47 protein-coding genes, 2 tRNA genes and 2 pseudogenes (1 of these 51 running past the window's edge) are annotated in these 57149 nt (G+C 71.0%); 15 read left to right on the top strand and 36 right to left on the bottom strand.

Annotation, left to right across the window (positions count from 1 at the left end; genetic code table 11):
* From ACGFS9_RS16080 to ACGFS9_RS15985, 20 genes and pseudogenes are all read right to left on the bottom strand, one after another.
* A protein-coding gene (locus tag ACGFS9_RS16080; protein ID WP_393253692.1) for a F0F1 ATP synthase subunit B crosses the window boundary here: on the bottom strand, window positions 1-97 show its 5' end (the start). The gene continues 449 nt to the left of window position 1, outside the view; 97 of the gene's 546 nt are visible here — the first part of the coding sequence; the start codon lies at window positions 95-97; its stop codon lies off the left edge, out of view.
* Between the two features lie 42 nt (window positions 98-139).
* Complete coding sequence (gene atpE, locus ACGFS9_RS16075; RefSeq protein WP_028804225.1) at window positions 140-370, bottom strand: ATP synthase F0 subunit C; 231 nt, start codon at window positions 368-370, stop codon at window positions 140-142.
* Window positions 371-444: 74 nt separating this feature from the next.
* Entirely contained in the window at window positions 445-1266 is an 822-nt protein-coding gene (gene atpB, locus ACGFS9_RS16070) for a F0F1 ATP synthase subunit A (RefSeq protein ID WP_393253691.1), read from the bottom strand.
* Between the two features lie 225 nt (window positions 1267-1491).
* A complete protein-coding gene (locus tag ACGFS9_RS16065) occupies window positions 1492-1929 on the bottom strand; it encodes a hypothetical protein (protein WP_393253689.1) in 438 nt (145 codons plus the stop codon).
* A gap of 298 nt (window positions 1930-2227) precedes the next feature.
* A complete protein-coding gene (locus tag ACGFS9_RS16060) occupies window positions 2228-3583 on the bottom strand; it encodes an MraY family glycosyltransferase (RefSeq protein WP_393253688.1) in 1356 nt (451 codons plus the stop codon).
* 129 nt (window positions 3584-3712) lie between these two features.
* A pseudogene (glyA, locus tag ACGFS9_RS16055) lies at window positions 3713-4951 on the bottom strand (serine hydroxymethyltransferase).
* Window positions 4952-5064: 113 nt separating this feature from the next.
* Complete coding sequence (locus ACGFS9_RS16050) at window positions 5065-5712, bottom strand: protein-tyrosine-phosphatase (RefSeq protein ID WP_393253687.1); 648 nt, start codon at window positions 5710-5712, stop codon at window positions 5065-5067.
* Between the two features lie 52 nt (window positions 5713-5764).
* Window positions 5765-6412, bottom strand: a complete 648-nt coding sequence (locus tag ACGFS9_RS16045; protein WP_393253686.1) for an L-threonylcarbamoyladenylate synthase — start codon at window positions 6410-6412, stop codon at window positions 5765-5767.
* Window positions 6413-6535 (bottom strand): hypothetical protein, encoded by a 123-nt coding sequence (locus ACGFS9_RS16040; protein WP_393253684.1) that lies wholly within the window; start codon window positions 6533-6535, stop codon window positions 6413-6415.
* Window positions 6532-7371 carry a peptide chain release factor N(5)-glutamine methyltransferase gene (gene prmC / locus ACGFS9_RS16035; RefSeq protein WP_393253682.1) on the bottom strand — a complete coding sequence of 280 codons (840 nt, stop codon included), beginning with the start codon at window positions 7369-7371 and terminating at the stop codon, window positions 6532-6534. The genes ACGFS9_RS16040 and prmC overlap by 4 nt, the downstream gene beginning before the upstream one ends.
* A 78-nt stretch (window positions 7372-7449) precedes the next feature.
* Complete coding sequence (gene prfA / locus ACGFS9_RS16030) at window positions 7450-8526, bottom strand: peptide chain release factor 1 (protein ID WP_393253680.1); 1077 nt, start codon at window positions 8524-8526, stop codon at window positions 7450-7452.
* Window positions 8527-8691: 165 nt separating this feature from the next.
* Window positions 8692-8913 (bottom strand): 50S ribosomal protein L31, encoded by a 222-nt coding sequence (gene rpmE / locus ACGFS9_RS16025; protein ID WP_081219441.1) that lies wholly within the window; start codon window positions 8911-8913, stop codon window positions 8692-8694.
* A gap of 206 nt (window positions 8914-9119) precedes the next feature.
* Entirely contained in the window at window positions 9120-10265 is a 1146-nt protein-coding gene (locus ACGFS9_RS16020) for an LCP family protein (protein WP_393253678.1), read from the bottom strand.
* Window positions 10266-10953: 688 nt separating this feature from the next.
* On the bottom strand, window positions 10954-13014 hold the full coding sequence (rho, locus tag ACGFS9_RS16015) for a transcription termination factor Rho (RefSeq protein WP_393253676.1): 2061 nt from the start codon (window positions 13012-13014) through the stop codon (window positions 10954-10956).
* Between the two features lie 391 nt (window positions 13015-13405).
* Window positions 13406-14335 carry a homoserine kinase gene (gene thrB, locus ACGFS9_RS16010; protein ID WP_393253675.1) on the bottom strand — a complete coding sequence of 310 codons (930 nt, stop codon included), beginning with the start codon at window positions 14333-14335 and terminating at the stop codon, window positions 13406-13408.
* Between the two features lie 419 nt (window positions 14336-14754).
* Entirely contained in the window at window positions 14755-15813 is a 1059-nt protein-coding gene (thrC, locus tag ACGFS9_RS16005) for a threonine synthase (RefSeq protein ID WP_393253673.1), read from the bottom strand.
* 6 nt (window positions 15814-15819) lie between these two features.
* Window positions 15820-17112, bottom strand: coding sequence for a homoserine dehydrogenase (locus ACGFS9_RS16000; RefSeq protein ID WP_393253671.1), 1293 nt, complete (start codon window positions 17110-17112; stop codon window positions 15820-15822).
* Window positions 17113-17257: 145 nt separating this feature from the next.
* Window positions 17258-18649 carry a diaminopimelate decarboxylase gene (gene lysA / locus ACGFS9_RS15995; RefSeq protein WP_393253669.1) on the bottom strand — a complete coding sequence of 464 codons (1392 nt, stop codon included), beginning with the start codon at window positions 18647-18649 and terminating at the stop codon, window positions 17258-17260.
* 19 nt (window positions 18650-18668) lie between these two features.
* Window positions 18669-20105 (bottom strand): ArgS-related anticodon-binding protein NrtL, encoded by a 1437-nt coding sequence (nrtL, locus tag ACGFS9_RS15990; RefSeq protein ID WP_393253667.1) that lies wholly within the window; start codon window positions 20103-20105, stop codon window positions 18669-18671.
* Window positions 20106-20468: 363 nt separating this feature from the next.
* Window positions 20469-21071, bottom strand: a complete 603-nt coding sequence (locus ACGFS9_RS15985) for a response regulator (RefSeq protein WP_393253666.1) — start codon at window positions 21069-21071, stop codon at window positions 20469-20471.
* 197 nt (window positions 21072-21268) lie between these two features.
* Between ACGFS9_RS15985 and ACGFS9_RS15980 the strand changes: the two genes are divergently transcribed.
* Window positions 21269-21340 (top strand) — tRNA-Arg (locus ACGFS9_RS15980).
* Between the two features lie 271 nt (window positions 21341-21611).
* Here ACGFS9_RS15980 and ACGFS9_RS15975 read toward each other — a convergent pair.
* The 6 genes and pseudogenes from ACGFS9_RS15975 to ACGFS9_RS15950 all read right to left on the bottom strand — a co-directional run bounded on the left by ACGFS9_RS15975 (window position 21612) and on the right by ACGFS9_RS15950 (window position 26820).
* Window positions 21612-23000 (bottom strand): tyrosine-type recombinase/integrase, encoded by a 1389-nt coding sequence (locus ACGFS9_RS15975; protein ID WP_393253664.1) that lies wholly within the window; start codon window positions 22998-23000, stop codon window positions 21612-21614.
* On the bottom strand, window positions 22997-23209 hold the full coding sequence (locus ACGFS9_RS15970; protein WP_393253662.1) for a helix-turn-helix transcriptional regulator: 213 nt from the start codon (window positions 23207-23209) through the stop codon (window positions 22997-22999). Before ACGFS9_RS15970 ends, ACGFS9_RS15975 begins: the two co-directional genes overlap by 4 nt.
* A pseudogene (locus ACGFS9_RS15965) lies at window positions 23199-24570 on the bottom strand (replication initiator). The gene ACGFS9_RS15970 and the pseudogene ACGFS9_RS15965 overlap by 11 nt, the downstream one beginning before the upstream one ends.
* A gap of 379 nt (window positions 24571-24949) precedes the next feature.
* Window positions 24950-25144, bottom strand: a complete 195-nt coding sequence (locus tag ACGFS9_RS15960; protein WP_150216197.1) for a hypothetical protein — start codon at window positions 25142-25144, stop codon at window positions 24950-24952.
* A gap of 12 nt (window positions 25145-25156) precedes the next feature.
* Entirely contained in the window at window positions 25157-26473 is a 1317-nt protein-coding gene (locus ACGFS9_RS15955) for an FtsK/SpoIIIE domain-containing protein (protein ID WP_393253661.1), read from the bottom strand.
* On the bottom strand, window positions 26473-26820 hold the full coding sequence (locus ACGFS9_RS15950) for a hypothetical protein (protein ID WP_393253660.1): 348 nt from the start codon (window positions 26818-26820) through the stop codon (window positions 26473-26475). Before ACGFS9_RS15950 ends, ACGFS9_RS15955 begins: the two co-directional genes overlap by 1 nt.
* Before the next feature lie 203 nt (window positions 26821-27023).
* On the opposite strand from ACGFS9_RS15950, the gene ACGFS9_RS15945 reads away from it, so the two are divergent.
* Window positions 27024-27764, top strand: a complete 741-nt coding sequence (locus ACGFS9_RS15945) for a GntR family transcriptional regulator (protein WP_393253659.1) — start codon at window positions 27024-27026, stop codon at window positions 27762-27764.
* A 1349-nt stretch (window positions 27765-29113) separates the two neighbouring features.
* Here ACGFS9_RS15945 and ACGFS9_RS15940 read toward each other — a convergent pair.
* The 6 genes from ACGFS9_RS15940 to ACGFS9_RS15915 all read right to left on the bottom strand — a co-directional run bounded on the left by ACGFS9_RS15940 (window position 29114) and on the right by ACGFS9_RS15915 (window position 35107).
* Window positions 29114-29183, bottom strand: a tRNA-Ser gene (locus tag ACGFS9_RS15940).
* 467 nt (window positions 29184-29650) lie between these two features.
* On the bottom strand, window positions 29651-30085 hold the full coding sequence (locus tag ACGFS9_RS15935) for a hypothetical protein (protein WP_393253657.1): 435 nt from the start codon (window positions 30083-30085) through the stop codon (window positions 29651-29653).
* Window positions 30082-32565 carry a DNRLRE domain-containing protein gene (locus ACGFS9_RS15930; RefSeq protein ID WP_393253656.1) on the bottom strand — a complete coding sequence of 828 codons (2484 nt, stop codon included), beginning with the start codon at window positions 32563-32565 and terminating at the stop codon, window positions 30082-30084. The genes ACGFS9_RS15935 and ACGFS9_RS15930 overlap by 4 nt, the downstream gene beginning before the upstream one ends.
* A 1355-nt stretch (window positions 32566-33920) precedes the next feature.
* Window positions 33921-34250, bottom strand: coding sequence for a hypothetical protein (locus tag ACGFS9_RS15925; RefSeq protein ID WP_393253793.1), 330 nt, complete (start codon window positions 34248-34250; stop codon window positions 33921-33923).
* Window positions 34251-34254: 4 nt separating this feature from the next.
* The gene (locus ACGFS9_RS15920; protein WP_393253654.1) at window positions 34255-34566 is read right to left on the bottom strand and encodes a hypothetical protein; all 312 of its coding nucleotides are present in this window, start codon (window positions 34564-34566) and stop codon (window positions 34255-34257) included.
* Window positions 34556-35107, bottom strand: a complete 552-nt coding sequence (locus tag ACGFS9_RS15915) for a bifunctional DNA primase/polymerase (RefSeq protein WP_393253791.1) — start codon at window positions 35105-35107, stop codon at window positions 34556-34558. The genes ACGFS9_RS15920 and ACGFS9_RS15915 overlap by 11 nt, the downstream gene beginning before the upstream one ends.
* 287 nt (window positions 35108-35394) lie before the next feature.
* On the opposite strand from ACGFS9_RS15915, the gene ACGFS9_RS15910 reads away from it, so the two are divergent.
* Window positions 35395-36768 carry a hypothetical protein gene (locus tag ACGFS9_RS15910; protein ID WP_393253652.1) on the top strand — a complete coding sequence of 458 codons (1374 nt, stop codon included), beginning with the start codon at window positions 35395-35397 and terminating at the stop codon, window positions 36766-36768.
* A 15-nt stretch (window positions 36769-36783) separates the two neighbouring features.
* Here the strand turns inward: ACGFS9_RS15910 and ACGFS9_RS15905 are convergent, their stop codons facing one another.
* Window positions 36784-37713 (bottom strand): phosphotransferase family protein, encoded by a 930-nt coding sequence (locus ACGFS9_RS15905; protein ID WP_393253651.1) that lies wholly within the window; start codon window positions 37711-37713, stop codon window positions 36784-36786.
* Between the two features lie 538 nt (window positions 37714-38251).
* Between ACGFS9_RS15905 and ACGFS9_RS15900 the strand changes: the two genes are divergently transcribed.
* From ACGFS9_RS15900 to ACGFS9_RS15885, 4 genes are all read left to right on the top strand, one after another.
* Window positions 38252-39289, top strand: a complete 1038-nt coding sequence (locus ACGFS9_RS15900; protein WP_393253649.1) for a DUF6215 domain-containing protein — start codon at window positions 38252-38254, stop codon at window positions 39287-39289.
* A 530-nt stretch (window positions 39290-39819) separates the two neighbouring features.
* A complete protein-coding gene (locus tag ACGFS9_RS15895) occupies window positions 39820-41121 on the top strand; it encodes a glycosyltransferase family 4 protein (RefSeq protein WP_393253648.1) in 1302 nt (433 codons plus the stop codon).
* A gap of 2 nt (window positions 41122-41123) precedes the next feature.
* Entirely contained in the window at window positions 41124-41957 is an 834-nt protein-coding gene (locus tag ACGFS9_RS15890; RefSeq protein WP_393253647.1) for a transferase, read from the top strand.
* A 743-nt stretch (window positions 41958-42700) separates the two neighbouring features.
* Window positions 42701-44464, top strand: a complete 1764-nt coding sequence (locus ACGFS9_RS15885) for a beta-ketoacyl-[acyl-carrier-protein] synthase family protein (RefSeq protein WP_393253645.1) — start codon at window positions 42701-42703, stop codon at window positions 44462-44464.
* A gap of 395 nt (window positions 44465-44859) precedes the next feature.
* Here the strand turns inward: ACGFS9_RS15885 and ACGFS9_RS15880 are convergent, their stop codons facing one another.
* Entirely contained in the window at window positions 44860-46278 is a 1419-nt protein-coding gene (locus ACGFS9_RS15880) for a Ku protein (RefSeq protein ID WP_393253643.1), read from the bottom strand.
* 62 nt (window positions 46279-46340) lie between these two features.
* On the opposite strand from ACGFS9_RS15880, the gene ligD reads away from it, so the two are divergent.
* Complete coding sequence (gene ligD, locus ACGFS9_RS15875; RefSeq protein WP_393253641.1) at window positions 46341-47222, top strand: non-homologous end-joining DNA ligase; 882 nt, start codon at window positions 46341-46343, stop codon at window positions 47220-47222.
* A 42-nt stretch (window positions 47223-47264) separates the two neighbouring features.
* Here the strand turns inward: ligD and ACGFS9_RS15870 are convergent, their stop codons facing one another.
* On the bottom strand, window positions 47265-48068 hold the full coding sequence (locus ACGFS9_RS15870; RefSeq protein ID WP_393253639.1) for a nuclease-related domain-containing protein: 804 nt from the start codon (window positions 48066-48068) through the stop codon (window positions 47265-47267).
* 98 nt (window positions 48069-48166) lie between these two features.
* Between ACGFS9_RS15870 and ACGFS9_RS15865 the strand changes: the two genes are divergently transcribed.
* The 6 genes from ACGFS9_RS15865 to ACGFS9_RS15840 all read left to right on the top strand — a co-directional run bounded on the left by ACGFS9_RS15865 (window position 48167) and on the right by ACGFS9_RS15840 (window position 54603).
* On the top strand, window positions 48167-48673 hold the full coding sequence (locus tag ACGFS9_RS15865; RefSeq protein ID WP_393253637.1) for a dual specificity protein phosphatase family protein: 507 nt from the start codon (window positions 48167-48169) through the stop codon (window positions 48671-48673).
* Window positions 48674-48960: 287 nt separating this feature from the next.
* Entirely contained in the window at window positions 48961-49797 is an 837-nt protein-coding gene (locus tag ACGFS9_RS15860) for a hypothetical protein (protein ID WP_393253635.1), read from the top strand.
* Entirely contained in the window at window positions 49710-51089 is a 1380-nt protein-coding gene (locus ACGFS9_RS15855) for an ATP-binding protein (protein ID WP_393253633.1), read from the top strand. The genes ACGFS9_RS15860 and ACGFS9_RS15855 overlap by 88 nt, the downstream gene beginning before the upstream one ends.
* A gap of 70 nt (window positions 51090-51159) precedes the next feature.
* Window positions 51160-51618, top strand: coding sequence for an SH3 domain-containing protein (locus tag ACGFS9_RS15850; RefSeq protein ID WP_393253632.1), 459 nt, complete (start codon window positions 51160-51162; stop codon window positions 51616-51618).
* 136 nt (window positions 51619-51754) lie between these two features.
* Window positions 51755-53131, top strand: a complete 1377-nt coding sequence (locus ACGFS9_RS15845) for an FtsW/RodA/SpoVE family cell cycle protein (RefSeq protein WP_393253630.1) — start codon at window positions 51755-51757, stop codon at window positions 53129-53131.
* Window positions 53128-54603: a penicillin-binding transpeptidase domain-containing protein gene (locus ACGFS9_RS15840; protein ID WP_393253629.1), complete on the top strand. Its 1476-nt coding sequence runs from the start codon at window positions 53128-53130 to the stop codon at window positions 54601-54603. The genes ACGFS9_RS15845 and ACGFS9_RS15840 overlap by 4 nt, the downstream gene beginning before the upstream one ends.
* A gap of 412 nt (window positions 54604-55015) precedes the next feature.
* Here ACGFS9_RS15840 and ACGFS9_RS15835 read toward each other — a convergent pair whose 3' ends face one another.
* Window positions 55016-55915, bottom strand: a complete 900-nt coding sequence (locus ACGFS9_RS15835; protein WP_393253627.1) for an ADP-ribosylglycohydrolase family protein — start codon at window positions 55913-55915, stop codon at window positions 55016-55018.
* Between the two features lie 194 nt (window positions 55916-56109).
* Here ACGFS9_RS15835 and ACGFS9_RS15830 point away from each other — a divergent pair, with 194 nt between their 5' ends.
* Window positions 56110-57039 (top strand): diiron oxygenase, encoded by a 930-nt coding sequence (locus tag ACGFS9_RS15830; RefSeq protein WP_393253790.1) that lies wholly within the window; start codon window positions 56110-56112, stop codon window positions 57037-57039.
* Window positions 57040-57149: the final 110 nt, after the last annotated feature.

The raw sequence follows: 57149 nt of genomic DNA, 5'->3' as shown, positions 1-57149 counted from the left end.
CGATGACGAAGGCGAGCAGGCCGATGACAAGCTCGGGAATCGGCGGGACGAGGGGGTTTTCCTTCTCCTCGGCCGCCAGAATGAGCAGCTGGCTCATGTCAGTGCCTTTCGTCTAGTGGGCTGTCGCTGATCTGGTGGATCAGGTGCCGTAGACGAACGGCATGACCAGACCGATGAGGGCGAGCGCCTCACAGAAGGCGAAGCCGAGGATCTGGTTGGCGCGGATCAGACCGGCGGCCTCGGGCTGACGGGCGAGGGCCTGGGTGCCGTTACCGAAGATGATGCCGACGCCGACGCCGGGGCCGATGGCCGCGAGGCCGTAACCGATCGAGCCGAGCGAGCCGGAGACAGCGGCAAGGGTCTGGGACATGCCAGTTCTTCCTTTTCTTTACGGACCGGTGGGGGTTGGCCACCGGACGACTGCGGGGTCGAGTGGACGGGCGCTCAGTGGTGCTCGGCCAGTGCGCCCTGGATGTAGGTGCAGGTCAGGAGCACGAAGACGTAGGCCTGAAGGGCCTGGATGAACAGCTCGAAGGCCGTCATCACGAGCGTCATCAAGAACGAGACACCCGCGTACGCGATGCCGATGCCGTTCAGCAGGTACCAGCTCGCGATCGTGAACAGCAGCAGCAGCGTGTGGCCCGCGAACATGTTCGCGAACAGTCGCACCGCGTGCGTGAACGGGCGGACCACCAGGTTCGAGAAGAACTCGATGACCATGGCGAGCGGCAGCACCGGGCCGAGCGACTTGTCGTACCCGGTGACGTTCTTGAAGAAGCCCACGAAGCCGTGCCGCTTGAAGGTCAGCGAGACCCACAGGACGTAGACGATCAGGGCCAGCACCAGCGGGTACGAGATGATCGCGGTGACCGGGAACTGGGCGACCGGGATGATCGACCAGAGGTTCATCATCCAGACGAAGAAGAACAGCGAGACGATGAGCGGTACGTACTTCTCGCCCTCCTTCTTGCCGATCGTCTCGTAGACGACGCCGCGGCGGACGAAGTCGTAGCCGGCCTCGGCGACCATCTGGAGCTTGCCCGGGACGACCTTCGGCTTGCGGAAGGCGGCCCAGAAGAAGCCGATGATGACGATCGAGCCGATCAGCGCCAGGAGCATCGTCTTGTTGAAGTAGACGTTGCTGTCACCGTCGCCCCAGAGGGGCTCGAACATGAACGAGTGCAGGCCGGGAGCCGGGAAGCCACAGCCGTCGAAGATGTGGCAGTCGGTCTCGAAGGCGAGCACCTGCGTCGGGTCAGCACTCACCGCGGGCTCCTTCAGCGTGGCGCATAGGTACGGCAACCTCGTTGTGTCGGCGCGGCACACGGCCGCGGTTCGGCACTGGACTGGTGTTACGGATGTGGGGGCGGCTGGGGGGCATCAAGCCTCGCGATTGAGCAGGCGTCAGCTCAGATGCCCGCGCCCGCGATGCCGCAGTTGGCACCGGACGATAGCAGGATCTCCCCCGCGCACTTATCCCGGCCCTACCCCTCACGACGAGGGCCCTGTCTTTTCGGGCTCTTCGGCCTTCGAAGACTCGGGTTCGACGTAGAGGATCCTGGCCTTCATCTGCGCACGCGCCTGTGCGCCGATCCACACGAGCGTGGTGGCGACCAGGGCGAGCGCGAAGGACTTGGGGTTGAACAGCGACGTGTCCTTGAACACGGCGACGAAGATGAAGAGCAGCAGAATCTGAGCCGTGTAGAGCAAGAGCCCCATCGCCTGGAACAGGTGCGGAAGCGATGCGGCGACGCGCTGCAGAACGTAGAGCCCGAGCCCCATGAAGAGGATCACGACCAGCGTCGCGACGACGGCTCCGATCGCTCCCTTGCCGCCGGCGACCACACCGGCGACGACGGCGGCAATCGCGCCGACGGCGGCTGTGGGTACAGCGGCTTGAAGGAGGATCCGGGCGTCATTGGACGGCATGGCGGCAACTCCGCTTGCTCAGGGGGGCAGGGTGTCGTCATGGACGAGCGTAGACCCGGGTGGAGAGAGAACCTCACGCCAAGAGACCGTCGCACTAAGGTCCTTCGGCTCTGTTCCCGGGTTCTCGTGAACGGTATCACAAACTATTTGATGAGGTCTTTACCTGGTTGGTGTGCTCGCTGTCACACATGAGAGTGAAGGTGCCCGTCTGTGCAGAACGAGGGGCAACTTGTCTGGTATTGGAACCTTTTGCTACCCCACGACTTGGTCACGCGTTAGTCAGATTCTTACCTTCACGTCAGCGCGACGACTCGGCCCGGCCCCGGTCCAGCGGTCGCGAACGGGTACCAATTGCGGTCGCCCCGTTGACTCCTGAGACCCCGGCGACCGCCGGGGCGCGGTGTTCGCGCGCCTCGTCCGGGCCGTCCGTGACGGCCGTCTCATGGGTGACGGGCGCACCGTCGGCGGTGGCCGCGGCGGCGGCCCTGCGGCGGCGGTAGCGCGGCGGGACGAGGTGCTCGGCCCAGCGCGGGGCACGCGGCGTGAAGCGCGGCAGCAGGAGCAGCACCAGTCCGACTGCGCTGAGTGCCGCGAGGGCCAGCACGCTCCACATGGCGCCGGAGTTGACCGAGTAGGCGAGAGCGCCGAACGCGATCAGCGCCGACCAGAAGTACATGATGAGGACGGCCCGGCTGTGCGAGTGCCCCACCTCCAGCAGCCGGTGGTGCAGGTGGCCGCGGTCCGCCGCGAACGGCGACTGTCCGCGCCAGGTGCGCCGCACGATGGCGAGCACCAGGTCGGCGGCCGGGATCGCGATGATCGTCAACGGCAGCAGCAGCGGGATGAACACCGGCACCGTCTGGTGCACGGTGTTGCGCTGGGACCCGGTGAAGAGGTTCATCACGTCGGGGTCGATCTGCCCCGTGATGGAGATCGCGCCGGCGGCCAGCACCAGGCCGATGAGCATCGAGCCGGAGTCGCCCATGAAGATGCGCGCGGGGTGCATGTTGTGCGGCAGGAATCCCAGGCACATGCCCATCAGGATCGCCGCGAACAGCGTCGCCGGGGCCGCGGCCTCGATGCCGTACGAGTACCAGATCCGGTAGGCGTACAGGAAGAACGCGGCGGAGGCGATGCACACCATGCCGGCGGCCAGTCCGTCGAGGCCGTCCACGAAGTTGACGGCGTTGATCGTGATGACGACGAGCGCCACCGTCAGCAGCGTTCCCTGCCACTGGGTCAGCGCGACCAGTCCGACGCCCGGGATCGGCAGCCACAGGATCGTCAGGCCCTGGACGACCATCACGCCCGCGGCGATCATCTGGCCGCCCAGCTTGATCAGGGCGTCGATCTCGAACTTGTCGTCCAGCACGCCGATCAGCCAGATCAGCGCGGCTCCGGAGAGCAGGGCGCGGGGTTCGTTCGAGTTGGCGAAGACCTCGTTGAGGTTCGTCAGGTGGTCCGCCACCAGCAGTCCGGCGCACAGTCCGAAGAACATCGCGATGCCGCCGAGCCGCGGGGTGGGTTCGCGGTGCACGTCGCGCGCACGGATCTCCGGCATGGCTCCGGCCACGATCGCGAACTTCCGTACCGGCCCTGTCAGCAGGTACGTCACCGCGGCCGTGATGCAGAGCGTCAGCAGGTATTCACGCACAGGCTTCCCCACAGGTCTCGCTGGCCATCACAGCCCCACACCCTAGCGATGCACGCATATGGTTGAGGACTTCCGGGTAGCGACGATGGTTGCACGAGTGGCTGTGCACCTGTGCACAGGTACCCGCGGTCAGTCCGGGTATGGGGGAAATCCACCCGTGAGTTCCCGCACCTCGCCGCGTGCCCGCGGCGCCGTGATCTCGTCCCGCAGGACCCCCGCGAGCAGCACCGCGATCCGCGCCATCTGCTCCCGGCCCATCCCTTGGGTGGTCAGCGCGGCGGTGCCCAGCCGCAGGCCGCGGGTGCCGCCGTGGGGCAGTGCGCAGGTGTCGAGGACCATTCCGGCGGCGGCGAGCCGGCCACGCGCGGTGCGCCCGTCGACACCGAGCGGCGCCGGATCGACCGTGATCAGGTGCGTGTCGGTGCCGCCGGTGGTGACGGCGAACCCCTCCGCGTCGAGACCCGCGGCCAGCACGCGGGCGTTCGCCACCACCTGATGGGCCTACGCCGTGAACGCCGGTGTCGCCGCCTCCCCGAACGCGACCGCCTTCGCCGCGACGGTGTGCATCTGCGCGCCCGCCTGGGTGAACGGGAAGACCGCCCGGTCCACCCGCTCGGCCAGCCCGCTCCCGCACAGGATCATTCCGCCGCGCGGACCGCGGAGCACCTTGTGGGTGGTGGCGCACACGATGTCCGCGTACGGCACCGGGTTGGGGGCCGCTCCCCCGGCGACGAGGCCGATGGGATGGGCGGCGTCGGCGATCAGATAGGCGCCGGCCTCGTCGGCGACCTCGCGGAAGAACGCGTAGTCGATGTGCCGGGGATAGGAGATCGATCCGCAGACCACGGCCTTGGGCCGGTGGGCGCGGGCCAGCGCCCGTACCTGCGCGCGGTCGATGAGCCCGGTGTCCGCCTCGACCCCGTAGCCGACGAAGTCGAACCAGCGCCCGGAGAAGTTGGCGGGCGAGCCGTGGGTCAGGTGGCCGCCGAAGGGCAGGCCCATCGCGAGCACCGTGTCGCCGGGCCGCAGCAGGGCGGCGTAGGCGGCGAGGACGGCCGAACTCCCGGAGTGCGGCTGCACGTTGGCGTGGTCGGCGCCGAACAGGGCGGTGGCGCGGTCACGGGCGACGCGTTCGGCGGCGTCCACGAGTTCGCAGCCGCCGTGGTGGCGGGCGCCGGGGTAGCCCTCGGCGTACTTGTTCGCCAGCGGGGAGCCCAGCGCGGCCAGGACGGCGGGCGAGGTGAAGTTCTCGGCGGCGATCAACTGGAGGTTCGTCGCCTGCCGGTCCAGCTCGCCCCCGAGGATCTCCGCCATCTCGGGGTCCTGCCGCAGGACGGCATCCATTGCGGGCGTGTGGGTGACCGGCATGGTGGACTCCGGGCTCGGCGGGGACGCGCTACATCCAATGTAGGACCGCGGCCCGGTCGACGCCCGGTGTCGGGACCGCTGCGGCGGACCGCCGGCGCCGGTGCCGCCGCAGGTCAGGTCCGGGCCGGTACCCCCGTCAGGGCGGTGACGACCGGGTCGAGCGCCTCGTTGATCTCGTCGCCGATCGACCGGAAGAAGGGCAGCGGCGCCCCGTACGGGTCGAACACCTCGTCCGCCTCCGCCGTCGGCGCGAGCAGCCAGCCGCGCAGCGCGGCGGCGGCCCGCACGAGGGCGACGGCGCGCTCGACGACGCCGTGTTCCAGGGGCGGCAGCGTCGCGGGGTCTATGGCGCGGACCAGGCGGGTGAACTCCTTCAGGGTGAAGGTGCGCAGCCCCGCGGAGTGCCCCATGGAGATGACCTGGGCGCGGTGGTCGCGGGTGGCGGTCAGCACCAGGTCGGCGCGGATCACGTGGTCGTCGAGCAGTTCCCGTCCGACGAAGCCGGAGGGGTCGGCGCCGAAGTCGGAGAGGACCGTCGCCGCGTTGGCCTCCATGGGTGCGCCCTCGTGGCCCCAGGTGCCGGCGCTCTCCACGACGAGACCGCCCCACAGGGGGTCGCCGAGCCGGTCCGCGAGGGCATGCCGGGTCAGCCGCTCGGTGATCGGCGAGCGGCACACGTTCCCGGTGCTGACGTGGAGGATGCGGAAGGACTCCCCGGGGGACCGGTCGGCCCCCGCGTGCCCCTCGGCTATGCCGCGCATGGGGGTGCCCCCTGGTCGTGCCGAGCGGGAGGCCGGGAGGAGGCGGCGGCGGTCAATTCGCCACCTCGAGGTCGGGTACGACCTTCCGCAGCTCCTCCGCCGACAGGGCTCCGGCGCGCAGCAGCACCGGCACCTTGCCCGTCACGTCGACGATCGAGGAGGGCACGTTGCCCGGGGTGGGGCCGCCGTCCAGGTAGACGGACACGGAGTCGCCGAGCATGTCCTGGGCGGCGTCGCAGGTCTCCGGGGAGGGGTGGCCGGTGAGGTTGGCGGAGGAGACGGCCATCGGGCCGACCTCGGTGAGGAGCTCGATGGCGACGGGGTGCAGCGGCATGCGGATCGCGACGGTGCCCCGGGTGTCGCCGAGGTCCCACTGGAGGGACGGCTGGTGCTTGGCGACGAGCGTCAGGGCGCCGGGCCAGAAGGCGTCGACGAGCTCCCAGGCCATCTCGGAGAAGTCCGTGACGAGGCCGTGCAGGGTGTTCGGGGAGCCGATCAGGACGGGGGTGGGCATGTTGCGTCCGCGGCCCTTGGCGTCGAGCAGGTCGGCCACGGCCGGCGAGCTGAAGGCGTCGGCGCCGATGCCGTAGACGGTGTCCGTCGGGAGGACCACCAGTTCGCCACGGCGGACGGCGGACGCTGCCTCACGCAGACCGGTGGTGCGGTCGGTCGCGTCGTTGGTGTCGTATCGCCGTGCCATTTAGCGGGCCTCCTCGTACACGTACTGCTGGTGGGGGAACTGCGGGAACCGGGACGGCCGGGCGCTTGCCGCGGCGGCGCGCGGCCGGCCGGCGGGCGCCTGGACGCGGCGGGCCGCGCTCACGGCATCGCCTTGCGCGCGGTCGCGAACCGGGGCCGGTTGTTGAGGTCGGGGTGGTCGGCCGCGTCGGCCCAGCCCCGCTCCTCGGTGAAGATCCACGGGACCTGGCCGCCCTGGGTGTCGGCGTGCTCGACGACCACGACGCCGCCGGGCCGCAGCAGCCGGTGCGCGGTGCGCTCGATGCCGCGGATCAGGTCGAGTCCGTCCTCCCCCGAGAACAGGGCGAGTTCGGGATCGTGGTCGCGTGCCTCCGGCTGCACGTACTCCCATTCGGTGAGCGGGATGTACGGCGGGTTGGAGATCACCAGGTCCACCTGGCCGTCGAGGTCCGGGAACGCCGCCAGGGCGTCTCCCTGGCGCAGGTCGACCCGGGACCCCTCGACGTTCTTGCGCGTCCACCGCAGGGCGTCCTCGGACAGCTCCACGGCGTGCACGCGGGAGCGCGGGACCTCCTGGGCGAGGGCGAGCGCGATGGCGCCGGAGCCGGTGCACAGGTCGACGATGAGGGGTTCGACGACGTCCATCGCCCGGACGGCGTCTATGGCCCAGCCGACGACCGACTCGGTCTCCGGCCGGGGCACGAACACGCCGGGCCCCACCTGGAGTTCGAGGTAGCGGAAGTAGGCGCGCCCGGTGATGTGCTGGAGCGGTTCGCGGGCCTCGCGGCGCGCGGTCACCTCCCAGTAGCGGGCGTCGAAGTCGGTGTCCTTGACGGTGTGCAGCTCGCCCCGCTTGACGCCGTGCACGAAGGCGGCGAGTTCCTCGGCGTCGTTGCGCGGCGAGGGCACGCCGGCGTCGGCCAGCCGCTGGGTGGCCTGGGCCACCTCCGCGAGCAGCACGCTGCGGGAGTTCGGGGGTCGACCCCCAAAATGTTGCTGCACGCTGGTCCTCCGGGGCTGAGCTGTTGTCGTTTGCAGTTACGCAGCGGCGAGCTTGGCTGCCGAGTCGGCGTCGACGCAGGCCTGGATGACCGCGTCGAGCTCGCCGTCCAGCACCTGGTCCAAGTTGTACGCCTTGAAGCCGACGCGGTGGTCCGAGATGCGATTCTCGGGGAAGTTGTACGTGCGGATCTTCTCGGAGCGGTCGACGGTGCGGACCTGGCTGCGGCGGGCGTCCGCGGCCTCCCGTTCCGCCTCCTCCTGGGCCGCCGCGAGGAGCCTGGAGCGCAGGATACGCATCGCCTGCTCCTTGTTCTGCAGCTGGCTCTTCTCGTTCTGGCAGGAGGCGACGACTCCGGTGGGAATGTGCGTGATGCGCACGGCGGAGTCGGTGGTGTTGACGGACTGGCCGCCGGGGCCGGACGAGCGGTAGACGTCGATGCGCAGGTCGTTCGCGTGGATCTCGACGTCGACCTCCTCGGCCTCGGGCGTGACGAGCACACCGGCGGCGGAGGTGTGGATGCGGCCCTGCGACTCGGTGGAGGGCACGCGCTGCACGCGGTGCACGCCGCCCTCGTACTTGAGGCGGGCCCAGACGCCCTGGCCGGGCTCGGTGGCACCCTGGCCGCCCTTGGTCTTCACCGCGACCTGGACGTCCTTGTAGCCGCCGAGTTCGGACTCGGTGGAGTCGATGATCTCGGTCTTCCAGCCGACGCGCTCGGCGTACCGCAGGTACATGCGCAGCAGGTCGCCGGCGAACAGGGCGGACTCGTCGCCGCCGGCGCCCGCCTTGATCTCCAGGATGACGTCCTTGTCGTCGCTCGGGTCGCGCGGGACCAGCAGCAGGCGGAGCTTCTCGGTGAGCTCCTCGCGCTGCTTCTCCAGGTCCTTGACCTCGGCGGCGAAGTCGGGGTCGTCGGCGGCGAGCTCCTTCGCCGTGCCGATGTCGTCCCCGGTCTGCTTCCAGGAGCGGTACGTCGCGACGATCGGGGTCAGCTCCGCGTAGCGCTTGTTGAGCTTGCGCGCGTTGGCCTGGTCGGCGTGGACCGACGGGTCAGCGAGCTTCTTCTCCAGATCGGCGTGCTCACCGATCAGTTCCTCGACCGCCTCGAACATCTCCGGCTCCAATGGACTGTCCCCGTCGTGGGCTCGGGGACGTGGGGTACGGCATGGGGGCCCCTGCTCCGGCGTGGCCGGAACCCGGGGGTGCGGGCTGCACCGCAAAGCGCCGGTCCCGGCGCCCCCGTGCCGGGGACGCCGGAGACCGGCGCTGTGGGCTCGCTACTTGTTGGCAGCGGCAGCCTTGCCGAAGCGGGCCTCGAAGCGGGCCACGCGGCCACCGGTGTCGAGGATCTTCTGCTTGCCCGTGTAGAACGGGTGGCACTCGGAGCAGACCTCGGCACGGATGGTGCCGGAGTCGATGGTGCTCCGGGTGGTGAACGACGCGCCACAGGTGCAGCTGACCTGCGTCTCGACGTACTCGGGGTGGATGTCGCGCTTCAAGGTGTCTCCTAGTTTCGGGAGGGCACCGGGTCGCCGCCGCGGGATGCGGGTGCGTGAACCGGGGCCGACGTACCAGTCTGCCAGCACTGGCCGTATCCCCCAAAACCGGGGGACGCGGTGATCTATTCCGCGGGCGCCCGAGGCGGCCCGCGGACCGGGTCCGCCCGCCCGCCGGGCGGGGGCTGGTCGGGGCGGCCCCGCGTGGGTCAGCCCGAGCTGACGACGTCCTTCGCGGAGCCGGTGGCGGTGCCCTCGGTCGCCGCCTTCGGGATCGGCTGGTCGCTCTTGAGCGCCTTCCACACCTGGTCGGCCTTGGTGTGGTCGACGAGGACGCGGTTGGCGTCGGCGCTGTCGTACTGGACCGGCATCGTCACCATGGTCATGTGGGACGAGCTGATGCCCTTGAGGCCGTTGGCGAAGGACGCGAGGTCGGTCACGGAGCCGATGTCGGAGTCGGTGGTGACCGTCTTGGTGGCGGTGTCGGCCAGGTCGTACAGCTTCTTGGGGTTGGACAGCACGCCGAGGTGCCTGACCCGGTCGGTCAGCGCCTTGATGAACGCCTGCTGGAGCTGGATGCGGCCGAGGTCGGAGCCGTCGCCGACGCCGTGCCGGGTGCGCACCAGGCCGAGCGCCTGCTCCCCGTCGAGGGTGTGGGTGCCGGCGGCCAGGTCCAGGTGGCTGTCGGGGTCCTTGATGCTCTTGGTCGTGGTGACCTCCACCCCGCCGAGGTCGTCGACGAGCTTCTGGAAGCCGGTGAAGTCGACCTCGACGTAGTGGTCCATGCGGATGCCGGTGACGGACTCGACGGTCTTCACCGCGCAGGTGGCTCCGCCGGTGGAGTAGGCGGAGTTGAACATCACGCCCCGGGCGGCGTCGTGCGTGGTTCCGTGCGTGTCGGTGCAGGACGGCCGGTCGACCAGGGTGTCGCGGGGGATGGACACCACGCCGGCCCGCTTGTGGCCCTTGTAGACGTGGACGATCATCGCGGTGTCGGAGCGAGCGCTGCCGTCGTCCGTGCCGCCGCCCAGTTTCCTGTTGCCGCCGGCGCGGGTGTCGGAGCCGAGGACCAGGATGTTCTCGGAGCCGTTGTCGACCTTCGTGGGCCGGTCGCTGCCGAGCGCCTGGTTGATGTCGACGCTCTTGAGGTTGCCGTTCAGCTTGAAGTACAGGTAGCCGGCCCCGGCGCCGCCGAGCACGAGGATGCCCGCGGCGCTCCAGGCCGTCACGAGCAGCGCCTTGCGCCGCGCGCTGCGCGTCTTGCGGCGCCGGCCCTTCGCGGCGCGCCCTCCGGCGGCGGCGCCCTGGTCCCGGTCGCCCGGTATTCCGGGCTCCTGTGTGCTGTCGGCAGGCATGTGCTCCCTCAGTCCCTTTGCGGTCGGTTACCCCCTGCTTCCGGGGCCAGGCCCATCCGGTCGTGACGAGGCGTACCGCTCCATGGTCACTCCGTACGGTCAGACGGGGAAACTCGGGAAAGGGTTGCACGACGCTCCGTGTCCGCCTGGTGCCCCGACGGGCACGGAGCGTCACCGTGATCTCGGAGGGAATCCCCGCTCACCTGCGGATTCGACGGACGGTGCGGTACTGATCGAAAACGGCACCGACCGGCAGTCTTGTGGCAGAGATCTCGCGGACGGCCTTTCCGGTCCTCCAGCCCTCTCCCCGGACGGCGGACAGTGCGACTCGGGCCTCTCCCCCGGTACGGCGGACGGCCGGGGAGCCCCCGGGCCTGCGCCCCTGCGTCGTGCTGTCCGGGGCCCCGCGGCGTGGTGTCCTGGCCGCCGTGGCGTCCGGGCATCGCGGTGCTCCGGGCGTGGCGGTGTGTCGTCGTCGTGGCGTGCCGGGCGTCGTGGCGTGCCATCGTCGCGGTGTGCCGGGCTGTCGTGGTGCTCAGGCGTCGCGGTACGCCGGGTGGGGCGGCGGAACGGCTCCGGTCGGCGGTTCGGCGCCCCGGGGGCGTCCGGACGCCCCCGGCCGACGCGAAGGGCCGCCCCCGTCACGTGGGTGACGGGGGCGGCCCCGGTGCCGCGGGCGAGGACGACCTCAGTCGTTGCCGTTGCCCGGCGACGGCGTCGTCTTCTGGATCTGGAGCAGGAACTCGCCGTTCGACTTGGTCTGCTTCATCTTGTCGAGCAGCAGCTCGATCGCCTGCTGCTGGTCGAGCGCGTGGAGCACGCGGCGCAGCTTCCAGGTGATGGCGAGCTCGTCGCTGCCGAGCAGGATCTCCTCCTTGCGGGTACCGGACGCGTCGACGTCCACCGCCGGGAAGATGCGCTTGTCGGCGAGCTTCCGGTCGAGCTTGAGCTCGGCGTTGCCGGTGCCCTTGAACTCCTCGAAGATGACCTCGTCCATGCGCGAGCCGGTGTCGACGAGCGCGGTGGCGAGGATCGTCAGCGAGCCGCCGTCCTCGATGTTGCGCGCCGCGCCGAAGAACCGCTTCGGCGGGTAGAGCGCGGTCGAGTCGACACCACCGGAGAGGATGCGGCCGGAGGCCGGGGCGGCGAGGTTGTACGCACGGCCCAGACGGGTGATCGAGTCGAGCAGCACGACGACGTCGTGGCCCAGCTCCACCAGGCGCTTGGCCCGCTCGATGGCGAGTTCGGCGACCGTGGTGTGGTCCTCGGCGGGACGGTCGAAGGTCGAGGAGATGACCTCGCCCTTCACCGACCGCTGCATGTCGGTGACCTCTTCCGGACGCTCGTCGACCAGGACGACCATCAGGTGGCACTCGGGGTTGTTGTGCGTGATCGCGTTGGCGATGGCCTGCATGATCATGGTCTTGCCGGTCTTCGGCGGGGCCACGATCAGACCGCGCTGGCCCTTTCCGATGGGCGCGACCAGGTCGATGATGCGGGTCGTCAGCACACCCGGGTCGGTCTCCAGGCGGAGCCGGTCCTGCGGGTAGAGCGGCGTCAGCTTGTTGAACTCCGGACGGCCGCGGCCCGAGTCGGGGGCCATGCCGTTGGTGGAGTCCAGACGCACCAGCGCGTTGAACTTCTCGCGGCGCTCGCCGTCCTTGGGCTGGCGCACCGCGCCGGTGACGTGGTCGCCCTTGCGCAGGCCGTTCTTGCGGACCTGGGCGAGGGAGACGTACACGTCGTTGGGGCCGGGCAGGTAGCCCGACGTCCGGATGAACGCGTAGTTGTCGAGGATGTCGAGGATGCCCGCGACGGGGATCAGCACGTCGTCGTCGTTGACCTGCGGCTCGGCGATCTCGTCGCGTCCACGACGCCCGCGGCGGTCGCGGTAGCGTCCGCGCCGGCCGCGGCGGCCGCCCTCGAAGTCGTCGCCGTCGTCGTCGGAGCGCGGGCCGTTGTCCCGCGACTGCTGGCGGTCCTGACGGCCGCCGCCGCCCTGCTGACGGTCGCGGTCCTGGCGGTCCTGACGGCCGCCGCCCTGCTGGCGGTCCTGCCCGCCCTGCTGCTCGTCGCCCTTGTTGCCGCGGCGGTCGCGGTCACGGCCGCCCCGGTCGCGGTCACGGCGGTCACGGCGCTCACGGCGGCCCTCGGCGCCGTCGCCGTCCGCCGGGGCCTGGTTCTGCGTCTGGGTCTGGGTCTGTGTGTCGCCCTTGGCCTCGGCCGCGACCGTCTCGGGGCTGCCCGCCTCGGCGGTGGCACGGCGGCGGCGACGCTCGGCGGGGGCTTCGTCGGCCGCGCGCTCGTTGTCACCCGAACGGGCGGGACCGCCGGCCGGCTGGCCGGGGATCTCGATCTGCTGCTGGGCGACGGCCTTGCCGGCGTCGGCCTTCTCGGCGGCCTTGCCGGCCGGAGCGTCGGCCTCGTCACCGGTGCGCGCCTTCGAGGTGGCGCGCCGCTTGGGCTTGGTCTCGGCGCCCGCGTCGGCGGTCGCCGCCTTGGCCGGAGCACCCCCACCCGCCTGCGCCTCCTTGATGACCTCGATCAGCTGGCTCTTGCGCATGCGCGCCGTGCCCCTGATCCCGAGGCCGGATGCGACCTGCTGAAGCTCGGCCAGCACCATGCCCTCGAGGCCGGTACCGCGGCGTCGCCTGGAGCCGGCACCGGTGGCAGGCGCGGAGGCGTCCGTGGCGGGCGCGGCAGCGGTCTCCTCGACACGTGCGCCCATCAGATCGGTGGTGTCGCTCACGAAGGGTCCTTCCCTGGAGCGGACGTCGGCCTGTCTGGCTCGGCGACCGGTTGTGCTGTCCGGATTTGGTCCCTGTGGTGTGGACCGTGCCGGGGCGGTGGTCCGCCAAAGCGGCGGAAAAAGACATATCTGGTGATGGCGATTCCCGAGCCGAGGCACTGAAGTGCGGTGTCGTCGGCATGGTCACGCCGGTTCCGGAGCGTGCTCAGCACTGCTCGGGGCGTAGCACCCCATGCAAGGCACGAAGCAGTTTGGGAGGCTCCCGGAAGAAGGGGTGTCCCGGACGGGGACGCGAAGCACCTCGCCATGGTGGGGTCGGGTGCAGACTTGAGGTTAACACTACCGGATCCAACAAACATTCCCCCTCTCGAAATCCGGCAACCGTGCGGCGTCAGCCGACGCCGGCAGGGGTGAGCGGCAGTACGCACGCCCCCTGCGCGTCGAGGTCCAGTCGGTTCGCGGCCCACCCCTGACCTGCGAGATCGGCGACCTTGTCGGCGGACGCCCGATCGGCCAGGGCGAGCACGGTGGGGCCCGCCCCGGAGATCACCGCCGGGATGCCGTCGGCGCGCAGACGGTCCACGAGCGCCGCGCTCTCCGGCATCGCGGGGGCCCGGTACTCCTGGTGCAGCCGGTCCTCGGTCGCGGGCAGCAGCAGTTCGGGCCGGCGGCTCAGCGCCTCGACGAGCAGGGCGGCGCGCCCGGCGTTCGCCGCGGCGTCGACGTGCGGCACGGTGCGCGGCAGCAGGCCCCGCGCGGTCTCCGTGAGCACGGGTTTCCCGGGGACGAAAACCACCGGAACGATGGAATCGGCGGGCTCCATCCTGATCGCCCGGGCGGCGCCGGAGTCCATCCAGGAGAGCGTGAAACCGCCGAGCAGACAGGCCGCGACGTTGTCGGGGTGTCCCTCGATCTCGGTCGCGAGCTCCAGGAGCGCGGCGTCGTCGAGCCGGCTGTCCCCGCCTATGGTCACCGCGCGGGCGGCGACGATTCCGGCGCAGATGGCGGCGGAGGAGGAGCCCAGGCCGCGTCCGTGCGGGATGCGGTTGGCGCAGACGATCTCCAGGCCGCGCGGCTGGCCGCCCAGCAGGTCGAAGGCGGTGCGCAGGGAGCGGACGAGGAGATGGCTCTCGTCGCGCGGCAGCGTGTCGCTGCCCTCGCCTGCGATGTCGATGTGCAACCCGGAGTCGGCCACCCGGACGACCACGTCGTCGTAGAGCCCCAGTGACAGGCCGAAGGCGTCGAAGCCCGGGCCGAGGTTGGCACTGGTGGCGGGGACGCGCACCCGGACGGCGGCGGCGCGGAACGCTGGACCGGCCATCGCTCGATGACTCTCCTTGAGCTGCGTGATGTACGGGGTTCTCGATGAACTGCGGGAGGAAACGGGCGGGGGACGTGCGGGGACGACTGCGGCGGACGGGTTCGGGGACCCGGAGGCCGCGGGGACGTCACGGCGCCGCGGCATATGCGGCGGGCGGGTTCGGTACAGCCTATCGAAGGAAGGTTCTGTGGCGACATAGGGCGCACAGGAGGCGCACGATGCGTGTCGTAAGCCCCTCGTGCACCCCCCGGCGGGTCGCCGCGGGAACTCCCCGAAAAGCGGCCGGTTTTCATCGACTTCTGACCGATTTCCGCCCGCTCCCGTCGACGTCCGGCCCCGTCCGGCGTGCTCGGCGGGGCCGCGGGCCCCACCTGGCGGGTTCACGCCTGGCGGTTTCACGCCGGACGGGACGGGCCGCGTTACGCCAGACCGAGCCGCTCGGCCGCCGTCGCGGCGTCCACCGGCACGGTGACCGGCTGCGGAGCCCCCGCGACCGCCCAGTCGGGGTCCTTCAGGCCGTTGCCCGTGACGGTGCAGACGACGCGCTGGCCCCGGTCGACCTTGCCCTGCTCGGCCGCCTTCAGCAGACCGGCGACCGACGCGGCGGACGCGGGCTCGACGAAGACACCCTCCTGGGACGCCAACAGCCGGTAGGCGCGCAGGATCTCACGGTCCGTCACCTCGTCGATGAGGCCGCCCGACTCGTCCCGCGCGGCGAGCGCGAACTTCCACGAGGCCGGGTTGCCGATCCGGATGGCGGTGGCGATCGTCGACGGGTCCTTGACGACCTCACCGCGCACGATGGGCGCGGAGCCGGACGCCTGGAACCCCCACATGCGCGGGGTGCGCGTGGCCACACCGTCGGCGGCGTACTCGGTGTACCCCTTCCAGTACGCGGTGATGTTGCCCGCGTTGCCGACCGGAAGGACGTGGAGGTCGGGTGCGTCGCCGAGCATGTCCACGATCTCGAAGGCGGCGGTCTTCTGGCCCTCGATCCGCACCGGGTTCACCGAATTGACCAGAGCCACCGGGTAGTTGTCGGACAGCGAGCGCGCCAGCGTCAGGCAGTCGTCGAAGTTGCCGTCGACCTGGAGGATCTTGGCGCCGTGCACGAGGGCCTGGCCCATCTTACCGAGCGCGATCTTGCCCTGCGGGACGAGGACGGCGCACACCATCCCGGCGCGCACGGCGTACGCCGCGGCGCTCGCCGACGTGTTGCCGGTGGAGGCGCAGATGACCGCCTTCGCGCCCTCCTCCTTCGCCCGGGTGATCGCCATGGTCATCCCGCGGTCCTTGAAGGAACCGGTCGGGTTGGCGCCCTCCACCTTGAGGTGGACCTCGCAGCCCGTGCGCTCGGAGAGCACCTGCGCGGGCACGAGCGGCGTTCCGCCCTCGCGGAGCGACACGACGGGCGTGCTGGCGGATACCGGCAGCCGGTCCCGGTACTCCTCGATGATTCCGCGCCACTGGTGGGTCATTGCTGGTTACTCTCCTTCAACCCGCATGATGCTGGCCACGCCCCGCACGGTGTCGAGGCCGCGCAACGCCGCGACCGTCCCGTCCAGGGACGCGTCGGACGCACGATGGGTGACGACGACGAGGGACGCCTCGCCGTCCTTGCCCGACTGACGCACGGTGTCGATGGACACCCCGTGCTCGGCGAAGATCGTGGCCACCTGGGCGAGGACGCCCGGCTTGTCGGCCACGTCCAGGCTGATGTGGTAGCGCGTCACGACCTCTCCCATGGGCGAGACGGGCAGTTGGGTGTACGCCGAGTCGCCGGGCCCGGTGGCCCCGCCGAGCCGGTTGCGGCAGACCGCCACCAGGTCGCCGAGGACCGCGGAGGCGGTCGGCGCGCCGCCGGCGCCCGGTCCGTAGAACATCAGCTGGCCGGCGGCCTCGGCCTCGACGAACACGGCGTTGTACGCGCCGCGCACGGAGGCGAGCGGATGGCTCAGCGGGATCATCGCGGGGTGCACGCGGGCCGTGACCGAACCGCCGTCGGCGGCCCGCTCGCAGATGGCGAGCAGCTTGATGGTGCAGCCCATGCCCCGGGCCGAGACGAAGTCGGCCGCGGTCACCTCGGTCATGCCCTCCCGGTACACGTCGTCCAGCCGCACCCGCGTGTGGAAGGCGATGCCGGCGAGGATGGCGGCCTTGGCCGCGGCGTCGAAGCCCTCGACGTCGGCGGTCGGGTCGGCCTCGGCGTACCCGAGCGCGGTGGCCTCGTCCAGGGCCTCCTGGTAGCCCGCGCCGGTGGAGTCCATCTTGTCGAGGATGAAGTTGGTCGTGCCGTTGACGATGCCCATCACGCGGTTGATCTTGTCGCCCGCCAGGGACTCGCGCAGCGGGCGGATCAGCGGGATCGCGCCGGCGACGGCGGCCTCGTAGTAGAGGTCCCGGCCGTTGTCCCCGGCGGCGGCGTGCAGCGCCGCGCCGTCCTGGGCGAGCAGCGCCTTGTTCGCCGAGACGACGGAGGCCCCGTGCTCGAAGGCGGTGGTGATGAGCGTACGGGCCGGCTCGATGCCGCCGATGACCTCGACGACCACGTCGATGTCGCCGCGTTTGACGAGCGCGGTCGCGTCGGTGGTGACCAGGGCGGGGTCGATGCCCTCGCGCACCTTGGAGGGACGGCGCACGGCCACGCCCGCCAGCTCGACGGGGGCACCGATCCGGGCGGCGAGGTCGTCGGCGTGCGTCGTCATGATGCGCGCCACCTCTGAGCCGACAACCCCGCAGCCCAGCAGCGCCACCTTCAGCGGACGCGTACGCATCATCCGACCTCGTTTCCTCATACCGTCTCTTCGGTTGGACCAGTCTCACTCACCGGACGGGAGTTTCTACCCTTCGTCCGGATCGTGAGACGTCCATTTCATTTTTCTGGTGGGTGGCGACAGGAGATCTTCCACCCGGTTCGTCCGGTCAGCCGACGTCGAGCCGCAGCAGGTCCTCCTCCGTCTCGCGGCGGACGATCACCCGGGCCGCGCCGTCCCGCACCGCGACGACCGGCGGCCGCGGCGCGTGGTTGTAGTTACTGGCCATCGACCGGCAGTACGCGCCGGTCGCCGGTACCGCGACGAGGTCGCCCGGCGCCAGGTCGGCGGGCAGGAACGCGTCCTTCACCACGATGTCGCCGCTCTCGCAGTGCTTGCCGACGACCCGCGCGAGCATCGGCTCGGCGTCCGAGGTGCGCGAGACGAGTGCGACGCTGTACTCGGCGTCGTAGAGCGCGGTGCGGATGTTGTCGGACATCCCGCCGTCGACCGAGACGTAGGTCCGCAGCCCCTCCAGCGGCTTGATCGTGCCGACCTCGTACAGCGTGAACGCGGTCGGACCGACGATGGCCCGCCCGGGCTCGACGGAGATCCGGGGCGTGCGCAGCTTCGCCGCCTCACACTCCCGGGTGACGATCTCACTCAGCGACTTGGCGATCTCGTGCGGCTCACGGGGGTCGTCGTCGCTGGTGTAGGCGATACCGAGGCCGCCGCCGAGGTCGATCTCGGGCAGCTCGACCCCGTGCTCGTCGCGGACGGCGGCCAGCAGCCCGACGACCCGCCGCGCGGCGACCTCGAAGCCGGCCATGTCGAAGATCTGCGACCCGATGTGCGAGTGGATGCCGACGAGCTCCAGCCCGTCGAGCGCCAGCGCCCGCCGTACGGCCTCGGCGGCCTGCCCGTCGGCGAGCGCGATGCCGAACTTCTGGTCCTCGTGCGCGGTGGCGATGAACTCGTGGGTGTGCGCCTCGACGCCGACGGTGACCCGGATCTGCACCCGCTGCCTGCGGCCCAGCGACTGCGCGACGTGCGCCACCCGCACGATCTCCTGGAAGGAGTCGAGCACGATCCGCCCGACGCCCGCCTCGACGGCCGTGCGGATCTCCTCGGCGGACTTGTTGTTGCCGTGGAAGGCGATCCGGTCGGCGGGCATCCCCGCGGACAGCGCGGTCGCCAGCTCACCGCCGGAACACACGTCCAGGTTGAGCCCCTCCTCGTGCAGCCACCGCACGACGGCCCGCGACAGGAACGCCTTGCCCGCGTAGAACACGTCGGCGTCCTGCCCGAACGCGGTACGCCACGCGCGGGCCCGCTCCCGGAAGTCGGCCTCGTCCACGAAATAGGCGGGCGTCCCGAACTCCTCGGCGAGAGCGGTGACCTGGAGCCCGCCGACGGTCACGACCCCGTCGTCCCCGCGGCGGACGGTGTGCGCCCACACCTTCGGGTCGAGTGCGTTCAGGTCGGCCGGCGGGGCGCTGTAGTGCCCCTCGGTGAACACGTCGGCGTGACGGGGCCCGGCGGGGTGTGCGGAACGGCTCATGTCGGTAGGGCTTTCTGCTTCAGAGATGTTCGGGTGCGCTGATGCCGAGCAGGGACAGGCCACCGGCCAGCACCGTCCCGGCGGCTTCGGCGAGCGCGAGCCGGGCGCGGTGGGCGGCCGAGGGTTTCTCGTCGCCGAGCGGCAGCACGAGATGCTGGAACAGCAGAAAACCGTCGGCCACCACGACCAGCTGCCGCGCCAGCCGATCCGGCGCCCGGTGCACGGCGGCGAGCCGCAGGGCGTGCGGATACTCGGCGAGAGCGGCCAGCAGACCGCCCGCCTCGGCGGGAAGCCCGGACGCGACCGAGCCCTCCGAGTCCAGGACCGGCGCGGGGACGGGCATGGGAGCGGGGACGGCGTCCGAGGTGGGAGCCCCGTCCGGGCCGGGAACGCCCTGCGCGGCAGGAGCGGAGTCCGGGGCGGGGGCCGAGGTTGGGGCGGGGGGCGGAACGGGGCCCGGGGAGGCCGCGGCATCCGGGTCCGGTGAGGCACCCAGGCTGGGTACGGGACCTGGGGCGGGAGAGGCGTACGGGGCTGGGTCCGGGGCCGGAACGGCACCCTCAGCAGCCACGGGACCCGCGCCGGAGGACACGGCCCCGAAGGGGGTCGCAGTCGTGGAGGAGGCAGCGGTCGCGGACGGGTGCGAGGTCGCGGAGGCGTCCTCGGACAGGGAGGGCCCTGAGCCCGCGGTCCCCGAGGAGACGGCGGCGTGGGCCGGACGCGCGCTCGCGGAGGACGGTTCACCGGCATCGGGACGGACGTCGGAAGCGGCGTCGAATCCGAGAGCGGCGGCGTTCCGGCGCAGGGCGCGGGCACGGGCGTGGGCGTAGCGAACCCGGAAGAGCGGATTGCCCTCCCGCTGGTCCAGATGATCGGCACTGATCCGGGGCCGGTCATGGGAGGCCGGATACAGCAGCGCCCAGCGAGCGGCGTCCGCACCGAGCGGGGCGGGGTCTTCGGGCGCGGGCACGGGCCGCAGGGTGACGGGCTCGGCATGACGGACCTCGGCACGACCGCCTTGCGTGGCGACGATCCGTACGAGGGTGTCGGCGACGACCTCCGCACGCGTGTCGTAGGGGACGCGCAACTCCACGACCTCACCGGCGAGCGCGTCACCGTGCCCGTACCGCGAGCCCCGCGTGAGCACGTCGCTCACCAGGGCGGCGGACGCTCCACCCGCGAGGGTGACGTTGAGGAACCCGGGTCCGGTGACGGCCACGTGGGCGACACCGGGTTCGTCACCGAGGTGAGGCAGCAGGATCGCGGCGACCTCGGAAGCGGGCAGTCCGGCGGGACCCGCCAGCCGCAGGGCGACGTTGGTCGCGTAGTCCCCGCATCCCCCGGGACCGGGCGGCGTCACCCCCGCACCGGCGGGCACCGCGACGTCCAGCTCCCCCGCATCGACGGCACGACGCACCGCGCGCAGCACGGTACGGGAGAGCTCGACGGGGGTCACGTGACCAGCGTAGGGGAGAAGGGGGGTGGGAAGGCGACCCGGTTTGCCGGATGGTCCGCGATGTGGACGAGCACTGGACCGACCCTCGACCAAGCGTTCCCTCACTCGACTGAGGGGCGATGCGGGAGGGGTGGGCGAGGGGGCGGCGGGGGGGGCTCGTTTGGGGGGCGAGCCGCAGGAGGGACAGCGGTAGAGGGGAGCAGGCGGGCCTGGGCGCCGCTGGCGGGTGGCGGGTGGCGGCCGGCGGGAGGGGGAACCGAGAGGGGGGTGGGGGAAATGGGCACGCAGGGCGCACGCCAGGGAAGAGGTGAGCCACGGGGGTGGTGGCTACGGGAGGGGTGGGCGGCGGGGTGACGTGCGCGGTCAGTGCCCGGCGCGCTCGGCACAGTCGGCGCGCCGGCCACGGTCGGCCCGCTCAACGGAGTCACCGTCGTCGCCGTCACCGAAGGCGACACCGGTACCGGGACCCGCACCGACGACTCCGGCAGCACCGGCAGCACCGGCGAACTCGCCGACGTCGACGCCGACGCCCTGAGCAGCCTGGCCGCGCTCGACCAACCGCTTGACGAGCCGGACGAGTTCGGAGGGCTCGAACGGCTTGGCGAGGAAGGCGTCCACGCCGACGTCGAGGCCGCTCTCCACCTCGTGCTGGGTGCAGGCGCTGACGATGGCGAGCGGGAGGCCACGGGTACGGGGGTCGGCGCGGAGGCGAGCGGCGGTGCGGAGTCCGTCGAGGCGCGGCATCACCACGTCGAGGGTGACGACATCGGGCCGAACCTGGTGGACGACGTCCAGACATTCGGCACCGTCAGCGGCGGTCACGACCTCGAGACCCTCCAGTTCGAGGTTGACCCTGATCAGCTGCCGGATGACCTTGTTGTCGTCCACAACAAGCACCCGGCCGGACGCGCCTGGCACAACTCGAGAGTAGGTCCGGGCGCGGGGCCGCGTCCGGGTTTTCCCCACTTCCGCCCCGTGAACACGGGCCCACCCTCCGCGAACGGCCACCGCTCCCCCACGCCACCGCCGCGAACGGGGCGGGGCTCGGGGCGAGCCGCGGGGCGCCCGGGACCGACGCGCCCCGGCCGACGCCAAAAGCGGTGGCGATCACGCCCGAAAGAGCTGGTAGGGTTCTACCCGTCGCCGCACAAAGCGCCCGACACGCCCCCGTAGCTCAGGGGATAGAGCAACGGCCTCCGGAGCCGTGTGCGCAGGTTCGAATCCTGCCGGGGGCACCTTGTATGAGGTGCCCAAAGACCCCGCCATCAGCGGTTTCGCTGAGAACGGGGTCTTCGCGTATCTACAGCCATGTGCAGGCAGATGCCGCCGAAAGCAGCCGTTTGCCAGTGATCACGTTGTAATGGCGTGTTGATCTTGAAGGCCTTCGCGGCAGGTCAGAGGGCCTGCGCCACACCTCCGAACGAAGCTCTGTGGACCATACGTGGACGGGCGCGAGCCCCGGACCGTTCCCAGCCCGGGGCTCGCATTCGCCAGTGGTGCGGTTGATCAGTCTGAGGTGTCGTCCTCCTCCCTCAGTCCCTGCATGATCCGGTCGTTCATCTCCTGCTCCTGGCCGTCGATGCACCTGGCGTAGATCTTCAGAAGGACATCCACCGAATGGCCCGCGCGAGCGGCGACCTCCGGCGCCGGTACACCGGAGTTGAGCCACTGGGAGACTCCCGCGTGACGAAGGTCGTACGGCCGGAAGGCGAGGACCGAGGACACCTGATCCGGGACGAGGGCGAGTTCCCGAGCCTGCTTCCACGCACGCGAGTACGAGGAGGCCGCGATCACGTTGCCCCGCTCACTGGAGAAGAGCCGGCCGTCCTTTGCCGTGCCGAACTCCTTCAGGTGCTCGCGCAGTAGTCGCACCAGCGGAGGTGGAATCGGCACTATGCGCACCTCGCCCTGGGCCCGCTGCTTCAGCCCTCGCCGGTCATGCGCCTCGCCGGAATCGGTCCACGCTTTACCGGCAGAGGGACGGGTCTCCGCCAGCTCAATACGGCCCCAGCCCGACGCCGGAAGCGTGCAGTCGGACCGGCGGAGCCCGAGCGCCTCGCCCGGCCGCATGGCCGCGTAGTACAGACATCCGAAGAAGGCCCGCAGCCGCCGACCGCTTGCCCGCTCGAAGCCGCCCACGTAGGTGAGCGCGGTCAGCAGTTCCCGAGCCTGCCGCGGATTGACCACGACCCGACGGTCGACTTCCTGCACCGCCCGCTTGCCGCGCTTGCGCCGTACCCGGCTCAGCGGGTTGGACGTGAGGTGCTCCAGCTCCACGGCGTATTCGAGCGCGTTGAAGACCACCGCCCGGCGACGCCGATACGTCTGCGTCGCCGCGGGTTTGCCGTCCAGCCGCCGACCCAGTCCGTCGATCAGCTCATGGACACGGGTGATCTCTTGCAGCTCCCCGACCGGAAGCGAGGCCTTCTCGATCCAGCGCACCGCAGAGGCGATCTCTTCCGGCCGCTCCCGGTCCCGGCGCGGCACGGGCAGGACGTACGAGCGGAGAGCGCGACGCAAGGCTTCCGGGGTCGGCCGTCCCCGTCCCGGCTTGATGAGGACGGGAACGACCGTCGCCAGGGCATCGGTCATGCTGTCCCGATGCTTGGCCGATGCCTCCGGCCACCGGGCATCGATGTACCTGATCGCCAGGTCGAGGAATGACAGGGCGGCCTTACCGCCTCGCAGGGAGTCGGGCAGACCCGTCACGGTGTCGAACGGCTCGCCCTTGTCGAGTGCTCGCACGAGCTTGGCCCGGAAACGATCGGCCAGCGCCTTCGTCTTGTGCGACTCGCTGAACGGCTGTCCGTCGACCACCCAGCGCACGAGGTAAGTCGGCTTCTTGGTGGTCTTGTTGACCGACAGTTTCCAGACAGAAGCCTTGTACGACTTCACGAGGCTGCTCCCTCCGCCCGCTCCTCCAACCAGTCGTTGAGCACGTCACGCCGAACCCGCAACTCACCGTTCGGCAGCCGTATGCAGGCCGGGGCGATACGGAGCTCCCGCCAGCGGTAGAAGGTGCGCCGGGAGATGCCGCCGAGCTCTTCGAGCACCTGCCGAACGGTGAGGAGTTCGGCCGACTTCGCACGGGCGTCACGCGCCACGGGAAGCACCGCCCTCCCGTACCGAAGCAGCCAGGAGCGCCGCTTCCGGCGAGTAGCCGCGCCCGGCGTAGCGCCACGCGCCGACCGTGACCGTGGACCGCGAGCTGATACCGAGGGCGGTTCGCTGCTCCTCCGCGCGATGCTCTGCGCGAGCCTGCCGGAGTGCGGTCAGAGTGGTGGAGTAGCGACGCGACTTGCTGGAGAAGTGGCCGCCGTAGCCGAGCATGTGCGCCCAGCGCCTTAAGCCGAGCGGCGCGAAGTCCGGCAGGCCGCCGAGCCACCAGCACGTGCTGATCATGCGGAGCACGTGGGCGCGTACGGGTAACAGGACCAGGTCCCGCGCCCCGTGAATACGACCGTCCACCGCGCCGGCGGTCTCGGCTCCCTTCGTCGCGTACTTGGCGATGTAACCGGCCACGGCCGCCGAAGTCAGCCGCTCCCCCGCCCCGAAAGCGAAGATGGGGCGTACGTCGATCTGCTCCCCGAACCGCAGCACGCGCAGTCCGACGATGTCCCGCCCGGGGGCCAGAAGCCGCACCCTCTCGGTAGCACCGCGGACAGCTGCCAAGAGCAGGGAAGTCGTGGCCCAGCCCGGAGGAGTCGAGTTGGCCCCCTCCGGGCCGTCGAGGCGGATGACGGCATGGAAGTGGACCAGTCCGCGCCGCTGGTACTCGGCGACCTTGGCGTACGACAGTCGGGCGCTCTCGCCGAACTCCCCGCGGGAGAGTCCGGCCGTCCGGGCGATCTCGCGACGCAGCTCCAAGATGAAGCGGTGCCAGAGTCCGCCTGATTGCGCCTGCCAGAGCACAGCTCCGGCGTAGTCGTAGCAGCGCGGGCAGAGAGGTTCTCCGAGCCGCGGGTCGTCGTCCGTGTGCCGTGCGTGGCACCCGGCCGGCGATCCATGCGGGCAGGGCTCACCGGACTTGCGGGGTCGGCAGGCCCCGCACGCGGCCGTCGCGCTCCCGGCGAGTGTGGACCGGGCCGAAGCCTGGAGCGGTGAGCGTCGCGAACACCCTGGGGTGGCCGCCAACTTCCTCTCCCACGCTCTTGCCGCCGACCAGTCCGGCACGGATCAGTTGGTACGTGTCCGCCTGGTAGATGCGGGCGCAGGTCGGGCAGACCGTCGCCCGGCGGTTGCCGCACGCTGTGAGCAGCCGGCCGCCGTAGACGTCCGAGCCGTACGAGAGGAGGGCCTCGCCGGTCGACGAGTCGACGACCGTGGCGGTGCCGACGAGGTGAATCGGGTTGGTGCAACCACCGAGGCGGATGATCTGGCCTCGCCAGGCCTCGAAGCCCGATTCTCCGGCCCTGTCGATCAGCGCGGAGACGTCCTTCGGGAGGGTCAGGGAAGTCGTGGTCATGGACGACCACCCCCGCCGAACGCCTGCCACATGACGGCAGAGATCCCTTGGGGCCGAGTCTTGGCACTGAAGCGAAGCGTCGGATCGTTGAGCCAGAGGGCGGCGGCGTGCGCCGGGCAGAGCCAGCGTTCGAAGCCGTCGAGTCCGACGAGAACGACCTGTTCCCGTCCGACGCAGGTCGGCTGTTCCCTGTCCCTCAGCTCGCATTCGAGCGGAGGGGATTTGCGCGGACGATGCGCGGTGGACAAAGTGAGGGTGCTCCTTTCACTGCTCACGTGGCGGATGGAGTGGGTTCCTGACGGGGTCGGGTTTGGCGACTTGGCGCCCCGTCGGGAGCCCGTTGTGCGGGCGCTGTTCAGCTGAGGCCGTGCGGGATGGGTCAGAAGCGGAGCCCTCCGAGGAAGGCGCCCAGGCCAGCGAGGACCGTGGCCACGAGGGGCGCGGCCATCGTCCGGGCGAGCAGGAAGCCGAAGGCCGAGCAGAGCAGCAGGTCGGCCCAGCGCAGATAGCGGATGCGCAGCAGGAACCAGATGAGCAGTCCGAGCAGCAGCACCGCCGAGACGGACACGAGCACGGTGGACCCCTTTCACTTCGCGTCCAGCAGTTCGGGAAGGTGCGGGGTGAGATGCGCGTACTCGGCCGCGATGGCTTCCGCGTCCGCTTCGGTGATCAGGTGGGATCGGGCGCGTTCCCAGCCGTCGCCGGAGGCCAGCACCGCGGTACCGGCTTGTTCCGGCGTGATCGCCTGCGCTGCCTTGAGCGCGTCCGGGTTGAGGTCACCGAGGGCCATCTCTGCCGTGCCGGGGTCGGCGACGCGGTGGCAGACTCGCCCGCCGAGCTGGGCACGTAGGGCCGTGACTCCGGGCCCCAGGTCGGAGCCGACGCGTTGGCCGGCGACGACGAGGAAGACGCCGAGCGCCGCGCCGAGTTGGGCGAGCCGGATCAGCGCCGTACCGGCCGCGTGCGCTTCGTCCTTCTCGTTCCTGCTCGCGATGAGGAACAGTTCCGCGATCTCGTCGACGATGACGACCACCGGGACCGGCCGTTCCTGCTCCGGGAGGCCCCAGATGTTCCGAACGCGAGCCGCACGGCAGACGGTCATACGATCGAGGGTGAGATCGACCAGCGCGGCCAGGAGCCTGACGGCTTGCTCGCGGTTGGTCGCGAGCGCCGATAACCGCGGTTCGTACAGCGACAGTTCCATGCCGCCCTTGCAGTCGACGCCGACCAGCGCGACGGGTTGCGGAGCCAGGCCCGCCACGAGCGCGTTGATCAGCGTGGATTTCCCGGAACGGGTGGCACCGACGATCAGCCAGTGCGGTATGCGACGCAGGTCGATCACCCAGGCGGCGCCGGTCTCCAGCGCACCGACCGCAACGCGGAGAAGGTTCACGGGCCCACGCTGCTTCGGTATGCGCGGGTACGCCAGCGGGTCAATGACCGAAGCCGCGATCCGGACCGTGCCCGGCTTCTGAGGAGCGACCCGGACGGCGTGCATCCCCCAGGCTTCGGCCATGGCGGGCGCCGCCTTGACGAAGTCGTCGGGCACTTGGCCCGGGAGAAGACGCGCCAGCAGCCAGAAGCCGCCGGAAGTCGGCCGTATGAACCCGAACCGGGGCACCAACGGCTGAGGCGGTGGCGCCCCCTTGCCGACGAGCCCGGACACGACCGTCAGAGCGGGACGGCGGCTCACAGCCAGACCGCAGCCGGCCATCAACGGCCGCCACGTACGGATGACGCGGCAGCATGCGGCCGGGAGCCCGAATAAGAACCACCAGGCAACGGGGTAGCGGCGGTGCAGGGCCGGGCCTGCGAGGAGCAGGCCCGACACCAGCACTTCGGCCACCACGAGGAACGAGCTCGGCCAGGTCGTCCCGGCCGAAGCGGTGGAGGCCAGGTTCATCACTGCGCGGCCCCCTTCCCGGCCGGAGCCGGAGCGCTCAGGGGCCGGATCTCCGCCGCGCGGAAGGCGACGCCGTGCCGGCCGTCGTTCTCCCACGGCGTGGCCACCAGGTCCCGTACGGCCACGGGCATGCCGAGCTGCACGCCGCTGGGCTCACCGGGGACGTTCACAGTCACGACGTCGGCGGACGCCCCCGACATCAGGCACAGGCCGACCTGGTAGATGGTCTTGCCCGTGTCGCGGTCAACGCGGAGCTGACCGGTCTCACGGTTCGCGATCCGCGGAGCGGGGGGCACGGCACAGATGATCCCCGTGAACTTCGCGGTGTCGATCGGAAGGCTTGCCACTTGTCTGGACTCCTCATCCATCGCACCCGAAGGCCGATCCTTCGGGTTGCTAGACAACCCGTACTACGGGTTAGGAATCCAGAGTGACCACCCGTAGTACGGGTTGTCAACCGTCTTGGGATAGGGGACGCTGTTCACCGCAACGCACAAGCCGTCCACGACGGCGCACAGCTGATCGGGAATCACGGCCACGGAGGGCCTACATGCCGCCACAGAACACGCAGCCGAAGTACCGGCAGATCGCCGACTACCTGCGCGAAGGCATCCTGAACGGCACCTACCCGGCCGGCCAGCCGCTCCCCTCCGAGGAGACATTGGCCAAGCAGTTCGGCGTGACGCGCCCCACGGTCCGTCAGGGCCTCACCGAGCTGCGAGCATCCGGTCTCGTCGAGGTCATCATGGGACGGGGCACCTTCGCCCGCTCACCCCAGACCCGCCCCAGCCACACGCGCCCGCGCGGCATCCGCCGCACGCCAGACGGAGGCTACGTCGAGGCCGACGGCATCCGTTGGGCCAATGCGGAACCCCCGGTGGCCACCCGCACCGATGCCCCGCTCGCACTCGCCGACCTGTTGCGCATCCCGCCGGGCGAGCCGATGATCACGTACGACGCGTTGCAGACCGCCGACAACGGCCGTCTCCGCCAACTCCACCGCACGTACGTGCCGTTCTCCGTGCTGATCGACACGAAGTACGAGGAGGAAGCACCCCCGCCGGCCCCGGAGCTCTACGCAGCACTCGCCGACCTGGGCCAGAAACTCCACTTCACTGAGTACATCCGCACCCGCATGCCGCTCCCGGACCAGGCCCAGGCCCTCCGACTCCCCGAAGGTGTCCCACTGCTCCACATCATCCGCGTGACACTCACCGCGGCAGAGAAGCCGCTCGCCCTGGAGGAGTTCCACCTTCCGGGCGACGACTTGGAGCTGTCCTTCAGGCTGTAGCAGACGCCCAGTTGGCTCAGACTTTCTCTACTGATTCAAGCCCCGGCTGCGCTCCGCTCCGCCGGGCGCGCTCCCGGCTCCGCCGCGGGCGGCGCTCCTGCCTTCGGCCCGCTCTGCCCGCGCTGCGCCGACGCGCGCCCACAGCGGGTGGGGCCGGGGGTCATGAGGTGATCACCGCATAACGTCAGCAGGTCAGAACGTGCCTCCGGCGGGGGCGCTCAGGCTCCGAGATGGCGGGGGCGCCGTTCGCGGGTGCCGGCCGAGTTTGGGGTGCTTCCATCCCGTCTGCCGTCGACCCAGGCGGAGCCCAGCAGTCGCGGCCCAGGGCGTCAAGGTCGTTCGTCCGGCAGGGCGCTCCACCTTGACGCCCTGAACCACGCCCGCTCCACGGTGTGTGGGTCGACGGCAGACGGGATGGAAGCTTGGGTGAGTGGTGGGTGGGTGCGAGTGGGATCATCGCGCATGAAAACTAAGAGGGGGAACATGAGCGACAGTCAGGAAGCTCGATGGGGGACGGGGTTCGGGCTCGCGGCCGGAGCGGTCTGGGCCGGTGCCCGCGCGGCGGGTGGAGGCCAACCACCTCTGATTCGGTGGGGCCTTGGCGTAGGGGCAATCTGCTTTCTTATTGGGCTTGTGTGGCCCATCATCGACCGCATTCGGGCAGCCAGGCGAGGCCACAAGATCCCTGTGGTTCGCTCAGCCGAGCAGCAGGAACCTTGACGCCAGGAGGTAAGGGAGCCGGTCAAACCGCCCACTCACGTCTGACATCAGCGGCTGACACCAACAGCGATGTACGGCAGCGATCGGATCCGTACCTCAGCGAACAGGGCCTTTGAGGGCCAGCGGCGTTGAGCGACCTCACCGCTTCACCGTGATTGACCTGATAAGGATGAGGCCACAGCTTCAAAGCTCGCGACTATCCCGGCGTAGGCTGCCCGACTTGCCGACCTCCTGCCGTCGCCAGACGGACCGATGGCCCTTGATACCGTCCCGCCTGTGGAGAATGCGCACTGGTGGCCGAAGACGAGACACCTGCTCGTGGCCTGGCTCATCACGACGCCAGCCCTGTGGGCGGTGGGCAGGCTCACTGGAGAGCACGAGGGCATCGTTTCTTCCGCTGTTCTTGCCGTCTGGGTGACCGCGTGCGGTGAGCTCGCGCCCAAGTGGCGTCGGTACCGCCGATCAAGGAAGCAGGCGCGGAACGCCGCCGCATGATCAAGGTCACGTCGTGTGCCACGGCCGTGCCAGAACGGGCGGGGAACAGCGGGGAGCGGCGGTCACTGGCGTGAGCCGGGAACGAGAACGGCCCCTGACCAAACTTGCTGGTCAGGGGCCAATTCCCGTTAGGGTGGCGGCGCCAGGATTCGAACCTGGGAAGGCGAAGCCGGCAGATTTCAAGACTGTCCGCTTACAGCAGCCAGCGACTCAGTCCGTTCTTGTGGAGCGCTGCCGACGCCCGGAAGCGGATGCGCCCACACTGCTCACGATCTTTCTCCGAAGTGTCCTCGGAGCAGCAACAGTGGGATGCCAGCCGATGAAGATCCTCGGCGTCCAGCCACAGTGGAGCGCGCCCTCTCGCCCTCTCGGCTTCCGGGTCCGTCGGGTTGATCTCGGGCATGGCCGCAGCCTAGCGTGCCACTTCCGTGCCAGAACGGACGGGAACTCACGGGGAACCGAGGGTCCACAGGGTGAACTCGCCGAGCTCTGGACCAGACAGGGAGTCCGCAGGTCACGCATGTGATCTCCCAACCTCGCTCCTAAGACTGTGTCCTATGTGGTGAGGCAAACGAGGCCGCACCTTAGAGGAGCTTTGTGATCAGTTCCACCGTCGTTTGCCATGAGCAAGCAGGTCGGGCGGAGCCGATACCGGCTCCGCCCGACGCGACTTAGGCTGGAGTGCCTCGCAGCACAGTGCTTGTCTCGGTCAGACACGACCATGCGACTGCGCAGCTTGCCACGCTCGCCAGCACACCGATCAGCGTGTCCGGGCTCAAGGCCCCAGTGACAACCACTCTCAGGAACATCACGGCGATGGCGACTTCGCCGAGCCCGAGCAGGATGAGCCAACCGACGCGCAGCGCGCGAGGCGTCCTGTCTCTGACCTGTGCCGAGCCCAGTAGAACGGCTCCGCCCGCCATGGCCAGGACGGCCGCAGCGGCCAGCACCAGGTACAGCACGGTGCCAGAGGTTTGGGGATCGGTGTGGTCGATTTCCGCGGTGTCAGGCACCAGGAAGGTGAACGCGAACTCAAGCAGGGCGACATAGGCGACCTGGCCAAGCAGCAGTACCGGTACGACTCGGCGGTGGAACATGGTCATCATGCGTTACTCCTCACCAAACGGCCACTCTTGATGATCCAGAGCTTGCCCGTTGAGACGTGGCTCTTGCACGAGCTTCGGGTCTTCGTGTACGCCTCGGCCTTGGAGTATCGCGCCTTGTAGTAGCGGCCGATCTCTCGCCCCTTCTTGTTGTTGTTGAGGTCCATCTGCTTGTCGACGCCCCTAGATTCGGACTCGTGGCGGGTGGCTACCTCGTAGGCCGTCTCGTGGTCAACGAAGACCTCCATCAGAGCGTTCCAGTAGCAGTGCCGGAAGGCGTCACCGGTCCCCTGGAAGAGGGTCCTGTCGGGGTAGAGGTTCTGGGCGGCCCTCAGAGCGATACCTGCCTGGTCGCGTGCCTTGGAGCAGTCGTACGGGTTCCAGTAGCAGTAGCTGCGCTCGGCCGGCGTGACCGTGTAGCTGGCGCCGCTCGGGTCGAGCATCACCGGGTACGCGAGGGTCTGGCCAGCCGCTGGGGTGAGGGAGACCTCGACGTCCGATCCGTTCGCCTTCATCGTGACGGGCACCGTGGCGCCCTTGGCGTCGACGGCGACCGGCGCGCTGAGGAAAGTGACCAGGTCACTGTTCGTGTCGGAAATCATCAGCGTGTTGTCGGAGACAGCCGAGATTTCCTGCCCCGTCTGCAGGGCGATCTTGTAGACGAAGGACTTCGGCGCGTTGGCGCTGCGCAGCAGGTGGAAGAGTTCGACTTGGCTGGCACTGCTACGGACGGCGATGGTGTCGGCGTCCGTCTGGGTGTTGGCGTAGATCACCAGACCGGTTTCACTCAGCTCAGCGGCTGCCGAGGACGCCCCCGGGAGGTCGATCAGCGTCTGAGCCGATCCGTCGGCGCTGTTGCCCGTCAGAGTACCGACGGAGGACGACGGCAGCTCCGTCGTGGCCGTCTGGACCGCGGAGTCCTCGGTCTCCGTCTTCTCCGGGTCCTCCTGCTCGACGTAGCCGGCCGGAGTGTCGTCCTCGTCCGGGATCTCCTCATCCAGTTCGTCGGTCTCCTCAAGCCCGTCGGCGGGGTGCAGAAGGTCCGCGAAGTGGGTCTCGGCGATCTCGTTGATGAACGGGACAGTCAGGGTTCCGGTGATGTTGCCGGCCCGGAAGGTGTACTCGGCCCAGTCCGACCAAGTGCCGGCGGCACTCTTGACCCGTGCGGTCAGCGTGTGCGTGCCGCGCGTCGTGGGTGTCAGCGTGAGTGTCGTCTTGCCGGAGGCCAGGGTTGCCGTCTGTGTCGCACCCTCATCGAGGCGGTACTCGGCGGAAGTCGCCTTACCCGCAGGGTCGGTGAGCGTGAACGTTCCTGCGGTGCCCGCGTCTCCGTGCCACAGGCCGTCTGCCGGATACGCCGTCGATGTGACCGTGGGCGCGGCCGGGACGGAAGTGTCCACAGTCAGGTTGCGCCAAGCAGACCAGGTGCTATTCCAGTCCGTGCCGTCGTAGACGTTGACCCGCCACTTGTAGGTACCAGTGGCCAGGGCGGGCGCCGTCCAGCTGCCAGCGGTGCCGGAGGCGACGTAGGCCGAGGTACCGGAGGCGACCTTGGTGGTGCCGGCAGAGTTCCACACCTCGAAACTGAGCCGCACAGTGTTGCCGTCTGCGTCCGTGGCCTTTGCCTGGAGCGTGGGTGTGGTGTCGGCGGTGAAGGTGTCCGAGGCCGGGCTCACCGGACTCGCGGCGCCCGGCTTGGTGTTGTACGTGACCGACAGGGCCGGCTCGGTCGGGCCCTGAGAACCGTCGACGTAGTTGGCCGAGCGGAACCGGCGCCAGCTCTTTGAGTCCTGCTCGTCGACGGCCCGGATCTGCAAGCCGTTGTTGGACTCTCCGTCCGCCCAGGACTGGGCGATGTCCTTGACGTTCCATCGCATGAAGTTGGCCGGGCAGGCCGAGCTGTAGCCGTAGGCTGCCTTGGAGATGACGGAGCCTGTCGTCGTGGTGGCGGGCTGCGCGCCCCATGTCACCGCGCTCGGGTCCCAGCTGCCTGTGATCCGGCGTACCTCGACCCCGGAACCATCGGTGGCGCAGGTGGAGGACCAGTACGAGTGCAGCCGCAGCTCCGCGCTGAGGATGTGCTTGCCGAGGTACTTGGCGACGTCGAACTTGACGTAGGAGCGTGCCTTGGTGGTGCCCCCGTCATAGGTGCCGGCTTTCAGCTCCGTCGAACCCCGCTGTGAATCGGGGTAGTTGGTGGCGACCCAGGTGTCGGTCGAGGCGGCAAGTGTGGTGGTCGGGTCGATGGTGACCGGGTAGACCACTGCCGGGTCGTCGAGGAACTCCTGGCTCGGCTTGAGCACCAGGACCGTGCCGTCCGCCGTCTCCTCGACGGTGGTGGCTATCTCGACGCTCTTCGCCGGATCACCCGAGCGGGCATCGGTGCCCGTGCCCCACATCCGGGGCGAGGGGGCGCTGGCGACGAGTGAGCCAGTAGCGTCTTCAAGCCGCAGATGCCGCTCAGCGGTCTTCTTCAGCTTCATGCCCTTGAGCGTCACCGGAAGCCTAAGTTCCACTGGCTCGGTCGGACGCTCCTTCAGAATCAGCGACTCCGTGAACCCGTGTGGCAGCGCGGTGACATGAAGGTCGCCGTTCGGCACTACAGACCGGTAGACGGCGGTGTCCCCGTCCACGGTCGGGGCCGGCAAGCTACTTTCCCAATCCAGCCCGAACGACCGTGCCCCAGAGGCAACTTGAGCGAAGTCCTCGGCACCGCCGTCGGACAGCTGCACATTGGCAGCAGCGGTCTTCGGTTCGAGCCTACTGCCGGAGTCGACCAGGTCGGTGTTGATCTGGCGCCATTGGCCGTTCTCCTTGACGCGGATCGTCCCCGAGGCGACGTCCGTGGTCATCGTCCCGTCCGGGTTCACCCACGTTGTGGAGTCCTCCGTACGCGCGGACAGCACCTCGACCCGATGACCCTGAAGAACCGCGGCCAGCCTCGCTGCCTGCTCGTTCGGCGCCTCGGTGATCCGCTTGTCCACGCCAGCGGCCGACCGTGATTCGTCAGCCCCGTTCGTTCCATCGTCGGGCAGTGCCACCGCGGCCGACTGGACAGCGAGCGCCAAGCACAGCGTCAGCGAAGTAGTCGTCATGACCGTAAAACGTCTTCGCACTATCCCCCCCTGAAATAGTCAAGCCATCGCCAAAGCTTGGCGATGGCTGCCTGATGGTAGGAGAGATGCGAGTCTCACAGTGCTTTCACATCTTGCGCGAAAGCCACAAAAAGCATCTGACTCACTGTGATGTTGATCATGGTGATGGGTGCGGTTCGAATCACCCGTACCAATGCGAACTACCACCTGACCGTGCTTGCATGTGTAACTCCCTTATGAAATAGGGCAGTTCAATGATGTCGTCGCGGAACGCCTCGGCATAGAGGGAAACCCGTGGGGCGATCTGGTCTGGGCAGACGTCATCGAGCCGACTCCAGAACGCAATTCTTAGTCCCACCGCACCACAAGTGCACCAGATTGAGCGGGGAGTAGCGGGGAATCACGGTGACAACCTTCCTGCCCGGCGCCGCCTCGCCCAGGACGTTCGCCCAGGCCAGCGCCCGAACCAGCTCCAAATGCCCTCAGCTTCCCAAGCTGATGTTCTGCTGTCCGGAGTCCGACATGAGGCCCGCATCCATCCTCGGAGCAGGGTGGTCTGCCGTTCGTCCGGGCTGCGGCGCTGGGGCGCCGGTCCCGGCCGAGCGGCAGACCACAGACGACAAAACTCGCGGACAGAAGGCCCCGCGCATCGTCCAATCGGGAACGGTGACACACAGGGCCGGTTCGGCTGATCGCAGGAATGCTCGGACCGCGACCGGCCGGGGCTTCTCGGGCCGATCCGGTCACGCAGCCGTCGAGGTGCGGCGGGCGCCACCCGCCTCATGCATTGAGGTCTCGGCATGCGTCGGCATCTCTGCCGCGAGGCCCGACACGATCAGTTCCGCCAGCATCATGGCCGCTTCGGGCCGTATGGTGCCGAGTCGTACGAGGCCGTCGCCCGAGACGTTCACGTCGGCAGTGAGGCCGGGGAAGTCCGACTCCAGGCCGAGAGCGGTCAGTTGCGCGGCCAACTCGTCAGCACCGCGTCGAGCCTGCGCCCAGCCCCGGACGTAAGGCACACCAGGCATCAGGCTTTCAGCGCGCTTGGCGACGACTCCCCGTCGGTCGGTCATCACGTCAGCCCTCTCCTTCGCGGTGTTGGGAAGCTCCGTCGCTGCTCTCTTCAAGTCGCCTCAGCCCCGCGGCAAGCGCCAGCCGTAGCAGTTCCGCCAGGCGTTCCGCGGTGGCCGGTGAGACACGGCCCAGCTCGATCAGGCCATGCCCGAAGGCATTCAAGTCGGCTCGCAAGTAGGGGAAGTCCTTCTCCAGGCCGGCACAGAGCAGAGCATCCCGAAGGGCCGTTGCGGCGTTACGCGCGGCGTACCAGTCATCGGTGTCCAGGGGGGACCAGGTGGCAGCGTCATGCCGGTGCGTGGGGTCATCCCGCATCGGCCGAAGACCCCTCGAAGTTGGGGAGGGCGAGTGCAGCCGCAGACGGGTAGCGCTCGCCGTACCGGTCCACACGGATGAGCAGCTCGGTGGAGGCAACCAGCATCGTGGCCAAAGCGACTGGACGCAGCGGGTTGGCGATGGGGCGTCGAGTCGGTGCCCGGAGCCACTGGTAGCGGTCGCCGCTCATAGGCATGGGTCCCGGGACGACTACCACTGAGCCGTGACCGAGATACCGGTACGTGGGGGGCGTGCCATCTTCCTGAGCGAGGTAGTGGACAAAAGTCTCCTGACTCCGCGAGCCGAGCAGGAAGCCGACTCGTCGGGCCTTGTAATCAAGTACCACGGGGCCGAATGGAAGTCCCCGGTGCAGAAGTTGATCGAAGGTCTCCATGCCCAGGCGCTGTTCGACCGTCACCACGTCGAAGAAGCGGCCGGCCGCCAGCGCGTACGGTGCGCGTGGGTCGTCCTCCCAGGTCGCCCGGCAGTCGGCCGGATCGTCGGCCGCCGCAGAGAGCCATTCGACGCCTCTTGTGGTCATCCGCTGCACGTCATCCCACCTCGGTCAGTCTCATTCACGGCCGCAATGCCGCGCTGCCTCCAGACTCACGTTCGCCACCCTGGTCAGGGCAGATGACGAGAGGTGACGGGGGATGACGCGCTACGTGTGGACGCGTCATCCCCCGTCGCGGCTCAATCGCTCCCGATCTGCGCCTACTTAGAGCATCGAGCCATGAACCGCGCGTACATTCGGTCGTACGGCCTCAGAGTCGCGCGCCCCAGTAATCGCACGAGTTCACTCACCGGGAGAGGACGGTTACGTCTTCGATGGAATCGACCAGCGTTCGCTTACGGCAGGCCCGTACGGATCGCGGGTGGAGTCAGCCGCGATTGGTGCGAGAGCTGCGTCACGCTGCGGCGCGCCGTGGCCATCAGCTCCCGGCAGACGCCAGCGTCAAGCGGCGTATTGCCAGCTGGGAGAACGGCCACAGCGTTCCGGACGACTTCTATGGGCCGCTCCTCTGCGAGGCATACGAGCTCAGTGCGGCCGAACTCGCGCTGACCCACGACAGCGGACGGGATGCGTCGCTCCTGGACGTCAGCTATCCGGCGAGCCCCGACGACGCGATCGAAGCAGTGAGCCAACTGTGGCGTGCGGATCTCAATCGGTACGAGCCCCTCTTACAGGCCGAGCCGTCCGAGCCTGCTTGGAACGAAGCGTCCCTCCGATGGTTGGTGGCGCCCGAGCCGGCCATTCCCCGGCAACGCCGGGATGGAATCCGTGTTGGTCTCGGAGACGTGGCCGCCATCAAGACCACGGCGGACATGTTCGCCGAATTGGACGACCGGTTCGGCGGTGACCACGCACGGCATGCGGCGATCCAGTACCTCAGCACCGAAGTCACACCACTCCTGCGCGGTCAGTACACGGAGCAGGTCGGCCGAGCGCTGCTCTCCACCACGGCGGAAGCAACGCTTCTTGCTGGTTGGATGTCGTACGACGCCTGCCGCCACGGCATGGCCCAGCGGTACTTTCTCCAGGCTCTCCGCCTGGCCCAGGACGCCAACGACCGTCGGCTCGCCGGAAGCATTCTGTCGGCCATGAGTCATCAGGCCACTTTCCTCGGTCGCTACACCCAGGCCGCAACGCTCGCCCGCGCGGCTCTCATGGGCATCTCTCCTGTGGCCACGCCCACGCTTCGCGCCCAGTTCCATGCCATGGAAGCCCGCGCGCTTGCACGGACCGGGGACATCCGAGCCTGCGAAGCCGCCCTGAGTGCCGCCACGAAAGCGCTGGAGAGCCGGAACTCCGACGACGAACCCGAATGGATCAGCTACTTCGACGAGGCCGAGCTCGCCGCGGAGGCCGCTCACTGCTTCCGTGATGTCAACAGCGCCCGGCAAGCCGTCGCCCATGCCGAGAACGCGATGAGCGGTAGCCACGTGCGGAGCGACTTCTTCGCGACCATGGTTCTCGCCGATGCTCACCTATGGGCCGGAGACGTCGAGGAGGCTTGTCGCGTTGCGGTCGATGCACTCGACCTGGGCGAGCAGCTCAAGTCGGCACGGTGCGTTAGCTACCTTGCCGAGTTTCGGCAGAACCTCGCAGGGGCCGGCGACAGCGCGTACGTCCAAGCGTTCACTGAGCAGGTCACAGAGCACAGGCTGTGGATAGCCTCAGGCGTTCACGCCGATGTCTGAGGGGGCCTCGCGGGATCAGAACGGGCCCCACTCGTCTCGGCCCTCCCCGGTGCGGAGAGAGTGCACTCGTCGAGCGAATTCGGCGGCAGACCGCTCACTCGTCGCGACTTGGTGGCCGAGCCAGGCGACCATCATCAGCTCACGTAGGTCAGCGAGCGTTTCGTAGCCCGGCCAGTTCATCAGGTCGAAGCCGTACCGGTGCACGAACTCGGCGTACTCCGCCTTTGTATGCCAGCCGTACCGGTCGTAGAAGATCGCCGTCTGAATGAGGTCCCACTCACGAGGTGCAAGGGCGAAGCCGTCCAGGTCGATCAACACCGCGCGCCCGTCCCGATGGCGGAGGATGTTCCCGATACTGGCGTCACCGTGGATCATGCCGAAGGGAAGTACGAAGTCCAGCCGGTCGTAATCCTTGGCAAGCCTCGCCGCTCGCTCCTCCAGGAACGTTCGGTCCTCCCCAGGGATGTCGTCGAGCCCTTCGAGCGACGTCTCCAGCTTGGCCAGTGGGTCGAAGTACGGCAGGCCCAGAAACTCAGGCTCTTCGAGCCAGTGCAAGCGGCGCACGAGGTCGGCCAGCTCACCGACCGTCGCGTACTCCTCGGTCTCCTGGACACTCTCCCAGAAGGTGACCACCAGGCCACCGACGACGATCGGTTGAGCGATGGACGCCGGCACACGCGTGGCCGGAAAGTCCTGCTCCTCAAGCCACCGGGCCACCCCCACAGCCCGGGCCATCTCCGCTTCAACCGCCGGATCACGCGCGATGCGGACGATGACCGGTAACGACGTTAGGCGATAGACCGCGTTCGATCCGAGCCGCAGCAACTCGGCGCCGCGGTAGTCGAGTCCGGCAGTCGCGCATGCCTCCCGGAGGACAGGCTCCAGGCCCTCCGCCGTGAACTCCGCACCGTCGCTGCCCGTTCCCTCGCCGCTACCCGAGATCATGCTTCGACGATACGGCCCGCACCAACCGCCCGACAGGCCACCCACGTAATAGGGGCGTGATGACCTTGCTCGACACTCGCCCGATCGGAGCCTCAGCCGCAGGTCAGGGCAGCAATGACCCTGCGGTCTCACCTGGGCTCCGGAGCCGTGTGCGCAGGTTCGAATCCTGCCGGGGGCACCCCTTATGAGGTGCCCAAAGACCCCGTCACCAGCGGAAACGCTGAGGCCGGGGTCTTCGCGTATGTGCAGGCGGGTGCAGCCGCGCCGCCCTTGTCGGCCCCGCGTCCGAGGTCCGGCAGCTACAGCCCTGAGTGTTGCTGCTGACTGGTCCCGATCGGGCCGTGTTCGGCTGCGGAATCCAGAACATCGCGCACTGGTCCGCGTACCTCGAAGTTCCCAGCACCATCACGTAGTCGGTCTCGGCGGCTGTACCGGCAATCCGGATCCGGACTGGCGCTGGCCGAGCCCCAGCCGGCGTGACCCCGGAACTGTGGCTTCCATCACGGCGGATGTGATCTTGGGCTGATGGGATCGCCGGGTGCTCGGTTTCCTCCTTCGTCTCCTGCCGTTCCGGGTTCGTGAGCCTCTGCTCATCCTGGTCGGATCCGTCTTCGGCGTACGCATCATGTATCTCGCCGTCCGCGACCACGACCGGGTGCCCGCGGTCATCGGCGCGGTGTTCCTCGTGGCCACCGCCCTACGGGTGCACATGGTGGTCCGTACGCTGCGCGCACGCCGGCGGACGCGCAGGGGCGGGTCCGTGGGCGGAGACCTGGTGGGCGGCGCCGACGCTCCGACCGATGGGAAGACCACGGCCCGGGCTCCTGTGCCGGCCGGGGTCGCTGCGCCGCCCGTGCCGGAGCGTACGGAGAAGCAGCACCGTCCGTGGCTCCAGGCGGGCGCGGCCCTGGCCCTGTTCGGGGCGCTGGCGGCCAGCGTGTGGCTGGCACCGCGCGTCACGTCGTCCCAGGGCGGCGTCCCGGAGGCCGCGTCCTGCGCGGACGGGGAACACGAGGAGCTTCCTCGGGTCTACCGGGGCGCGGACAAGCCCGTGACCGGCGTGGAACTCTGCGAGGCGCTCAACCGGCCGGGCCTGGCCGGGTTTCTGGGGACTCCCGGGGAGACGGCGACCACGGTGTCCAGTTCGAACGGCACCGCCCCGCTGACCGGCGGGAGGGTCGCCCGGCCGGAGGCCGAGGTCGCGTTCGACACGTACACCATCAACGTCTCCGTCACCTACGACGACCTGTCGACGGCCCAGTACGTGAAGTTGACGGAGTTCGGAGGGGAGACGAGCGTCAGGACGCTCACCGTGCTCGGGCGGCCCGCCGTCCTCTCCTCGGATCACACCATGAAGCTGGAGATCGACCTCGGGTCCGGCGGATCGGGCGGGCCGGTCGGGGAGGGGCCCCCGGCCCGGACCCTGACCGTGGCTCTGGACCATGAGGACCGCGGCGGATACTGCGACATCACCGTGTGGAGTGCGACCGGTGCCCTGCCGGACGACGGCGCACTGCTCGACATCGCCGCGAAGGTCCTTCCGAGGATTCCCGAACGGCCGGCCCGTCCCGCCTGAGGTCCGCGCTCGCGTGGCAGTCGCTCCGCGTTCCCCCCTGCCGAATGCGTACTGACCGTACTGACAGCACTGCTCGGACTGACCGCACTGCCCGCGCAGCCAGTAGAGCCCGTGCTCCCCGTACTGCACGTCGCTGGCGCCGGCGGCCGGGGCCCCGGGGGCACGCTGTCCGAGACGCCTGCCGATCGCGTGCCGGTCGCGTGCCGGTCACCACCGACCGGCCACAGACCGACTACCGATCGGCTGCCGACCTCGCCGTCGCGTCCTGACCTGCGGGTGTGTGTCTTCGGAGTCCCTGCCGGCTGCGTCCGTTCACCGTGACGGACTTCCCCGCCAGGCGTACGGTGCCCGACCCGTCTGCCGCGGTCGGCCGGAGGCCGGGGACGAGGTCTCCGTCCGTCTCCGCTTCCCTTCCGCCGGCCCCGCACCGGTCGACCCGCTCAACCGGAACGTCACACCCCGAGGTGTGCCAAGGGTAAGGATCGGTATCGAACGGCAACCCTGGAGGGGTTGCGCCCGTCTAGCACGGCATGAAGATCTCGTTCTTGATCCACAACGCATACGGGATAGGGGGCACGATCAGCACCACCTTCAACCTGGCCGCGGCGCTGGCGGAGCGGCACAGTGTGGAGGTCGTCTCGGTGCTGCGGACCCGGGAGCGTCCCAGCCTTCTGCTGGACCACCGGGTGTCGCTGCGGGCGCTGGTCGATCTGCGGGAGGAGAAGGACCACCCGCTGCACGGTCGGCCCGCGCAGGTGTTTCCGGTGTCCGAGCGGCGGTACGGGCAGTACAGCGAGCTGACCGATCAGCGGATCGAGGCGTACCTGGAGAAGGCCGACGCGGATGTGGTCGTGGGGACGCGGCCGGGGCTGAACGTGCATCTCGCGCTCCAGGCGCCGGAGCGGATCGTCCGGATCGGGCAGGAGCACCTCACGCTCGACAGTCACGCGCCGGCGTTGCGGACGGTCCTGCGCGGTGCGTACCGGCGGCTCGACGCCCTCACCACGGTCACCGCCGCGGACGCGGCCTCCTACGGGGCCAAGATGCATCTGCCGGGAGTGCGCGTCGAGGTCCTGCCGAACAGTGTTCCGGACCCCGAACTTCCGCCCGCCGACGGGACGTCGAAGGTGGTGGTCGCGGCCGGGCGGCTGGTCCGGGTGAAGCGGTACGACCTGCTGATCGCGGCGTTCGCCCGGGTGGTCGCTGAACGACCGGACTGGCAGTTGCGTATCTACGGCAAGGGTCAGGAACACGCCCGGCTGCGGCAGGTCGTCACCGACCTCGGGCTCGGCAACAACGTGTTCCTCATGGGGGCGGTGTCCCACATGGGAGGGGAATGGGTGAAGGGGTCCATCGGCGCCGGCGCCTCAAGTTTCGAGGCGTTCGGCATGACCCTCGTCGAAGCGATGCGCAACGGACTGCCCGTGGTGAGCACCGACTGCCCGCACGGTCCGGGCGAGATCGTCCGCGACGGCGTGGACGGGCGGCTGGTCCCGGTGGGAGACGAGAAGGCCCTGGCCGCGGCTCTGCTGGAGCTGATCAACGACGACGACGCACGGCTGCGGATGGGGCGTGCCGCCCGGGAGAACTCCCGGAGGTTCGCGCCCGGGCCGGTGGTCGAGCAGGCCGAGCGGTTCCTCTCCGAGGTGGTGGCGGCCAAGCGCGCCGGACTCCCCGCCGAACCGCGCCGCCCGGGGATGCGCCGGAGCCTCGTGGCCCGGCGCCACGCGCTCCGCGACGCCTACGCGGCCAGGAAGAACGACGGCGGGAACCACGACCACGACCGGAACAGCAGCGCGGGGAACGACCGGAGCCGGAGGGCAGAGGGATGAGCATGTCGATCGAGCCGGAGCCCCGTGCCGGGTGCACGGTGGACGCCGAGGGGCGGATCACCTTCGGGGTGCGGATACCGTCGGCCTCCCACCCCCGCCTGCTCCTCCGACCGCGGCCGCGGAAGGGCGAGGCGGAGGTGGAGCAGGCCCCCCGCGTCCTCGACCTGGAGCCGTGCGAGGACGGCCGGTTCACGGGTGTCCTGGAGGACGGGCCGGCGCTCGGCGAGGGCCGTTGGGACGTCTATCTGCTCGACGAGCCCGACGGCGAGCCGCAGCGGTTGCGGCCGGGTCCGCGGGACCTGAGGACACTCGTCGACGGGGGCGCCCGCGACCGTTCCTCGCCCGTCGCCGTGCGCGTCCCGTACGTCACCAAGTCCGGTTACCTGTCGGTCCGTTCGTGGCTGCGGACCGCGCATGCCGAGACCGACCGGATCGTGCTCCCGGGCGACGGGACGATCGTCGTCACGGGTCGTCTGCACGGAGCCTGCTTCGGCCCCGGAGCCGTGGTGCGGATGCGTCTGCGCGGCACCGGCACGACCCGGGAGGCCGGGCTCCGGGTCGAGAGCGACGGGCGGAGCTTCCGATTCCGTGTCGGGTGCGGGGAGTTGGCGGGCGCCGGTGCCGGCGTCTGGGACCTGTGGATACGACCGGCCGGCACGGCGTCGGCCGTACGGGTCGGCCGGCTGCTGGACGACGTGGCGGACCGGAAGGAGGTCTTCGTGTACCCCTCCAGCACCGTCGGCGGCTGCGCGGTGCGGCCGTACTACACGCTGGACAACGACCTCTCCGTAACCGTGTCGGAGCCCGGGGAGCGGCCGGAGTCCCGGGCCGCCTGACGCCGTCGCGGTACGAACGCCGTCGCGGTGGCGGCCGGCGCCGTACCGGAGTCCGGCAACCCCGCTCCGTGCGCCGCGGGCATCGACCGCGGGCCTGTCCCCGGCGACGGGCATCGACCGCGGGCCCGTCGCCGGGGACGGGCCCGCGGTCGGGCACCGCCGGCCTCGCAGTCGCGGCCCGCTGCACGATCGGCCCCGGGACCCGCACGTCGCCCCCAGGACCCGCGCCTCGGCCCCGGCATCCGCAGGTCGCCCCAGCGACCGCATGTCGCCCCCCCCGGAGCGCCCATCAAGATCAGTGACCGATCGGCGAGAAGCCCGGCGGGAGAGCTTCGCGGTTCGGTTCCGGATCAATCCCGGGCCGGTCGCAGATCACTGCTGGATCATTTATGGATCGCCCCATGTCCGGTGAGGTGGTCCGCGTCGCCGGCCGGGCCATAAAACGTGAGGCGCACGTCACTTTCAACATATGCCAGGGGCATTTTTTATAAAGCCATTCCATGCCGGGTCGATCGTACGCCGGAGGCGACGAAGGAGGCTCCCACCTGCGGCGAGCCGAGTTCCCCTGCTTTTCCGTCCGGAATGGAGGATCTCGACCGCGCTGTTCCGGCGGACCGGAAAGCAAGCGCCCGCTTTCGTGACCTTCCGCACAAATGGGAGGGGTAGACCTAGGCAAATTAGGACTTTTCGTCGACAGTTGTGGCGGGAATTCTCCCCAGCCCCACAGCGAAGGCAGCGAATCCATGCGCAATTCCTCCGACGTTCCCGTGCAGCCCCACGCCGTCACCGTCGCCGAACTCGTTCCGGGTGATCTCCTCGCCCTGTCCGAAAGCGATGTGGCGCGGGACGAGTGGTACGTGGTGATGCACACGCTTCCCGAGACGCCGCACACGATCCGGGTGACCCTGCGCCCGCCGCTGGGCGGCCGGGACCACGACCGGGTCTTCGACCGGGGGCACCGGGTCACCGTGGCGTGCCGGCGGATGGACGTGGCCCGCGTCCCCGAGATCGCCTCGGCCGATCTCGACGGCGTGGAGTTCCGCGACGGCGACCGGGTCACCTCGCTGCGCGTCGTCGATCCCGCCGCGGTCGAGGTGTCGTACACCCGGCGCTGGGGCCGCTGGCAGCGGGACCTGGAGGACCGCGGCGAGGAGCCGGTCTCGGACACCGGGCTGCGGGAGTTGGCCGCGCGGGACGTCGAGGCCGGCCACGTGGTCCGGCACGTCCCGCGCCCGCGGCGCACCGTCTCCGACGGCGCCGGCCCGCGGCGGGTGGTCGTCACCGGGGTCGGCGCCCTGACACCGCTCGGCGTCGGGGCGGGCGAGCTGTGGCAGGGCCTGCTCGACGGGCGGTGCGGGATAGCGGAGCTGGCGGGCGAGGAGTTCGCCGAGCTGCCGGTGCGGGTCGCGGGCAGCGTGCCCGTCGACCCCGCCACGCTGCTGCCGAGGCCCCAGGCCCGGCGGATGAACCGGGCCGCCCAGTTCGCGGTGCTGGCCGCGCGCGAGGCATGGCGGGACGGCGGGTTCGACGAGGCGGGGACCACCGAGAGCGGGCTCGACCCCGAGCGGGTCGGAGTCAGCGTCGGCGCCATCCTCGGGGACGCCTCCGTGCTCGTCGGCGGGGACCGCGCGCTGCGGGACAAGGGGCCTCGCGCCGTCTCTCCCTTGACCACGCCGATGACCGTGCCCTCGCAGGCCGCCTCCCAGGTGTCGCTGGCGCTGCACATCACGGGTGAGGCGCGGACCGTGACCAGCGCGTGCGCCTCCGGGACCGAGGCGATCGGGCAGGCCGTCGACCGCATCCGCCACGGACGGGTCGACGTCGCGCTCGCCGGTGGCGCGGAGGCGGTCGTCACCCCGGCGATCATGGCCTCGTTCGCCGCGCTGCGCGCGCTGTCCCAGCACGAGCCGGGGCCGGTCAGTCCGTCCCGGCCGTTCGCCAAGGACCGCGACGGGTTCGTCAACGGCGAGGGCGCGGGCTTCCTGCTGCTGGAGTCCGAGGAGCACGCGCGGGCCCGCGGCGCGCGGATCTACTGCGAGGCGGCCGGCTGGGGTCTGTCCGCCGACGCCCACCACATGGCCGCGCCGGACCCGACCGGCGACGGGGTCGCGCTCGCGCTGCGGCGGGCCGTACGCGACGCGGGCGGGCACGCCGTCGACGTCGTCCACGTCAACGCGCACGCCACCGCCACCACCGAGGGCGACCTCGCCGAGGCGACCGCGCTGCGCGCGGTGCTGGGCGAGGACGTGCCGGTGACCGCGCTCAAGGGGCACCTCGGGCATCTGCAGGGCGCGGCGGGCGGAGTGGAGGCGGTCGCCACGGTCCTGACGCTGCATCACGGGCTCATCCCGCCGACCATCGGCTGCCGGGAGCAGGACGAGGCGATCGGGCTGGACGTGGTGACCGAGGGGCCGCGGCCCCTTCCCTCGCGAGGCGACCTCGCCCTGAGCAACTCGTTCGGTTTCGGCGGCCACAACGCGGTGCTCGCCCTGCGCCGCACGGCCTGAGGAGGCCACGTTCCCCGCGCGGAGGCGATCGCGCGGGGAGCCGGGCGGCCGAGCCGCCGGACGGGCGCCACCTCGCGCTGCGAGAGGTGGTGCCCGTCCAGTCGCCAAGGCGCCGAGCCGCCGAGCCGCCGGGGGGGGAAGACGGCCGGTCGCGCGTGGGGAGGGCACCGGCGGCTAGCCCTGGGCGGGGCCCGGTTGCCGGGTTCCACCCGCGGCGCGCCCGCCCTCTCTCGGTTCGGCCCCGCCCACCCGCCGGCCGCCGGTCCTCTCCCTCGGGCGCGTCGGTCTTCTCCCCGGGTGCTCCCCGTCCTCTCCCCCGGGCACTCCCGCCGTCTCCCCCGGCCGCTCCGCGTTCCGCCGCCCTCAAGCGCGCGTCGCGGACTCCGCCGGAGTACCTACGCCGACGCCCACTTCCGCGCCGCCGGCTTCTTGGCCGACGTCTTCTTCGCCGTCGCCTGCGTCGACTTCGCCGACCTCGTGGCGCCGGTCTTCGTCCCGGACGTCCGCGTCGCCGTCTTCTTCGCGGACGTCGTCTTCTTCGCGGACGTCGTCTTCTTCGTGGATGTCGTCTTCTTCGTGGATGTCGTCTTCGCGGACGTCGTCTTCCTGGCGGACGGGGCCTTCGCGGACGTCTTCCTCGCGGACGCCGTCTTGTCGGCGGTCGTCCGTTTGGCGGGACTCTCTCCGGCGGCCGTCCCCTTTCCGGCGGTCCGCCTGCCCGTCGCCGGGGAGGTCGTGGTGGCTCCGGCCGACCGGTCGGAGGCCCCGGACGTCCCGGCCGTGGACCGGGCGGCCGTCGTGCGGGCCGGGCTCTTCTTCGCCGGCTGCTTCGCCGCCGCCTTCCTCGCCGGCGCCTTCCCGGTCGACGGCCCCCCGTCCGCCGCGGCCGTGGACGCAGACTTCCGGCGACCGGCCTGGTCGGACGCCGATCCGCGGGCCGGTTTCCGCGGCTTCCCGCCCGCCTTCCCGCCGGCCGGCAGCGGGTGGACCTCGGCGTCCTCGCCGCCGTGGCCCTCCTCGCCCGCGCGCCCGCCCTTCCCCCGGGACTCCCTGGCGGCGCTCACGCTCTTCTCCAACGCCGCCATCAGGTCCAGGACCTTGCCGCCGCCGTCCTCGGCGGGGGCGGCCGGGGCCTCGTGGCCCTCGGCCTTCGCGGTGATGAGTTCCTCGACGGCCTCGCGGTAGTCGTCGTGCAGGTCGGCGAGATCGACCTCGCCGAGCGTGTCCATCAGGGCGTCGGCCAGGTCGAGTTCCTTGTCGCGGACGGTGACGCCGTCGTCGTGGGCGACGTCGTCGGTCGCGCGGATCTCGTCCGGCCACAGCAGGCCGTGCATCGCGATCACGTCGTCGACGACGCGCAGCATGCCCAGCCGCTCCCGGCCGCGCAGCGCGAACTTCGCCACCGCCACCTTGTTGCTTCGTTTGAGTGCCTCGCGGAGCAGGACGTACGGCTTGGTGGCCGGGGCTCCGTTGGCGGAGAGGTAGTACGCCGTGCCCATCTGGAGCGGGTCGATCCGGTCGGCCGCCACGAACGCCACGATCTCGATCGTGCGGGCGGTCGGCAGCGGCAGCGAGGCCAGGTCCTCGTCCGTGATCGGGATGAGGGTGCCGTCGGCCTCCTCGTACGCCTTGCCGATCTCGGCGGTCGCGACCTCCGCGTCCTCCAGCTCGCAGACCTTGCGGTAGCGGATGCGGCCCCCGTCGTCGAGGTGGATCTGGCGGAAGGAGATCGCATGGCTCTCGGTGGCGTTCATGAGCTTGACGGGGATGCTGACCAGGCCGAAGGCGACGGCTCCGTTCCATATGGATCGCACGTGCGGCACCCTTCCGATCACTTCGTCCCGTTGGCATACCTTTTTCGTGGGATTCTCATGGTATGACGCCGATCACGGAGGTGGAGGGGCGGAAGCTCGCCCTGAGCAACCTGGAGAAGGTGCTGTATCCGGGCACCGGCTTCACCAAGGGCGAGGTGCTGCACTACTACGCGACGGTGGCGGACGTGCTCCTGCCCCATCTGCGCGACCGGCCCGTCTCGTTCCTGCGGTATCCGGACGGTCCGGACGGGCAGGTCTTCTTCACCAAGAACGTTCCGCCCGGTACGCCCGGCTGGGTCAGGACGGCCGAGGTGCCGCGCACCGAAGGGCCCGCGCGGATGGTCCTCCTCCAGGATCTGGCCTCGCTGATGTGGGCGGCGAACCTCGTGACCGAGTTCCACACGCCGCAGTGGACGATCGGTTCGCCCGGTGTCGCCGACCGGATCGTGTTCGACCTCGATCCCGGGGCGCCGGCGACGGTGGTCGAGTGCTGCGCGGTGGCCCTGTGGCTGCGGGAGCGGCTGGCCGCGGACGGGATCGAGGCGTACGCCAAGTCGTCGGGATCGAAGGGGTTGCATCTGCTGGCGGCGGTCGTGCCCACGCCGTCCGACGAGGTCAGCGACTACGCGAAGGCCCTGGCGGTGGAGGCGGAGCAGGCGCTGCCGCGGCAGGTGGTGCACCGGATGGCGAAGAGCCTGCGGCCCGGCAAGGTGTTCGTCGACTGGAGCCAGAACGCGGGCCGGAAGACGACGGCCACCCCCTACACACTCCGCGCCCGGCCCCGACCGACGGTGTCCGCGCCGGTGACGTGGGACGAGGTCGAGGGGTGCGGGAGCCCGGCGGCGCTGTCGTTCGAGGCACCGGACATCGCGGCGCGGGTGGCCGGGTTCGGCGACCTGCTGGCCCCGCTGCTCGACCCCGAGCGGGCGCGCCCGCTGCCCTGACCCGCCTCCCCTCCCCTCCCCTCCCCTCCTCGCCCCCTCATCTCACAGCCGCAGCCACGTGTGCCGGTCGCGGGCGAGCGCGTGGAGGGCTTCCACGTCGGCGGGCTTGAGGACGCCGCCCGGCCGGCCGAGTGCGTCGAGGTCGGTGTCGCGCAGGACACGGACCTCGCGGGGCGGGGCGAGGACGTCGCAGCGGGCCGCGTCGACGACCGCGAGGACGGCGTGCACCTCGGCAGTCAGGGCGTGCGAGGCGCGGTCGGCGTCGGCCCGCAACCGGTGCAGCAGCGGGTGCGGCTCCCGGCGGCCGACGGTCACCATCGGGTCGGCGACCAGGACGCGCTGCCCGCGGGCGGGCAGGCTGCGGACGCAGAGGATTCCCGCCGGGCCGACGGCCAGGTGGTGCAGGCGGTCGCCGCCCGGCAGCGGGATCGAGTGCAGGGTGTGCCAGCCGCCTCCCGCCAGCGCGTCCAGCGCCGCGCCGACGGCCTGTTCGGCGGCCAGTGCCCGGCGGCGCGGGTCCGGGCGCAGCCGGCGGGCGGGTCCCGGGGCGCGGTCCAGGTCGACCAGGAGGGCCTCGCCGGGACGGTTCGGCGCGAGGTCGTCGTCGGGATGGAGGGCGAGACGGGCCAGTTCGGCCGCGGTCGGGACGGGCGGCGGGCCGACGGTCACGGGCCCGGTCAGGAAGGGCTCCAGCGCGCGCAGGACCTCGTCGCGCCGGTCCTCGCCGAGCAGGTTGACCCGGGCGGCCTCGCGGTCGTACCAGGCGAGGTTCCGTCCGTCCCTCTGGCACACGTAGAGGCGCTCCCGGCCGGGGCGCCCGGCCGGTACGACGCGCAGTCCGGTCATGCCGCATCACCCCCGTCCATGGGAACAGGCGGGGTGCTCCAGGGGCAAGAACCCGGTTACCTTTGAGGGGAGTTGGGGGAGTTGAGCGGGAGGCGCCGTTGCGGGGTCGCAGGAAGCAGCCGGACGTTCCGGCTCCGGGCAGCCCGTGGAGCGAGATCGTGCCGGGCCTGTGGATGGGCGGGCACCGGTTCGCGGGAGCGTCCGGCCGGGTCGAGGCCGCCGTGGTCGGGGACGAGTTCGATCTGGTCCTGTCGCTGCTGCGGCTGCCGGGGCACGGACCCGACCGGGGGGTCGAGCACCACGTGTGGGCGATCCCGGACGGGCCGCTGGACGGGACCCAGCTCACCGGGGTCATGCGGCTCGCGCGGGCGGCGGACGACGCGCTGGAGGACGGCAGGCGGGTGCTGGTCCGCTGCTACCACGGGTACAACCGGTCGGGTCTGGTCGTGGCGCACGCGCTCGTCCTCGCCGGGTACTCGGCCGACGACGCGATCCGGCTGATCAGGAGCCGGCGCTCGCCGTGGGCGCTGCACAATCAGCTGTTCGTGGAGTACCTGCGGGCCGGACTGGCCACGGCGCGGCTGCTGGAGGAACTCGCGGAGTGAGGGCGCCGCGGCGAACGGCCCGCCGACGGAGCGGCCGGGCGGGCGACGGGGTGGGAGCGCGGCGCGGACGCCCCGGAGCGGCGGCCGTGGGCCGACGCGGCCCGGCGGGGCGCCGGACGTGCGCGCCCCCTGCCGGGGTTTGCGTCCCGCGTGCCGGACGTGCGCGGGTGGGACGCCCGTACGGGAAGCGACATTCACGACTAAAAGGACATCTCCGTGGATGATGCGTAGGGTGACGGGGGCGACCGGCCCTCCCGTCCTCCCGAGCCGTTCCGGTCAGGAGCGCAGTGATCCACAGCAGCCCCGCGCGGCGGGCCTCCGGGCCGGTGCGCACCCTTCTCGGCGCCGCCGCGGCCGTGGCGCTGGCCGCCGCGGCGGCGGGCTGCGGGGACTCCGGCGAACCGCGCGGCGCGGGAGCGACGCCGACCGCGGTGGGCCCGACCCGGCTGTGGCCGCGGCTTCCGCCCGCCTCCACTCCCGCGATCGACTACGGCGAGGCGGACACCGAGACCGTGCGGGGCGTCACGGCGCCCGGCGACGACATCCACCGCGTCGACCCGCTCGCCGTGGTGCGCGCCGAGATCGCCGCGCACCCCGACCGGTACAGGGGGCCGGACGCCCCGTACGCGGAGGTCGCGCGGCAGCTCTCGTACTGCGAGGCCGGCGGGACGCGGGCCGGGACGTGCCCGATCCTCCAGGCGTACCACCGCGACCTGACCGGGGACGGCCGGGACGATCTCATCCTCGGCATCCGCTTCCCGAGGAACCAGCTCGCCGTCCGCGTCTACACGTTCCTGCACCACGACCTGGTGGACGTCATGAGCACCACGGACAGCGTGATCAGCGTGGAGCTGGCCGGCCGGGACGTGATCATCCGGTCGCCGTCGACCCTGCCGGGCTACGAGTTCCGCACCGTGTGGTCCTGGGACGGGCACCAGAACGCGATGCTCGCGACCCGGGACGAGATCCTGCGGGTGCGCCCGCCGTCCCCCCGCGCCTCCCGGACCGTGCCCCCGTCGGCGCTTCCCTCCCCGGCGTGGTCCTCCGCCCCCGCACGGCCGGCCTCCCCGGCCGCCGCACCGCCCACGCCCCCTGCCCCGGCGACGTCACCGGGCACCGGGTGAGCCCCCGGCCGCGGCTGCCCGGCTGGACCGCCACGCTGACCTGGAAGGCGACGGCGTTCATCGCGGTGATGTGCTGCGGGCTGGCCGCCCTGCTCGGCGTTCTCGTGCACGTCTCGGTCACCGACCAGACCGTCGGCGAGGCGCGCGGGCGGGCGCTCGACCGGCTCACCGACGTCACGGCCGCGTACGAGGCGGGCGACCGGCTGCCGCCGGGTGCGGGCGTCGATCCTCCCGGGCTGCCGGAGCGGCTGCGCGACCTGGCGGTGGCGGGCGACCGCGGCTCGATGGTCGGCGATCACGACCCCGAACCGACCATGTGGGCGGCCGGGCCCGCCGACGGGGGCCGGGCCCTGGCCGTGCGGTACGACTACGCGCAGGGCGCGCACACCATCGAGGCCCTGGACCGGGCGATCGTCTGGTCGTCGGCGCTCGCGATCGGCGCGACGCTGCTGGTCGGCGCCTTCGCGGTGACCCGGGTGACGCGCCGGCTGCACGCCACGGCCCGGGTGGCGCGCCGGATCAGCGCCGGCGACCTGGACGCCCGGGTGGACGACCGGCGGGCGCGGAATCCGCGGCGGGCGCAGGACGAGGTGGCGGCGGTGGCCGGGGCGCTGGACGGGATGGCGTCGTCATTGCAGCGCAGGCTGCTGAGCGAGCAGCGGTTCACGGCGGACGTGGCGCACGAGTTGCGGACGCCGCTGACCGGGCTGCACGCGGCGGCCGAGCTGCTGCCGCCGGGCCGGCCGACGGAGCTGGTGCGCGACCGGGTCGCGGCGCTGCGCACCCTCACCGAGGACCTGCTGGAGATCTCCCGCCTGGACGCCGGCCGGGAGCGTCTGGAGCTGGACGCGGAGCCGTTGGTCGCGCTGGCCGAGCGGGTGGTGCGGGCGTCGGGCACCGGCACGGAGGTCCGGGTGGTGCGCGCGGCGCGGGTGGAGACGGACCGGCGGCGGCTGGAACGGGTGCTCGGCAACCTGGTGGCGAACGCCCACAGGCACGGCGCGGGGCCTGTGGTGCTGACGGTGGACGGACCGATGGTCTCCGTGCGGGACCACGGGCCGGGCTATCCCGACTACCTCGTCGCGGACGGGCCGCGGCGCTTCCGCACCGAGGGCGGCGCGCGGGGGCACGGGCTCGGGCTGACGATCGCGCTGGGGCAGGCCGAGGTGCTGGGCGCGCGCCTGGAGTTCGGCAACGCCCCGGACGGCGGGGCGGTCGCGACGCTGACCCTGCCGCGGGAGGCGCCCCGGACCCGGCGGGGGCGGGACACGCTCTCCGATGGCGGAGTGTGACCTGCGCTCGCCGATCACGCCTCCTAATGTGGCGGTTAGTCAGGTTCGCCCGCTTTCCGGAGGAGCCCTCATGCCCCAGCGGTCCCCGTACACCCGAATCGCCGTAGCCCTCGCCGCCGGCAGCATGGTCGCGCTCGCCGCGGCGACCCCCGCCCTCGCGGACGGAGAGGGCCATGCCGCCGGCAGCGCCGGCCGCCAGTGGAGCACCGGCGGCGGCGACGGCCGGGAGTGGAACAACGGCGGCGACGGCCGCGAGAACGGGAACGGGCGCGGCGACGGCCGCGAGGACGCGCGCCGCTACAAGGGCCGGGTCACCGCCCGCGGCGGGCTCGCGCTGCGCAGCGCCCCGAACCGCGGCGGCCGGCTGATCCGGGTGGCGCGCCAGGGCGAGATCGTCTCGATCTACTGCAAGACCCCGGGCCAGAAGGTGGACGGCAACCCGCTCTGGTACCTCCTCACCGACGGCACCTGGGCCTGGGGCGCGGCCCGCTACATCGACAACATCGGCCCGGCCCCGCGCTGGTGCTGACGCCCCGCCACCCCGCGGGCGCCGCCCCCGGGCCCGTCACGGCCGCCGGTGTCCCCCGGCCGCGACGGCACACCGCAAAGGGCGGTTTGTCAGTTCATAACGGGACATCAGGTCGGCTGCTTGCTACGTTCCGGACATGACGCAGCCCGGATTGTCCGGAACGGCCGTGGCGGTGGAGCCGGCCCCTCCCGCCGTTCGCCTGCCCCGGCGCCGGGGCATCGAGTTCACGCTCATCGTCCTGGCCGTCCTGCTCAGCGTGTACGGGTACTGCGCGGTCGGGCTCGCCAGGAACGGCACCGTCCCGCCCGGCGCCGCCGGATACGGCGCCGGGCTCGGTGTGCTCGCGCTCCTCGCGCACGTGGCGGTACGGGTCCGGGCGCCCGACGCCGATCCGCTGCTGCTGCCGATCGGCGTCCTCCTCAACGGCCTCGGCCTGGTGCTGATCTACCGGCTCGACCTGGAGACCCCGGGCGACCGGGCGGCGCCCACCCAGCTGGTCTGGTCGACGCTCGGCGTCGCCTTGTTCATCGTGGCCGTCGTCTTCCTGCGCGACCACCGCGTCCTGCGGCGCTACACCTACGTCTCGGTGGTCAGCGCCCTCGCCCTGCTCGTGCTGCCGGTCTTCTTCCCGGCGGTGAACGGCGCCCGCATCTGGATCCGTGTCGCCGGGTTCTCCATCCAGCCGGGCGAGTTCGCGAAGGTGCTGCTCGCGGTGTTCTTCGCCGGATACCTCGCCGCCAACCGCACCGCGCTCGCCTACAGCGGCCGGCAGCTGCGGTGGTTCCGGCGGCTCCAGCTGCCCACCGGCCGGGTGCTCGGCCCGATCGTGGCGATCTGGCTGCTGAGCGTCCTGGTCCTGATCCTGGAGCGCGACCTCGGGACCTCGCTGCTGTTCTTCGGCCTCTTCGTGATCATGCTGTACGTGGCGACCGGGCGCACCGGCTGGATCGCGGTCGGCCTGCTGCTGGCCTGCCTGGGAGCGGTGGCGGTGGGCCGGCTGGAGCCGCATGTGCACGGCCGGGTGGCGGACTGGCTGGACCCCTTCGCGTCCATCGCGGCGGGAGACGGCCCCAACCAGCTCGCCCAGTCGCTGTTCGCGTTCGCCTCCGGCGGGCTGCTCGGCACCGGGCTGGGGCTGGGCCACTCGATCCTGATCGGATTCGCCACCAAGTCGGACTTCGTCCTCGCGACGGCGGGCGAGGAGCTGGGGCTGGCCGGCCTGTCCGCGATCTTCCTCCTCTACGCGCTGCTCGTGGAGCGCGGCTACCGCGCGGGTCTCGGGGTGCGCGACCCCTTCGGCCGGCTGCTGGCGGTCGGGCTCGCCTCGATCGTGGCGCTCCAGGTCTTCGTCATCGCCGGCGGGGTGACGGGCCTGATCCCGCTGACCGGCATGGCGATGCCCTTCCTCGCGCAGGGCGGCTCCTCGGTGGTCACCAACTGGATCATCGTCGCGCTGCTGATCCGGGTCAGCGACAGCGCGCGCGGCGGCCCCGACGGGACGGAGACACCGTGACGAAGTACATCCGGCGGGCCATCGGGCTGTGCGCCGTGCTGCTGGTGGCGCTGCTGGTCAACGCCGCCCGGGTGCAGCTGGTCCAGGCACCCTCCCTGGACGCCAGCCCGGGCAACCGCCGCCCGGCCATCGCCCGTTACGGCCAGCCGCGCGGCGACATCGTCGTCGACGGCCGGGCGGTCACCGGCTCCCGGGACACCGGCGAGCAGTACCGCTTCGAACGCACCTACCGGGACGGCCCGTTGTACGCGCCGGTGACCGGCTTCTCCTCGCAGGTGTACGGGACGACGCTGCTGGAGGGCACCGAGGACGGGGTGCTGTCGGGGGCCGACCCGATGCTCGCGCCGCTCCCCCTGTGGAACGACTTCACCCGGGCGCGGAACCCCGGCGGCAGCGTGGTCACCACGCTGAACGGGGCGGCTCAGCGGGCGGCGTTCGAGGGGCTCGGCGCGCGCCGCGGAGCGGTCGCCGCCGTCGAGCCGTCCACCGGCCGCGTCCTGGCCCTGGTCTCCACCCCGTCCTACGACCCCGGGGTGCTGTCCGGGACGGGACCGTCGGTCACGCGGGCGTGGTCCCGGCTCAACGGCGCGCCAGACCAGCCGATGCTCAACCGGGCGATCCGCCAGACGTATCCGCCGGGGTCCACGTTCAAGGTCGTGACCGCGGCGGCGGCGCTGGACGCCGGGGTGGTGGACGACGTGGACGAGCCGAGCCGGTCGCCGGACCCCTACCGGCTGCCGGGCACGACGACGCGGCTCACGAACGAGATCGAGGGCTGCGAGGACGCCTCGCTGCGCTACGCGTTCACCTGGTCGTGCAACACGGTGTTCGCGAAACTGGGCGTGCAGGTCGGGCTCGACACCATGACCCGTACGGCGGCGGCCTTCGGCTTCAACGACCGCAAGCTGCGCATCCCCTTCGCGGTGGCGCCGAGCAACTTCGATCTGCGGCTGGACAAGGCACAGTTGGCGCTGTCGTCGATCGGCCAGTTCGACACCCGGGCGACCCCGCTCCAGATGGCCATGGTGGCGGCGGCGGTCGCGGGCGACGGGAGCGTGCGGCGGCCCTACCTGGTCGAGCGGACGACCCGGCGCGGCGGCGGAACCCTGTCCACGACGGGCCCGCGGACCCTGCACCAGGCGATGAGCGCGTCGACGGCGCAGCGGATGCGCGAACTGATGACCGACGTGGTGGAGCGCGGCACGGGCCAGGGCGCCGCCATCCCGGGAGCCACGGTCGGCGGCAAGACGGGCACCGCTCAGCACGGCCTGGGCAACGCGGGCACCCCCTACGCGTGGTTCATCTCCTGGGCCCGGCCCGACGACTCGATGCAGCCGGCGGTGGCCGTGGCGGTCGTGGTCGAGGACGCGGCGGCGAACCGCGGGGACATCAGCGGCGGGGGCTTCGCCGGCCCGATCGCACGGTCGGTGATGGAAGCGGTGCTGGACACCCGCGACCGCGGAGGCAGGTGACCCTCCCGGGTCCGAGGCCCCGGACCCGGATCCGGACCGCGGTTCCCCGGACCGCGAGGGGCCGGAGGCCCGGGGAACCCGGAGGGCCGAAGGCCCAGAAGCCGAAGGCCCGGGGAGCCCGGAAGCCGGGGGCCGAAGGCCCGGAAGCCGGGGCCCCGAGACCCGAAAGCCCGGAGACCCGGGGGCCGAAGGCCCGGAAGCCGAAGGCCCGGAAGCCGGGGCCCCGAGACCCGGAGGGCCGGAGACCCGGGGGCCGGCGGCCGGGAGGCCCGGGGCCAGATACCGGAGGCTGGGGCCGGGGGCCGGACGGGGGCGCGACCGCCGGTCGAGGGGGCCGGGGTTCCGGGCGGTGACCCGGTGAGGGGCCGCAGCATGTGGACCGGTGAGGCGCCGCGCCGTGCGGCCCGTGTCGTCAGACGCCGCGCGGCACGAGTTCGCGGCGGCGCAGCCACTCGGTGCTGACGCCCGTGACCCCGGTGCGGGCGCCGACGACGCCGCCGGTGATCGCGCAGGTGGTGTCGACGTCACCGAAGCCCTCGGCCGTGCTCCACAGCGCCTCGGTCAGGTCGGTCGGGTAGCGGGCGGCGCACCACAGGGCGAAGGGGACCGTGTCGTCGGCGCGGATGCGCCGGCCGTTGCCGAGCCGGTCAGCGGCCTGCCGGGGCGGGGTGGCGAAGGGCAGGCCAGCCGGCTCCCGAACTCCGTCCCGCGTGGCGCCCGGCGGCGTCGCGGCGGCGACGGCGGCGAGGTCGAGCCCGCCGCGGGCGGACAGCGCGGCGGCCGTGGCGACCGCGATCGCGCCCGCCACGCCCTCCGGGTGGGCGTGCGTCACCTCGGCGGAGCGGACGGCCTGTTCGGCGACCGCGGGCAGGCTCGCCCCGAACCAGGCGCCCAGCGGGGCGACCCGCATGGCCGCGCCGTTGCCCAGGCTGCCCTCCCCGTCGAACAGGGCGCGCGCCAGCTCCCGCCAGCGGTGCGGCTCCACGAGCAGCCGGGGCAGCAGTTCCTGCATGCCGTATCCGTAGCCGCGGGCGGGGTCGGCCTCGTGGCCGCGGGCGAAGGCCAGGGCGAGGTCCGTCCGCCGGATCTCGCCGTGCCGGTCGAGGACCCGCAGGACGCCGAGGGCCATCGCGGTGTCGTCGGTCCAGTGCCAGGTGTCCTCCGGTGGAGTGCGCCGGGAGCGGATCTCCTCGTCGGCCCGGAGCCGGTCGCGGAAGAGGGGGAACCAGCGCTCGCCGAAGGCGTCGCCGAGCGCGAGGCCGTCGAGGCTGCGGCGGGCCGCCGGTCGGTCGGCGGGGAGCGGAGGCTTCATGGGGGTGATGATGCCGGGGCCCCGGTGCGGTCGCGAAGGGGTTTGCCTCCGGCCGGGGGCGCGTGTCGCGCGACCGGGCCGCCGCCTGCGCCAACTGGTGCCGCCCAGGGGATTGACGAGCTTGCTGACAAGCAGTCTCATAAGTTGTGACCGCCGGTAACCCGAAGATCCCGCACGACGAGGTGGATACAGTCATGACGACGGTGACCGAAGCCGAGGTGCTCCGAGACGCCCTCGGCCTGCTCAAGGACCGGGAGCAGGTGGCCGAGCGGCTCCTCGACTCGTCCGCCAAGCACTCCTTCGACCCGGACAAGGAGCTCGACTGGGACGCGCCCTTCGAGGAGGGCAAGTGGTTCTGGCCGCCGGAGCTGGTGTCGCTGTACGACACCCCGCTGTGGCACCGGATGAGCGAGGAGCAGCGCATCGCGCTGTCGCAGCACGAGGCGGCGGCACTGGCCTCGCTCGGCATCTGGTTCGAACTCATCCTCATGCAGCTGCTGGTACGGCACATCTACGACAAGGCGGCGACGAGCGCGCACGTGCGCTACGCGCTCACCGAGATCGAGGACGAGTGCCGCCACTCGAAGATGTTCGCCCGGCTCATCAGCCGCGGCGGGACCCCGCACTACCCGGTGAGCCGGGCCCACCTCAACCTGGGGCGGCTGTTCAAGACCATCTCGACCACGCCCGGTTCGTTCACCGCGACCCTGCTCGGCGAGGAGATCCTCGACTGGATGCAGCGGCTCACCTTCCCCGACGAGCGGGTGCAGCCCCTGGTCCGGGGCGTCACCCGCATCCACGTCGTGGAGGAGGCGCGGCACGTCCGCTACGCCCGCGAGGAGCTGCGGCGGCAGATGATCACCGCGCCGCGCTGGTCCCAGGAGTTCACCCGGCTCACCTCCGGCGAGTTCGCCCGGGTCTTCTCGGTGGCCTTCGTCAACCCGGAGGTGTACACGAACGTCGGCCTCGACAAGCGCGAGGCGATGGCCCAGGTCAAGGCGAGCGGGCACCGGCGCGAGGTGATGCAGACCGGCGCGAAGCGGCTGACGGACTTCCTCGACGACATCGGGGTGCTGCGCGGGGCCGGCCGCCGGCTGTGGAAGTCCTCCGGCCTGCTGGCCTGAGCCGGCTCGACGCGGGGAGCGGTCCGCCGGCCGCCCCTGCGGGAGGGAGTGTTATCCGGTATTAGACCCCGTTTCCAGGGCTTGTCCCAGAGTGAAGGGCAGATTGCCCA

Origin of the sequence: Streptomyces sp. NPDC048566 (assembly GCF_043199735.1) — a bacterium.
In the GTDB taxonomy this organism is placed as follows: domain Bacteria; phylum Actinomycetota; class Actinomycetes; order Streptomycetales; family Streptomycetaceae; genus Streptomyces.
This window is presented reverse-complemented; position numbering and strand designations above follow the sequence as displayed.

What these genes read in the sequence shown, in the direction of transcription:
- atpE (WP_028804225.1), bottom strand. Translation starts at nt 370, where the DNA reads ATGTCCCAGACCCTTGCCGCTGTCTCCGGCTCGCTCGGCTCGATCGGT.
- ACGFS9_RS16065 (WP_393253689.1), bottom strand. Translation starts at nt 1,929, where the DNA reads ATGCCGTCCAATGACGCCCGGATCCTCCTTCAAGCCGCTGTACCCACA.
- ACGFS9_RS16050 (WP_393253687.1), bottom strand. Translation starts at nt 5,712, where the DNA reads ATGCGCGGCATAGCCGAGGGGCACGCGGGGGCCGACCGGTCCCCCGGG.
- ACGFS9_RS16045 (WP_393253686.1), bottom strand. Translation starts at nt 6,412, where the DNA reads ATGGCACGGCGATACGACACCAACGACGCGACCGACCGCACCACCGGT.
- prfA (WP_393253680.1), bottom strand. Translation starts at nt 8,526, where the DNA reads ATGTTCGAGGCGGTCGAGGAACTGATCGGTGAGCACGCCGATCTGGAG.
- ACGFS9_RS16020 (WP_393253678.1), bottom strand. Translation starts at nt 10,265, where the DNA reads ATGCCTGCCGACAGCACACAGGAGCCCGGAATACCGGGCGACCGGGAC.
- thrB (WP_393253675.1), bottom strand. Translation starts at nt 14,335, where the DNA reads ATGGCCGGTCCAGCGTTCCGCGCCGCCGCCGTCCGGGTGCGCGTCCCC.
- thrC (WP_393253673.1), bottom strand. Translation starts at nt 15,813, where the DNA reads ATGACCCACCAGTGGCGCGGAATCATCGAGGAGTACCGGGACCGGCTG.
- ACGFS9_RS16000 (WP_393253671.1), bottom strand. Translation starts at nt 17,112, where the DNA reads ATGATGCGTACGCGTCCGCTGAAGGTGGCGCTGCTGGGCTGCGGGGTT.
- lysA (WP_393253669.1), bottom strand. Translation starts at nt 18,649, where the DNA reads ATGAGCCGTTCCGCACACCCCGCCGGGCCCCGTCACGCCGACGTGTTC.
- ACGFS9_RS15955 (WP_393253661.1), bottom strand. Translation starts at nt 26,473, where the DNA reads ATGAACCTGGCCTCCACCGCTTCGGCCGGGACGACCTGGCCGAGCTCG.
- ACGFS9_RS15945 (WP_393253659.1), top strand. Translation starts at nt 27,024, where the DNA reads ATGCCGCCACAGAACACGCAGCCGAAGTACCGGCAGATCGCCGACTAC.
- ACGFS9_RS15935 (WP_393253657.1), bottom strand. Translation starts at nt 30,085, where the DNA reads ATGATGACCATGTTCCACCGCCGAGTCGTACCGGTACTGCTGCTTGGC.
- ACGFS9_RS15930 (WP_393253656.1), bottom strand. Translation starts at nt 32,565, where the DNA reads ATGAAGCTGAAGAAGACCGCTGAGCGGCATCTGCGGCTTGAAGACGCT.
- ACGFS9_RS15925 (WP_393253793.1), bottom strand. Translation starts at nt 34,250, where the DNA reads ATGACCGACCGACGGGGAGTCGTCGCCAAGCGCGCTGAAAGCCTGATG.
- ACGFS9_RS15920 (WP_393253654.1), bottom strand. Translation starts at nt 34,566, where the DNA reads ATGCGGGATGACCCCACGCACCGGCATGACGCTGCCACCTGGTCCCCC.
- ACGFS9_RS15915 (WP_393253791.1), bottom strand. Translation starts at nt 35,107, where the DNA reads ATGACCACAAGAGGCGTCGAATGGCTCTCTGCGGCGGCCGACGATCCG.
- ACGFS9_RS15910 (WP_393253652.1), top strand. Translation starts at nt 35,395, where the DNA reads ATGGAATCGACCAGCGTTCGCTTACGGCAGGCCCGTACGGATCGCGGG.
- ACGFS9_RS15905 (WP_393253651.1), bottom strand. Translation starts at nt 37,713, where the DNA reads ATGATCTCGGGTAGCGGCGAGGGAACGGGCAGCGACGGTGCGGAGTTC.
- ACGFS9_RS15895 (WP_393253648.1), top strand. Translation starts at nt 39,820, where the DNA reads ATGAAGATCTCGTTCTTGATCCACAACGCATACGGGATAGGGGGCACG.
- ACGFS9_RS15890 (WP_393253647.1), top strand. Translation starts at nt 41,124, where the DNA reads ATGTCGATCGAGCCGGAGCCCCGTGCCGGGTGCACGGTGGACGCCGAG.
- ACGFS9_RS15885 (WP_393253645.1), top strand. Translation starts at nt 42,701, where the DNA reads ATGCGCAATTCCTCCGACGTTCCCGTGCAGCCCCACGCCGTCACCGTC.
- ligD (WP_393253641.1), top strand. Translation starts at nt 46,341, where the DNA reads ATGACGCCGATCACGGAGGTGGAGGGGCGGAAGCTCGCCCTGAGCAAC.
- ACGFS9_RS15870 (WP_393253639.1), bottom strand. Translation starts at nt 48,068, where the DNA reads ATGACCGGACTGCGCGTCGTACCGGCCGGGCGCCCCGGCCGGGAGCGC.
- ACGFS9_RS15850 (WP_393253632.1), top strand. Translation starts at nt 51,160, where the DNA reads ATGCCCCAGCGGTCCCCGTACACCCGAATCGCCGTAGCCCTCGCCGCC.
- ACGFS9_RS15845 (WP_393253630.1), top strand. Translation starts at nt 51,755, where the DNA reads ATGACGCAGCCCGGATTGTCCGGAACGGCCGTGGCGGTGGAGCCGGCC.
- ACGFS9_RS15835 (WP_393253627.1), bottom strand. Translation starts at nt 55,915, where the DNA reads ATGAAGCCTCCGCTCCCCGCCGACCGACCGGCGGCCCGCCGCAGCCTC.
- ACGFS9_RS15830 (WP_393253790.1), top strand. Translation starts at nt 56,110, where the DNA reads ATGACGACGGTGACCGAAGCCGAGGTGCTCCGAGACGCCCTCGGCCTG.